Raw genomic sequence first — 56,304 nt, 5'->3', positions numbered from 1 at the left:
TCTCGTGGCCGGCCTGGCCCAGCATGAAGCTGGCGGGAATGCCGCTTTCCTGCGCCACGCGCTCGGCGGCGGCGCGGTGGTGCTGCACGAACTTCTCGCGGCCCTTGGGCGCAGGCGCTGCCGGGTCCACCGGGGCGGCGGCGGAGCTGGAGCGCACGCCGTTGTCGCGCAGGCGCAGGCTCGCATCCAGCCCCAGCGTGGAGCCGGGCACCAGGGTCGCTTCGCTGTCGCCGCCCATCTGCTTGGTCAGCTGGCGCTGGATGGCCTCCGAGAGGCCGCCGGGGCGGCCCGACATCTGCACCGACAGCTGCTGGTCGAACATGTCGCTGGCCATGTTGCCCTCGGCGCCTTCGAGCAGGCCGGCCTTCATGGTCGCCTCGCGCATGCTCTTGATCATCTCGCGCATGAAGAGCGACTCGAACTGCTTGGCGGCTTCCTTGGCGGCCTCGGGGCTGTTCTTGCCGGCCTGCATCTTCAGCGCGTTGAGCGAGCGCGCATCGACGGCCAGCGACTGCTGGCTGGCCACGGAGGAGGGCGACGTAGTGGACAGGGCGGAGGAAAGGGCCATGGCGTGCGCTCCTGCAGGGGCTCAGCGGTGCGCCGGCCGGCGGGCGGCGGCGCAGTGGAGCGGAAGGGAAGGACGGCGTGCCGGCGTCATGGTCAGATGACCTCCAGCTCGGCGTTCAGCGCGCCTGCGGCCTTGATGGCCTGCAGGATGGCCAGCAGGTCCTGCGGCGTGGCGCCCAGCGAATTGAGCGCGCGCACCACGTCGGCCAGCTGCGGCGATGCGGGCACCTCCAGCACCTTGCCGCCTTCCTGCTTGACCTGGATGTCGCTCTTTTGCGCCACCACGGTCTGGCCCTGCGACAGCGCGCCGGGCTGGCTGATGACGGGGGTGGAGCTGATGCTGATCGACAGGTTGCCGTGCGCGATGGCGCAGGGCCCCAGCGTCACGGCCTGGTTCAGCACGATGGAGCCGGTGCGGGCGTTGATGACCACCTTGGCCGAAGGCACCGAGTCGGGCACGGGCAGCTCCTCCAGCTCGGCGATGAAGTTCACGCGGCCACCGGGGTCCTGCGGCGCGCGCACCTGCACCGTACGGCCGTCCAGCGCGGTGGCCGTGCCCGGGCCCAGGCGGCTGTTGATGGTCTGGGCCACCTTGCGGGCGGTCTGGAAGTCCGAGGAGTTCAGGCCCAGGCTGATGGTGTCGCCGTCGTTGAGCGGCGTGGGCACCGCGCGTTCGACCTGCGCGCCTTCGGGGATGCGGCCCGCGCTCAGGTGGTTGATCTGCACCTTGCTGCCGCCGGCTGCCGCGCCCGCGCCGCCCACCACCAGGTTGCCCTGGGCCAGGGCGTAGATCTCGCCGTCGGCGCCGCGCAGCGGCGTGGCGATCAGCGTGCCGCCCTTGAGCGACTTGGCGTTGCCCATCGAGGAGACGACGACGTCGATGTTCTGGCCCGGCTGGGCGAAGGCCGGCAACTGCGCCGTGACGATCACCGTCGCCACGTTCTTGAGCTGCGGCGCCGTGGTGCCCGGCGGCAGGCTGATGCCCATCTGCTGCAGGTAGTTGGACATGGCCTGCGTGGTGAAGGGCATCTGCGTGGTCTGGTCGCCCGTGCCGTCCAGGCCCACCACCAGCCCGTAGCCGGTCAATTGGTTGCTGCGCACGCCCTGCACGGCAGCCAGCTCCTTGATGCGCAGCGCATGCGCGGGCTGGGCCGCGAGCAGCGCGCCCAGCACCACCGCCAGCGACGCCAGCGCCAGGCGGGCACGCGGGAGGCCGGCGTTGCGCAGCGAGCCGGAGGCGAAGGGGGCGGACAGAGCTTTCATGGCGTCGATTGTGAAAGCGGCGCGTTTCGGGGAATCCCCAAAAAGACGCCGGTTCACCCGCCAATTGCCGGCAAGGCCGCCGGTGCGCGCGGTGTGCGGAAACTCAGCGAAAACGGCCACGAGCGCCCGTCCACAGGGCGCTCGCAGCTATGAATTGAGTAGCAAAGAAGCGGCGCGCCCGCCGGCCGCTGCGGCCGGGGCGCGGAGCGTCAGAACGGCGCGACGGAGTTGAACGCGCGCGAGAGCCAGCCCATGGCCTGCGCCTCGCCCTGCGCGCCGCGGCCGCGCGACTGCAGGCGGGCATTGGCCACCAGCGTGGAGCTGACCACGCTGCCCGGCTGCAGCGAGCGCGGGTCCACCGTGCCGGAGAAGCGCATCACGTCCACGTTCTCGTTCACGCCGATCTGCTTTTCGCCCGCCACCACCAGGTGGCCGTTGGGCAGCACCTCGACCACCGTGGTGGTGATGGTGCCGGTGAAGGTGTTGGTGCTCTCGGTGCCGCCCTTGCCCGAGAAGGCATTGCTGCTGCTGGCGCCCACGCCCAGCTTGCCCAGCGCGCCGCCGCCCATGAACGGCAGCGCGGTGATGCCGGCCTTGGTGTCGGAGGTGCGGCCCACCGTGGAGGTGGAGTTCTGCTTGGCCGAGACGTTCTCCACGATCTGGATGGTGACCACGTCGCCCACCAGGCGCGCGCGGCGGTCCTCGAAGACGGGGCGGTAGCTGGCCGAATGGAACAGGCTGCCGGTGGCCGGGCCGGTGGCGCGGACCGGCGGCGCGATCACGGGCGGCGCGGTGGAGACCAGATCGACCGGCGGCGGCGGATTGAGCGGGGCGCAGCCGGTGGCGGCCGCCAGCAGCGACAGGAGGGTGCCCAGGCGCAGGACGCCGGCGATGGCAAGGCGGTTCATGGCGTGTTTCCTTCGGGAGCGGGGCGCATCACAGCTGCGCGAGCTTGGCCAGCATCTGGTCGGACGTCTGGATGGCCTTGGAATTCATTTCGTAGGCGCGCTGGGTCTGGATCATGGTCACCAGCTCTTCCACCACGTTGACGTTGGAGGACTCCAGGAAGCCCTGGCGCATCACGCCCAGGCCGTTGGTGCCGGGCGTGCCCTGCTGGGGCTGGCCGGAGGCGGCCGATTCCTTGTAGAGGTTCTGGCCCACCGGCTCCAGGCCGGCGGAGTTGATGAAGCTGGCCATGGCGAGCGAGCCCAGCTGCTGGGGCTGCGTGTTGCCCGGCAGGGTGGCGGTGACGATGCCGTCCTCGCTGATGTTGAGGCTGGTGGCGTTGCCCGGCACGGTGATGCCGTTGGCCACCGGCAGGCCGTTGGAGTTGACGATGCGGCCCTGCGAGTCGAGCTGGAAGGAGCCGTCGCGCGTGTAGCCGATGGTGCCGTCGGGCATGGTCACCTCGAAGAAGCCGTTGCCGTTGATGGCCACGTCCAGCCGGTTGCCGGTCTGCTGCAGGCTGCCCTGCGTGAAGTTGCGGCTGGTGGCCACGGTGCGCACGCCCAGGCCCAGGTGCAGGCCGGTGGGCAGCTGGTTCTGTTCGGTGCTTTGCGCGCCGACCTGGCGCAGGTTCTGGTAGATCAGGTCTTCGAACACCGCGTTGTTGCGCTTGTAGCCGGTGGTGGAGACGTTGGCCAGGTTGTGGGAGATCACGTCCAGCTGCGTTTGCTGGGCGCTCATGCCGGTCTTGGCGATCCAGAGGGAATTGATCATGGCGATTCCTGGGGCTGTCGGGTGGGGGCGGCCGGGTGCATCAGCCGTTCAGGCTCAGCAACTGGGCGGCGGTCTTGTCGTCGCTCTCGGCGGTCTGCAAGAGGCGGGTCTGCTGCTCGAACTGGCGCGAGGCCGCGATCATTCCGACCATGCACTCCACCGCGTTGACGTTGGAGCCTTCGGTGGCGCCGGACAGCAGGCGTGCGTTCTGGTCGGCTGGCAGCGGGTCGCCCGATGCGGTGCGGAACAGGGTGTCGTCGCCGCGCTTGAGCGGGTCGTCCTCCGTCGGCGTGACCAGCTTCAGCCGGCCCACGGCCTGCGGGCGCTGGCCGGCGATGGTGGCGGTGAGCGTGCCGTCGGAGCCCATGGTCACGTCGGCGCCCGGGGGCAGCTCGATGGGGCCGCCGCCGTCGGAGAGCACGGGCAGGCCGGTGCGGGTGACCAGCTGGCCGGTGGGCGTCACCTCGAACGAGCCGGCGCGGGTATAGGCCTCGGTGCCGTCCGTGCCCTGCACGGCGAACCAGGCCTTGCCCACGGCCATCGCGTCCAGGCTGCGGCCGGTGCGCTGCACCGGGCCGGGCGTGTCGTCATGGCCGGAGGTGGCTTCCAGCCCGAACACGCGGGTGGTGGAGCCGCCGCCCTGGATGGGCACCGAGCGGAAGGTGGACATCTCGGCGCGGAAGCCGTCGGTGGACACGTTGGCCAGGTTGTTGGCCAGCACCGCCTGCCGCTGAGAGGCGGCGCTGGCGCCGGTCATGGAGGTGTAGATCATGCGATCCATGCGATGTCTCCGTCAGGTGGCGATGGTGGCTCGGGGCACGGCGTCAGCGCAGGTTGACCAGCGTGGACATCACCTGGTCCTGCGTCTTGATCGTCTGGGCGTTGGCCTGGTAGTTGCGCTGCGCGGTCATCATGTTGACCAGCTCGGCCGTCAGGTCCACGTTGGAGTCTTCCAGCGCGCCCGAGCGCAGGGCGCCCAGGTTGCCGTCGGTGGGCGTGCCCAGCACGGGCTGGCCGGATTCGAAGGTCTCGACCCAGGTGTTGTTGCCCACGTCCGACAGGCCCTGCGTGTTGCGGAAGGACGCCAGCGCCACCTGGCCTTCGGCGCGGGTCACGCCGTTGGAGTAGCGCGTCATGACCATGCCGTTGTTCTCGACGTTGATGCCGGTCAGCTGGCCCGAGGTGTAGCCGTCCTGCTTGAGGTCGGACACGGCGAACTTCTGGCCGAACTGCGTGACCTTGTCGAGCTTCACCTGCACCTGGTAGTTGGGCAGGCCGTTGGGGTTGGGCGGGCTCGGGGCGATGGTCAGCGGCAGCGAGAAGCCGCTCGCCGGCGGCGGCGCGACCGGGCTGACGATGGAGCCATTGCTGTCGAACTTGATCTGGCCCACGGGCGTGGCGGTGGTGTCGAGCGAGTCGTACACGTCCCAGGTGTTGGCGGAATTCTTCGAGAAGTACAGGCTCACCGGCTTGGCGACGCCCTGGCCGTCATAGACGTTGATCGAGGTGCCGTAGGTGGCGCGCGGCGTGGCCGCCACGGGCGGGGTGGCCGTGGGGTCGCCCGCCGCGTTGACGGCGCGCGCGTCGAGGTTGAACGAGGCGGTGATGTTCGCGGTCTGCTTGGCCGGGATGGGCGCGGAGGTCGGGAACTGCAGCGGAATGGCGCTGCTGGCGGTGCGCGTGCCGGTGACCGGGTCGATGGCATAGCCCATCACCTTCGCGCCGTTGTTGGTCACCACGTTGCCGTTGGTGTCCAGCTTGAAGTTGCCGGCGCGGCTGTAGGCGACCGAGCCGTCGCTGCGCTGCAGGGTGAAGAAGCCGTTGCCGTTGATGGCCACGTCCAGGCTGTTGCCGGTGACGGTGAGGTTGCCCTGGTTGAACTGCTGGGAGACCGCGCCCACTTCCACGCCGATCCCGTTGTTGGTGCCGCCGGCCGAGCCGATGGCATTGGCCACCATCTCGGCGAACTCGGCGCGCGAGGCCTTGAAGCCGGTGGTGCCGGAGTTGGCGATGTTGTGGCCGATGACGTCCAGGTTCTTGCTGGAGGCGTTCAGCCCGGAGAGGCCTTGCTGGAAACTCATGGTGTGCTCCTACGGAGGGCGGGTCGATGCGGTGATGCGGGGGAGGGCGGGGTGCGGCGGGCTCACAGCACCGCGCGGATCTGGTCGTAGGCCACGGTGTCGCCCGTGTCCAGCGTGAGGGTGAGCGCGCCGTTGTTCGAGCCCGTGCCGGTGACCTTGGCGGACTGCAGCGCCGTGGCCTGCACCGCCGTGCCGTCCGTGGCGCTGGCCGCGACGCGGAAGGTGAGGGTGGACACGTCGCCTGCGTACTTGCTCGAATCCCACTGGAAGGACTGGCGGCCCTTGTCCTGCGCGCCCATCTCCACCGTGCCGACCACCACGCCGCCGGGCGAGACGATCTCCACGCGCGTGTCGGCCGCGGCGCTGGACAGCTCGAACTGGCCCTTGCTCACGCCGCTGGAGGTGCTGAGCTTGTTGCCTTCGGCCAGCACGGAGCGGCCGATCATCTGCGTGCCCTGCAGCGTCTGCATGGTGGCGAACTGCGCGGCCATGGACTGCATGGTCTGGTTCAGCGTCTGGATGCCCGAGACGGTGTTGATCTGCGCCATCTGCGAGGTCATCTGCGCGTTGTCCAGCGGGTTCATCGGGTCCTGGTTGTTCAGCTGCGCGACCAGCAGCTTCAGGAAGCGGTCCTGCATGGCGGCCGGGTCCGTCGTGGAATTGGCGGAGCTGCCGGAGTTGACGGTGGTGGTGGCGGTGGAGGAACCAACGGCGGGGAGGATCATGGCGCTGTCTTTCGGTCGAAGGCGTGCGGGGTGCTGGCGTGCAGGCTCACTGGCCCATCTGCAGGGTCTTGAGCAGCAGCGTCTTGGCGGTGTTCATCACCTCGACGTTGTTCTGGTAGGAGCGCGAGGCGGAGATCATGTTGACCATCTCCTCCACCGCGTTCACGTTGGAATGCGTGACGTAGCCGTCCGCGTCGGCGGCGGGGTTGCTCGGGTCGTGCACGCGGCGGCCCGGCACCTGGCTTTCCTCGATGGCGCTCACGCGCACGCCGGCCGAGCCTTCGGCGCCCATGGGCGCCGTCTGGAACACCACCTGCCGGGCCTTGTAGGCCTGCCCGTCCGGGCCGGACACGGCCTCCACGTTGGCCAGGTTGCTGGCCACCACGTTGAGGCGCTGCGACTGGGCGCTGATCGCGCTCGACGAGACGTTGAAGATGGAGAACATGGACATGGCGTCGTCGCTCTTTCTGCGGTGCTGGGGCGTGGGCGGGTGCGGTTAGGCGGTCACTGGCCCTGGATGGCGCTCAGCATGGTCTTGGCATTGCCGTTGATGAAGCGCAGCGTGGCCTCGTAGCGCACGGCGTTGTCCACGAAGGCGGCCCGCTCGCGGTCCATGTCCACGGTGTTGTTGTCCAGGCTGGGCTGGGTTTCCACCGCGTAGCCCAGCGTGCCGCCCGCGAAGCTGCCGATGTCGGTCGATGGCAGCGGGATGTGGCGCGGATCGCTCACGCTCTGCTGGCGCAGCTGACTGCGCTCCGACGTGGGGCTGGAAGCTTGCGAGACCTCGCGCAGCGCATCGGCGAACTTGAAGTCCCGCGCCACGAAGCCCGGCGTGTCGGCGTTCGCGATGTTGCTCGCGATGACACGCTGGCGCTCGGCACGCAGCAGCAGCGCGTTGCCGTGGAAGTCCAGTTGGTTGGTCATCTTGTCGAGCATGTCGTCCTCGCTCTCGGAGTGGTCGGTTGCCGGGGTCCACGCGGACTTCTGGCGTGCAGCGATTGTGGAATTCGCCCGGTTTTCCTAAAGCGCGAAGAACGCGGGAAACGGTGGGCAGTTCGGTCCATCGCGCGGGCCGCTGCCGCCCTACAGTGGCTGCCGTGACGCAATGGACGCTGCCGGCCCGCATGCAACGGGGGCCGGCCGGGGCGCCTGCCGCATGTTCCTTTCGCTTTCCCCCGTTGCGCAGCCGCCCCGAGGAGGTCCTTTCCATGAATCGCAATCCACTGTCTTTCCCGTCGCGCGCATGGCGCATGGCCGGCACGGTGGTGCTGGGCGCGGGCCTGGCGCTGGCGGCCGGGGCGCAGCAGCCCGCGCCGCCGCAGCAGCAACAACAGCCGGCGGCCGCCCCCGATCCGGCCGGAGACCTGGGCGCGCTGTCCGCGCGCTGGCTCAACGATGCGGTGCAGGCCGCACAGGTCCACGAGGTGGCTGGCAACATGCCGCTGCGCATGGAAGTGAGCGTTGGCTCACTCGATCCGCGCCTGCGCCTGGCGCCGTGCAACCGGGTGGAGCCGTACCTGCCCATCGGCGCGCGCCTCTGGGGCCGCACCCGCCTGGGCCTGCGCTGCCTGGACGGCGCCACGCGCTGGAACGTGTTCCTGCCCGTCACCATCAAGGCCTGGGGGCCGGCGTTCGTGCTGACCGGCAATGTGCCGGCCGGCACCGTGCTGACCGCGGCCGACGCCATGGAGAGCGAGGTGGACTGGGCGGCCGACACGGCGCCGGTGGCCGCCACCCCGGAATCCTGGGTGGGGCTGATCGCCTCCCGCTATTTGCTCGCGGGCCAGACCTTGCGCCAGAATATGGTCCGCGCTCCCGAACTGTTCAAGGCCGGCACCCAGGTGCGGGTCGTGGCCCAGGGCCCCGGCTTCTCGGTCACCTCGTCGGGCCAGGCCATCACGGCCGGGGCGGTGGGGCAGAGTATTCGCGTACGCATGGATAATGGCCGCGTGATCAGCGGCACTGTGTCGCAAGATGGGACGATAGAGGCCACCTTGTGACATTCGGACATCAATAAAGCCCTCAAGTCCGCTCATGACTGGCCGAAAACATGGCTACAGAGCCCCCCATCGGACGGGGTGGTGGAGAGAGCTATGAAGATTGGAAACAACTCAGACATCGGGAACGCCATTGCCCAGGCCGCTGCCAAGCAGCAGCAGGCCAAGGCACCCGCTCCCGCGGCCGAAGCCGTCGCCAAGAGCGTCGGCTCGTCGGCAGCCGCCGGTGTGCCCGTCACGTTCTCCAACGCCGCCCGCGGCGTGGATGCGGCGGCGCGCAGCCCGGCCGAATTCGACGCCGGCAAGGTCAAGGCCGTGAAAGCCGCGATCGACAACGGCACGTTCACCGTCGATGCCGACGCCATCGCCGACAAGCTGCTCTCCAACGCCGAAGAGACCTTCTCCCGTTCCCGCGGCTGATTGAGCCGCGCTGCCTTCTCCCAGCGTCCCCCGGCCCGGCGATTCGACCTAGACTCGCCCCATGTCCCTCGAAGCCACTCTCTCCACCGTCGAGGCTCAGCTGCAGGCCGTGCAGGACGCATTGCTGGCCACCGATCCCCTCACCCTCGAAAAAGCCGCGGTCCAGCTGCGCGCTGCCGCCACCGAACTGGCGCAGGCGCTGGGCGGCAGCGGCGTGCAGCCGGACGACGGCCAGGCCCGCCGCATCCGTGCCATCGGCGCCCGCCTGCCCTTGCTGCGCGACCAGCTCGCCCGGGTGCTGGCGCTGACCGAACGGCAGACCGCAGCGCTGCTGCCTCCCGTGCCAGGCGTGGTGACCTACGGTGGCAGCCGCGGCCAGACCGCCGCCCGCATCTATCGCGGCCCGGGCTGATCGCCGGGTTTCAGGAATTCCGACTCAATGGGGTGCCCAGCGCCCTGTGCAAAAGAAAAGGCCGACATGCGTCGGCCTTTGTGCTTCTGGGGTGGTTCCGGCTGCGGTGCCGGGAAGGGCGTCTTCAGTGCGAGCGCATCTTGGCGCGCAGCCGGGCGATGGACTGGCTGTGCAGCTGGCAGACGCGCGATTCGGTCACGCCCAGCACGGCGGCGATTTCCTTCAGGTTCATGTCGTGCTCGTAGTACATGCCCATGATGTACTGCTCGCGTTCGGGCAGCGTCTTGATGGCGGCGACCAGCGAGGCCTTGAGGCGCTGGTCGCGCAGCACGGCCATCGGGTCGGCCTCGCTGTCGGCCACGTGCCGGTCCAGGAAGCTGTCGTCGTCCTCGCCGCCCCGGTTCATGTCTTCGAGATAGACCAGCTGCGTGCCGCGCACCTTGCCCAGCAGCGACTGGTAGTCGGCCAGCGAGAGGCCGAGCTCTTCGGCGATCTCGGATTCGAGGGGGCTGCGGCCGAGCTTCTGCTCCATGCGCTGCACGGCGTGCTCGATGTCCTTCTGGCTCTTGCGCGAGCTGCGCGACATCCAGTCGCCCTCGCGCAGCTCGTCGAGCATCGCGCCGCGGATGCGCTGGCTGGCGAAGGTCTCGAACTGCACGCCCTGGGCGGCTTCGTACCGGGACAGGGCTTCGGACAGTCCCATCATGCCGACCTGGATCAGGTCGTCGAGCTCCACGTTGGGCGGGAGCTTGGCGATCATGTGGTGCGCGATCCGCCGCACGAGGGGAACGTGCTGGCGGAGCTGCGCATCGCGATCGAGCTGGCCTTTGGCGGTGTACATCATGGAGGTCAGTGGCTCCGAACGAAATGCGCGGCGGGCTCCGGATGGCGGTGAGGGGTCAAGGCGGGCATGCCGGCGCCCATGGTGCATGCGTTTTCGAGCAGTTGCAAGGCCAGGCGCTGAACGTCCTGGGGGCTGCCGGCTCGCACGATGGTAGTGCGGGGCGAATGGCCCAGGTGGGTGGAGGCGCAATTTTGCAGCGCCTCCAGGGCCACGCGGGCCGCGTTGGTGCGGCGGGCTTCGTAGGGGCCGGGCTGCACCACCGAGGCGACGGTGCATTGCAGGCCCGCATGCACGGCCATGTGCTTGAGCTGGCGGTAGCTTTGCTCCACGCCGTGCGCGCCCGGCTCGGTCATGACCAGCGGCAGCACGGCGCTGCCGCGCAGCAGCGGCGCCATCACCTGCGGCGGGCCGTAGGCCACCACCAGCGCGTAGGCGCGAAAGAGCGGGTGCAGGCGCTGCAGCACGGCGGTGTCGTTCCATGCGGCCTGGCTGGCCAGCTGGCGCATGCCGTGCGCGGCCGGCACCACGGCCAGCGATGCGGTGTGCGATGCCCCGCGCGAAAGGCTGCCGCCCTGCCAGTCGGTGGCGGCCAGCAGCTGCTGCAGGCCCGGGGCGTCGTCGGTTTCGCGGGCGGTGCCGTCCAGCACTACCACGGGGTAGCCCAGGCGCTGCAGGCCCGAGCAGATCTGCCAGAGGGTTTCCAGGCCCATGGTGGCGTCGGGCTGGTTCAGCACGGCCAGCAGGCGCAGGTCGGCCTGCGGCGTGACGCTGTGCAGGCTCGCGCCCTGGTGCAGTCCGGTATCAAGCAACATCGGCCAGCCCTCTCTCGGCGGACAGCTCCGGCGATTGCGAGAAGAAGAAGTTCAGGTCGGCGGCCTTGGGGTCAAAGGCCGACTTGGCGGGCGAGCGCATGGAGGCGCTCACCAGCTTGCGGGCGTCGGCGGCTTCCCAGTCCTCGGGCACGCGCTGGCCGTTGGTCACGCCGCGCAGCACCATCTGGTGGCGGATCAGCGCGTCGATGGAAGGGCCGAGCTTCACGGCTTCGTCCACCTTCGAGAGGATGGCCTGCTGCGAGCCGGTCGTCTTGAAGGCGCCCAGCACGTCGTCCAGCGTGTCGCCGTGGCAGCCGGCGTTGAGCACCAGCAGGCGGTTGACCGCGGGCAGGTCCAGCACGTCGAGCATGTCGCGCTTGCGCGGGTCGCGCGGTGCAACGCCGGTGGTGTCGATGAGCACCATCTTCTTGCCAGACAGCAGGCCCAGCAGGTCCTGCAGCGCGGCGCGGTCGTGCGCCAGATGGGCCACGACGCCCAGCATGCGGCCATAGGTGCGCAGCTGCTCGTGGGCGCCCACGCGGTAGGTGTCCAGCGTGATCAGGCCCACGCTGCCCGGGCCGTGGATGCGTGCGCAGAGCGCGGCCAGCTTGGCGGTGGTGGTGGTCTTGCCGACGCCGGTGGAGCCCACCATGGCGAAGATGCCGCCTTCTTCGTAGATGGGGCGGGCGTGCGAATCGGTGCGCAGGTTGCGTTCGAGCACTTCCATCAGCCAGCGCACGGCGTGGCCTGCGGAGAGGTCTTCGGGCATGCGCTCCAGCACGCCGCGCGCCAGGGCGGGCGAATAGCCGGCGCGGATGAGCTTGAGCATCAGGTTGGACTGGATCGGGTCCTGCCGGGCCTGGCCCAGCCAGGTCAGCGTGTTGAAGCGGTCCTCGATCAGCTCGCGCATGGACTGCAGCTCGTTGATGAGCCCTTGCGATGCGGCGGCCGGCGCGGGAGCTGCGGCGCGGCGTGCGGGCGGCGGCTCGGGCAGGTCCATGGGGATGGAACGCAGCGGGTTGTGGCGGGCCACGGGGGCGGGCTGCGGGGCGGCGGCCATGCGTTCGCGCGGCTCGGGCACGTAGGCCGGGCGCTGGGGCTCCTGCGGCATCGGGGCCGGGGCCGCTGCGCCGTTCAGCGCCTCGTGGCGGCGGCGCAGCATGCGCTCGCGCACGTAGTCCTGGAAGGAGAGCGTGCTCATCGCCAGCTGTTCGGTGTCCTGCTCGACCACCGCGCGGCCGCTATGGGGCTGCTGCGGGCGCGAAGGCATGCGCGCGCGCGTTTCGGCGGCCATGTCGGAGGCGCGCTCGTGCAGGCGCCGGGCGGTGGGCGCGGCTACCTTGGCGGCCGGTGCGGGCGCCAGCGGGGCGGGGGCCGATTCCGGGCCCTGCTCCAGGCTGGAGGAGAGCGTGTCCTCGGCCGTCGCGACCACTTCCACGCCGTTCGCCACCGGGCGGTTCGACAGGATGAGGGTGCCTTCGCCGAATGCCATACGCGCCTTGGCCAGAGCCTCGCGCGACGTGAGGGCGTGGAAGCGTTTGATGTTCATGCGGATGCACCTTTGAGGATCGGGCCGATGCGGATGGTGTGCGTTTCAGGGATCTCGCTGTGGGCGAGCACCTGCAGGCGGGGCGCGACGCGGCGCACCAGTCGGGCGATGGAATTGCGGATGGGGTCGGGAACCAGCAGGCAGGCGGGCAGGCCCAGCTCTTCCTGCTTCATGGCGACTTCGGCCGCCTTCTGCGTCAGGATGTCGGCCACGCCCGGGTCCAGCGACGAGCCACCGGGGTTGCCCAGGGCCTGCACCAGCAGGCGCTCCAGGCCGGGTTCGATGGCGATCACGTTGAGTTCGCGCACCGGGCCGTAGATCTGCTGCACGATGGCCGGCGAGAGCGCGATGCGCACGCGGCGCGCCAGCTCCACCGGGTCGCTGATGCTGCCGGCGTGCTCGGCGAGCGTCTCGATGATGGTGCGGATATCGCGGATGTGCACAGACTCTTCCAGCAGCAGCTGGAGGACTTTCTGGAACGTGGCGATGGAGACCATTTTCGGGACGACTTCTTCGATGAGCTTGGGGGCCAGGCGGGTCACGTGTTCCACCAGCTGCTGCGTCTCGGTACGGCTGAGCAGCTTGGCGGCTTGCACTTGCATCAAGTGTGACAAATGGGTGGCCATCACGGTTTCCGAATCAACGACCGTAAAACCGGCCATTTGTGCCGCTTCCTTCTGGTGGTCGTCGATCCAGTGCGCCGGCAGGCCGAAGGCCGGGTCGGTGGTGGGCGTGCCGATCAGCGGCGTGGTGATGCCGCCCGGGTTGATGGCCAGGAACATGCCGGGGAAGGCCTCGCCTTCGCCCACGACCACGCCGCGCAGGGTGATGCGGTAGGCGCTGGGCTTGAGCTCCAGGTTGTCGCGCACGTGCACGGCCGGCGGCAGGAAGCCCACTTCCTGCGCGAACTTGCGGCGCACGCCCTTGATGCGGGTGAGCAGGTCGCCCTGGCGGTTCTTGTCCACCAGCGCGATCAGGCGGTAGCCCAGCTCCAGGCCCAGCAGGTCCACGGGCTGCAGGTCGTCCCAGGTGGCTTCGCCGTCGCTGGCGGGGGCGGGCGCTTCCTCGACCGGGGCGGGGCGCTTCTGGTGCTGCATCAGCAGCCAGGCGCCGTAGCCCAGGCCCGCGCCCATGATGAGGAACACCGCGTGCGGCATGCCGGGGATCACGCCCAGCAGGATCAGGATGCCGGCGGTCACGCCCAGCACGCGCGGCGACATGAAGAGCTGCTGCACGATCTGGCGGCCCATGTCCTCTTCCTTGCCCACGCGCGAGATCACCATGGCCGCGGCCACCGATATCAGCAGCCCGGGGATCTGCGCCACCAGCGCATCGCCCACCGCCAGCAGGATGTAGCTGTTGGCCGCCTGCGAGGCCGACAGGTCGTGCTGCAGCATGCCGATGGCGAAGCCGCCCACGATGTTGATGATCAGGATCAGGATGCCGGCGACCGCGTCGCCGCGCACGAACTTGGAGGCACCGTCCATCGAGCCGAAGAAGTTGGCTTCTTCCGCCACTTCGGCGCGGCGGCGGCGGGCCTCCTTCTCGTCGATCAGGCCGGCGCTCAGGTCGGCGTCCACCGCCATCTGCTTGCCGGGCATGGCGTCCAGCGTGAAGCGGGCCGAGACTTCGGCGATGCGCTCGGCGCCCTTGGTCACCACCACGAAGTTGATGACCACCAGGATCGCGAACACGATCAGGCCCACGGCGAAGTTGCCGCCGATCAGGAAGTGGCCGAAGGCCTCGATCACCGCGCCGGCCGCACCCGGGCCGGTGTGGCCTTCGAGCAGCACCACGCGGGTGGAAGCCACGTTCAGCGACAGCCGCATCAGCGTGGTCAGCAGCAGCACCGAGGGGAAGGCCGCGAAGTCCAGCGGCCGGATCATGTAGGCCGCCACCATCATCACCATCAGCGCGGTGGCGATGTTGAGCGTGAAGAAGGTGTCCAGCAGCCACGAAGGGATCGGCAGCACCATCAGCGCCAGGATGGCCACCACCAGCAGCGGCGCGGACATGCCCTGCAGCATGGGGGCATTGCCACCCGCCCACTGGCGGACCGAGGTCATCGAAGGCGTTTTCATGGAGCGTCAGCCTTTGCGGTGGCGGAGGTCCGCGTGAGCGGATCGAGTTCGGGCGGCACGTAGGGGTCGGGCTGCTGTTCGGGCATGCGGCCTTCGCCGCGCAGCGCGGCCTTCAGGCGATAGACGTAGGCCAGCACCTGGGCCACCGCCGCGTAGAGCTGGGCGGGAATGGGCTGCTCCAGCTCGGCATTGGCGTAGAGCGCGCGCGCCAGCATGGGCGACTGCAGCACCGGCACGGAATGCTGGTTGGCCAGGTCGCGGATGCGGAAGGCCAGCATGTCGGTGCCCTTGGAGATGACCTGGGGCGCGTTCATCGTGGCTTCGTCGTACTTCAGGGCCACGGCGTAGTGGGTCGGGTTCATCACCACGAAGTCGGCCTTGGGCACGTTGGCGACGCTGGAGCGGTTGGCGATCTCGCGTGCGCGCTGGCGCATGCGGCCCTTGATCTCGGGGTTGCCGTCGGACTGCTTGTGCTCCTGCTTCACTTCCTCGTGCGACATCTTCTGCTTGGACTTGAAGAAGAAGAGCTGCAGCGGCACGTCGATCACGGCGGCGATGAACACCACCAGCAGCAGCAGCACCATGCCGGAGGTGATCCATTCGCCGGCCTGGCGGATGGCGACGGGCGAGGGCTGCAGCACCAGCATGGACACCTTCTCGATGCTGGAGCTCATGAAGTGCCAGGCGACCGCGGCGAGGATGCCGGTCATCAGCACCATCTTGGCCACGGTGACCATCTGCTGCTTGGAAAACAGGTTGGCGAAGCCCGAGAGCGGATTGAGCCGGCCGAACTGCGGCGTGATGGGCTTGAAGCTGTAGATCCAGCCGCCCGAGGCGATGGCGCTGCCGATGGCCGCCACGCTGGTGAGCAGGGCGAAGGCCACGCAGGCCGCCAGGCCGATCAGCGCCATCTCCGAGAGGCGCGTGAGCATGCTGCCGGAGGCGTGCACCGTGTCGGCGTTGAAGGTGAGCTGGCGGCTCATGGCGCGCTGCAGATGCTCCATGAGATAGGGCATCAGCATCAGCACCGCCACGGCGCCCATGCCCAGGATGGCGATGTGCGACAGATCCCGCGAGCGCGCAGCCTGGCCGTCCTTGCGCACCTGGCGAAGGCGCTGCTCGGTGGCGGGTAGGGATTTGTCTTGGCTGGAGCTCATGGCATGACTTCTGGGTCATGCCGATTGTCGTGAGCGGCCGCCGGATCTAAAGGCCGAATAGCGGGGGGGAGGGGCCCCAATCCGGCGGGTGCGGGCGGGGCTGGAGGGCCTGCCCCTGGCCCTTCAGTGCATGTGCTTGCTATGCATTGGATAGCAAAAGGCCCTTGCTGAACAAGGGCCTTGGCGTGTTCTTGCTTGGCAGGCTGGGCGTGCCCCGGAGGGCGGGCAAGCGGGGCTGGGGCTCAGAAGCCCAGGCTGGCCAGGAGGTCGTCCACCTCGGACTGGCTGGACACCACGTTGGGCGTGTTGTCCGGGTCCACGACCGGGCCCTGCAGGTGCTCGCGGCGCGGCTCGGGCGCGGCCACCGGCTGGGCCTGCGGCGGCGCGGTCTGGATCAGCAGCTGCACCAGCTGCTGCTCGATGGTGCCGGCCAGCGACACCACGCGGGCGATCACCTGGCCCGTCAGGTCGTGGAAGTCCTGCGCCATCATGATTTCGGTCAGGTGGACGTCGGCTTCCTTCGTGACGCGCTCCACGTCGGTCATGAAGTTGAAGATCTCGCCCTTGGCCACGGCGGCCACCGGGTCGGCCACCAGCGAGCTCACCACGCGGCGCGTCTCGGCGGCGATGTACTCGTGCTGGGCCTTGGCCAGCTCTACCCGGCTGAGCACCTTCTCCGCCGCCTCGCCTGTCAGCCGGGCGATGTAGGACAGCCGGCTCTGCGCATCGGGCAGCTCGCCCATCGAATCGCGCAGCTTGGCGGCATAGCCCAGTTCATTGAGCGCGTCATGCAGCTGCCGCGTGAGCTGGCCGATTTTCTGGTGGACGTCGTCGTTGCCCGCGTCCGGCGCGGCGGTGCCCGGTGTTTCCATGATTCAAAGCCCCAGCTTTTTGAGGATCAGGGTCACCTTCTCTTCGAGGGTGGCCTTGGTGAAGGGCTTGACGATGTAGCCGGCTGCGCCGCCTTGTGCCCCCGCCACGATGTCTTCCTTGCGGGCTTCTGCCGTCACCATCAGCACCGGCAGATGCTTGAGCTTGTCGTCCTTCTTGATCTCGGCCAGCAACTGGAAGCCGTTCATGTTCGGCATGTTGATGTCCGTGACCACGAAGTCGAACTTGCTGTTGCGCAGCTTGTTCAGCGCGGCGACGCCGTCTTCTGCCTCGTCGGCATCGTTGAACCCGCTTTCTTTCAGCAGGTTGCGCACGATGCGGCGCATGGTGGAGAAGTCGTCAACGATCAAAAAACGAAGGGCTGTGGTCACTGTGGACCCTTTCGGTCGAAAATAACTGTACGTATTGTCATGGGCCGCAGTGTCTGTGACAAGTCGTTACGGCCGGGACTCGGATGCGGCATTCTCCTGCTTTTCTGCAGCAGGTGTCAGTGCGGGTGTTGCTTTGGTGCCTTTGCCCATCAAACGCTCCTCGGCTTCCCGGGTTAACACGGTGATGGTAATGCGTCGATTCACGGGCCCCTTGGGGTCGTTGGGGTCCAGCGGATCGCTGGCCGCCAGCCCGACCACACGGCCCAGCTTGGAGTCGGGCATGCCGGCGGCCACCAGTTCGCGCCGCGAGGCGTTGGCCCGGTCGGCCGACAGTTCCCAGTTGCTGTAGCCGCGCTCGCCGTTGCCGTAGGGCGTGGCGTCGGTATGGCCGGCCAGGCTGATGCGGTTCTCGACGCCGCCCAGGCTGGCGCCGATTTCGCGCAGGATGTCGCGCATGTAGGGCTTCACCAGCGCGCTGCCGCTGTCGAACATGGGGCGGTTCTGGTCGTCCACGATCTGGATCTGCAGGCCGTCCGGGGTCAGGTCGAGCCGGATCTGCGAGCGGTATTCCTTGAGCTTGGGGTTTTCCGTGATCAGCGAGTCGATCTTGGCGCGCAGCGCCTTGATGCGGGCCTGGTCCTGGCGGGCCTGCTCCGCCCGGATCGCCTCGGCATTCATGCGCCGGGTCACGGCCTCCGATTCGGCGCGGCGCACCTGGCCGTTGGACTTGGTCAGGTCGTTGCCGCCGCCCGGGAGAATGCTGGAGCTGTTGCCCGAGCCATCGCCGCCCTGCATGGCCACCTTCATGGGCGACGCGAAATACGAGGCGATGCCCTGCAGCTCGCCCTTGGCCGTGGAGCCCAGCAGCCACATCAGCAGGAAGAACGCCATCATGGCCGTCACGAAGTCGGCATAGGCGATCTTCCAGGCGCCGCCATGGGCGGCATGGCCGCCCTTCTTGACGCGCTTGATGATGATCGGTTGGAGCTTCTTTTCAGCCATGGCTCATGCAGGCAGGCGGCGCTGGGCGCGCCCTTACTTCTTGCCCTTCACGTGCTCTTCCAGCTCGCTGAAGCTGGGCCGGTCGCCCGAGAACAGCACCTTGCGGCCGAATTCGATGGCGGTGGACGGGTTGTAGCCCTGCATGCTCGCCAGCAGGGTGGACTTGATGCAGAGCAGCTCCTTGGCGGCGTCTTCGGTCTTTTGCTCGACCAGGCCGCCCAGCGGCTCCATGACCCCGTAGGCCAGCAGAATGCCCAGGAACGTGCCGACCAGCGCGGAGCCGATCATGCCGCCCAGCACGGCGGGGGGCTGGCCCACCGAGCCCATGGTGTTCACCACGCCCAGCACGGCCGCCACGATCCCGAAGGCCGGCAGCGCGCCTGCCAGCCGGCCCAGGGCGGCCACGGGGGCGTGCGCCTCCTGGTGGTGGGTGTCGATCTCGCTGTCCATCAGCGCTTCGATCTCATGCGCATTGAGGTTGCCCGAGACCATCATGCGCAGGTAATCGGTGGTGAACTCGATCACGTGGTGGTCGCTGCCCACCGTAGGGTATTTCTTGAAGATCTCCGACTCGTGGGGGCTTTCGACGTCCTTTTCGATCGCCATCAGGCCTTCCTTGCGGGCCTTCTGCAGGATGTCGTAGAGCATGGCCAGCAGCTCCATGTACCGCGCCTTGGTGTACTTGGAGCCCTTGAGCACCGAGGGCAGCGCCTTCAGCGTGGCCTTGATCACCTTGGGCTGGTTGTTCACCACGAAGGCGCCCAGAGCGCCGCCCAGGATGGTGATCGTCTCGAAGGGCAGGGCGTGCAAGATGACGGAGATATTCCCGCCGTGCGCGATATAGACGCCGAAGATGCAGCCGAGGCAGACGAGGTAACCGATGATGACGAACATGGAAGGCGGCGCTGCGGCAGGGAATGAAAGGCCCTCGCAGGAAGCGAAGGCCGGCGGGGCGATAGACCAATCGTATCAATGGTATCGGTGCGTAGCCATCACACTTGAGCCCCGCCACCGCGAACGGCCGGTTATTTCTGCGAACCGTCCGGCAGCCAGGCTGCAAGCCAGTCCTGCAGATTCGCGCCTTCCAGCATCCAGTCGCTCTCCACGGCCGCCTTCAGCCGGTCGCCCGCCGCGGCGGCCGCATCCAGGTCCTGCGTGTGCATGCGGATCGCATCCACCCAGTCCTTGAAGCGGTTCTTGACGCGCGTCACCGGCAGCCCGCCTTGATAGGGCCGCACATCGCTGCACACCACCGGATAGCCGCAGGCGCCGTATTCCAGCAGGCGCAGATTGCTCTTGCACTCGTTGAACAGGTTCTGCTCCAGCGGCGCGACCGCCAGGTCCAGGTTGAGGCTGGCCAGCGTTCGGGGGTAGCGCTCGATCGATACCGGCCCGTGGAATTCGCGCAGATAGGGTTTGATCGCCTCCGGCGCCATGCCAAAGAAGATCCAGTCCACCTCGCCGTGCAGCGCCTTGATCACATCGACGATCAGTTCCAGGTCGCCCTGGTGGCTGATGCCGCCTGCCCAGCCCACGCGCGGGCGTCCCCCGGTGCGCCGGCTGCTCTGCAGGCCGCGCCACCAGCGGGGCGGCAGCCGGTTCTGCACCACGCGCATGTCGGAATGGAAGCCGGCGAAGGCTTCCGCCAGGGCCGGGGTGGACACGACGAACCGGTCCATCAGGCTCACGGAGCGCCGCAGATGCCGCAGCACGTCCTTGGGCATCTCGTGGCGGTGCGCGTTCTTCATCGGCAGGTTGGGCAGGTAGTCGTCCAGCTCCGCCACCATGAAGGTCGGGCGCAGGCGCTGGACGCGCTGGATCAGCTCGATCTGCTGCTCGGTCACCTGGCGCTGTAGCACCATGGTGTCGGGCTGCAGGCGCTCCAGCTCTTCCAGCGTGAAATAGCGCCCGCTGAAGCGCGCGTCGGCGATGCCGCTTTCGTGCATGGCCCGCACCGGCTCGATCACGCGGTAGTGGCCGCAGCCGGCGGCGTCCGCGGCCAGGGTCAGCACCACGGGTTGGGGGCGCCAGGGCAGGGGGCGGCGGTTGGCCAGGGCGTCGGTTTCCACGTCGAAGCCGGTGCCGAAGAGGGACAGGTTCGCGTTGTAGGCGCTGTCGCGGGCGATGGCTGGCAGCCATTTCTGGTAGAGCGCCTCTTCTTGCCGCCGTATGCCCGATGGACTGTTGTCCTGATCGTCGTCCGCGTCGTCCCGCGAGTTCTCATCCGATTGCAGGAGCAATGCGCGGGGTGTCCAGACGGTCAAGAAGCCTGCCTGCCGCACTTTCAAGCAAAGATCGATATCGGCAAAGTGCGATGGGTAGTTCTGCACGTCCATGCCGCCGACCGATTCATAAATGGCCTTGTGAATGATGAGGCAGTCGCTGGAAACGGCGCTGTAGTTCTGGTCGATTTCCAGCCGGTGCATGTATCCGGGCTCTTGGGCCGGTGTGCCTTGAAAGGGCGAGCTGGCAGCGCCATTCAGGCCTAGCACCAGCCCCGCTTGGCGTATCCGCCCGTCGGCAGAAACCAGCTTGGCTCCTGTCACGCCGACTTCCGGCCGCTGCGCATGATTGAGCAATTCGTCAAGCCAGTTGCGGTTCAATACGGCGGTGGTCGGGTTCAGCAGGACGAAATAATCGCCCTTGGCGCCGGACGTCGCTCCGTGAATGGCTTCCCCGCGGCTCTGGCCTTCGGCCGTGCGCATGACCCGGATTTGATCCGTTCCCAGATTCTGGATGCTGTCGAGCCAATGGCGCATGGCTTCGTCAGCGCCGCCTGCGGCCACGATGATGAGTTCGTAGTGCGGATAGCTGGTGTTTTCCAGCAGCCGTTCCACGCACCTTTGCAGCAGCGGCAGATCATGCGTCGGTGCAATGAGGATGGAGACGAGGGGCTGGTCTGCGTGGCCGTAGTGAATCTGGTAGCGGCCGGGCAGGCTCGTGTCGATGCGGGCATTCGCATATCCGCGTGCCGCGAGATGCTTCTCGAGCGCAGCCATTTCTGCGGCATTGGCCGTGAGTTGAGGCGTCCCCGTGATCAGCAGGGGCTCATCCGCATGCGCGAGGACCGCTGTGCCGTGTGTTTCGATGGTGCGAAGCAGCACTTCGAATTCGGCCGCGTCGGCGTAGGCGGTATCGAACCCTCCGAGCGCCGCAAATGCCTCTCTCTGGAAGATCCAATGCCGCGACATGCCTGCCGGGCAGGACAGCAGCATGTCCAGATTGAACTGCGGGCGAAAGATGGTGCCTAGCGTGCCGTCTTCGGCGGCAACGATCTCGTCGGCGCACATGGCATGGCATGGCTCCCCTGCCGCCACTTCCAGCAGGAGGGTCTGCAGGCCCGCGGGCAGCAATTCCTCTCCGGCATCCATCACGAGGAACCAGCGGCACGCTGTCTCCTGCGCCCAGTGGTTGATGGCGAGAAGCTCGTCCTGCTTGCTTGCCGTCGCTATATGGTTGATGCGAGTGTTTGAGTTGTCAGGCTGCGTGAACTGTTCGCTGAGGAGGTGCACTTCCAGGAACGGGAGCTGGGGCCGAAGAACACCAAGGCTGGCCAGCGTTTTCTGAACGGACGATGGGTCGTTGAGGCGGCCGGCGGTGCGTATGAAAATCGCGACGGAGAGGTCGCGCCCCATTTCTTCCAGCCGCAGGGAGACCTGTTGGACCTGCGCCGCGTTGAGCGCGCGTTGAATCAGCCAGTCGCGCAAGGTAGGCGCCACTCTTTGCTGTGCGGCCTGAAGGCCTTCGATCAGGCTCTTGCGCTCTTGCTCGATCTTGGGCGCGTCGTTGACGGGGTAGCGGCGGTACAGTTCCTGATACAGGCCCAAGAAGTTCTTGCGCTCTCGCCCCAGCATGTGGTCGTTCGCATGCGAGCCTATGCGGGTCCGCACCTCTGCCGTGAGGACCGGCACCTGAATGAAGGTGTGGCGATATACCAGCCGCAACAACATATCCCAGTCTTCGAGCGCAGACAGCGATGTGTCGAATTCACCCACATCCGCGATCGCGCTGCGGGGGTGCGCCCATGTATTGACGGGAATGTAGTTGGACACCAGGAGGCGGTCGCGATCGAATCCTCTGTGATGCAGTGGGCGGCTGCGGCCCTGCTCGATTCGTTCGCAGCCTCTCAGCTTCTCGTTCACATAATCAACATCCGTGTAAATGACGCTGTACGGATGGTCCTTGAACGCCTCTGCCAGCACCTGCAGGTGGTTGGGGAGGTAGATGTCGTCGTCATCGAGGTAGGTGATGTAGCGTCCACGAGCGATCCTCAAGCCTGCATTCCGCGCCGCCGATAGCCCCTGGTTCGAGCCTTGCCGAAGATAAGTGACCGGAAAACCGTAGCCTGCTGCAAAGAGATGCTCGACAGCTTCCCCGTTGTCATTGACCAGGACCACTTCGAAATCGCGCTCTATCTGCTTTTCAAGGCTGTCCAGCGCATGCTTGAGCAATATGGGGCGGTTGTAGGTGGTGAGGATGACGGAGAAAAGCGGAGCCTGCGCGCCGCTTTTCGATAGCTCGGCAATGCGTTGGCACAGGCGTTCGGCGCGTCTGCCGAGTTCCTTGCCTCGTTGCTCGGGGTAGGCCGCCAGGCGTTGCAGGAGCAGGTCGCGGATTTCCTTCTCATGCCCCCGCATCAGATCCTGGTGGCCGCGTTCAAAAACGCCTTCGACGATCCGAATGTGGTTTTCCAGGGGGGCGATGGAAGCGTAGAACTTGCTCGATATCTGGCTTTCGTGGATGCGGTAGCTGATGCTGGGTTGGCGCAGAAAGACAAAATCCGGGGCGACCTCTGCCACGCGAACTGCCAGGTCCCAGTCGCCAGCGAGCATGTCCGCATGGATGGTGCCATCGGGCAATCGCACGAGGTCGAGCTTCGACCTGCGCAGCAGCATGGCCGATGGCGTGATGTAGTTGTCGAAGCTCAGCAAGGCGGCGACTTCGTTGCGGCCGCCGCTATAGGAATGCGAGGTGTGCCCGGGGTGGTCCGCGTAGCGAATCAGCTCGCCCTGCGCGTCGATCCAGTTGCATTGGACATAGGCCAGGGCAGCCTGGGGCTGGGCGTCCATGGCGGCGACCAACGACGACAGATGCCCTGGCGCCATGAGGTCGTCAGACCCCAGCACGATGACATAGCGCCCCGTGCCTGAATCCACGCACCGGTTGAAGTTGGCGATCATTCCCAGGTTGCGCTCATTCACTTCCAAGCGAAAACGTGGGTCATGCGCGAAAACCTCCATCCTGCTCACGCTGTCATCCGTCGAGCAGTCGTCTCTCACGATGACTTCCAGCCGCACGCCTTCCTGGCTTAGTACCGAATCAATGGTCTGATTCAGGTAGCGAGCGTTGTTGAAGGACATGATGGTGACAGTTACATCGATGTTCTCCTCCCTGTCTGCAGCTCGGGAATTTCTTGTGTTGTGGGGTGCGTTGGCCATGCTGTGAAATGGGGTTTCGCCGGGGCTGCTGGCAGGATTTGATTAGCCTTTGGAGGCTCGTGCGGTGACGGCCCCACGGAATTCCGCATAGTCACGGTAGTAATCGTCTTTCGCGAATTTCTCGGAGGCGAGCACCATGCATACGGAGCCGCTGGAAAAGTTGTCGATCTCTCGCCAGATCATCGGGGATATGTAGAGCTCGTAATATGATCGATTCATGTGGTATTTGAATTTCTTTCTGCCGTCATCGAGGGTGATGTCGAAGCTGCCCGACATCGCTATCAGGAATTGATGCAGATTCTTGTGGGCATGTCCGCCTCGGTGCGAGCCGCCGGGCACGTCGTAGGGATAATAGACCCTCTGGATTTCGAAGGGTATGTGCGTGCTGGACTCGATGAAGGTGAGGTTGCCTCGCGGGTCCTCCACCTTCGGGAGGTCAATGATTTTGCAGTGCTGTAGTGACATACCGAATTGTGTTTCTAGTGCGTTTTGAAGTCGTTGCACGCATCAATGACACGCTGCTGATCGGATAATCCAGGATATAGCGGAAGACTCAATACGGTGCGGGCGAGTGATTCCGAAATGGGGAAGCTTTTTTGCTGGCTTGCCGCATAGGCGGGTTGGCTGCATATCGGGATGGGGTAATGGATGAGCGTCTCTATGCCTCTGGATCGGAGGTGAGATTGCAGAGCATCCCTGTGCTGCGTATGCACGGTGAATAAATGCCATGCGGGGCCATGCGCTGGAGTCGGAATGCCGGGCGTCGTGATGGTGGGATGGACGATGCCTTCGCAGTATCGGCGTGCCATGGCACGCCGTGCCTCCACATCTGCCGGCAATTGCTTCAGCTTGATGCGCAGAAACGCCGCCTGCAATTCATCCAGGCGGGAGTTCAGGCCGATGCAATCATGGTGGTATTTCTTCGACGAGCCGTAGTTGCGCAGCGAGCGTGCGCAGGCGGCAAGTTCTGGATCGCTGGTGACGATGGCGCCGGCATCCCCGAGTGCGCCGAGATTCTTTCCGGGGAAGAAGCTGAAGCCGGCTGCATCTCCGAAGCTTCCCGCATGGCGGCCCTGGGCTGATGCGCCATGGGCTTGTGCTGCATCCTCTATCAGAAGGAGCTGATGGGAGTCGGCAATGCTTCTCAGGGCTTGCATGGCCGCCAGGCGCCCGTACAGGTGCACGGGCATGATGGTCCGAGTGCGAGGCGTGATGACTGCCTCGACGGCCTTGGGGCATATGTTGCTTGTGAGCGGGTCCGGCTCTACCAGGACGGGGGCGAGTCCTGCATGCGAGACGGCCAAGGCTGTCGCCACAAAAGAGTTCGCGGGGAGTATGACCTCATCCCGGAGGCCGATTTTGCCGAGCTCTACGTAGGACTTCAGAATAAGCGTGAGGGCATCGAGGCCGTTCCCAACGCCTATGCCATATTGCGTGCCGCAGTACTGGGCAAATTCGCCTTCGAATTGCGCAAGTTCTTCGCCCTGAATAAACCAGCCGCTGTCGAGCACCCGCTGCAGGGCCGTGATGAACTCGCCGGCGAAACGCTGGTTGACGGCCTTGAGATCAAGGAATGGGATGTTCACAGCGATCAGTCCTCCGGTCTGGCTACCTTGCAAAGCGAGCCGTTTGGCCAATGACCAGCGAATCGGCACGTACATCGCGCACTGCCGGAACTGCGGCGGAGGTCATTGCGTGGGTTCCGATGGCCATGCAGTGGCGTCTTAACGCCGCTCTCGATGGCAAGGCCAGCGGCCCGGGCGCGATGAGTGCTCATGCTGCAATCTTTTTCTGCGCACTGCATTTCCCCAGGAGTGTCGCAGTTCTTTACTCTCCCTCAAGAGCCGTAGCGAGCGATTGTGACGGATGAGCCGCCAGAACTCGGCGGTCGCGATCTATCGCGTGCTGGAGGCGAGGTGAGACCGGTCGCGCCTCGCCTCCGGTGGCACGGATGATTACTTCAGCAGCGACAGCACGCCCTGCGGAATCTGGTTCGCCTGCGCGACCATCGCCGTGCCGGCCTGCTGCAGGATCTGCGCGCGCGACAGGTTGGCGGTTTCCGCCGCGAAGTCGGCATCCTGGATACGGCCGCGGGAGGCGGACATGTTCTCGGACGATGTGTTCAGGTTGGCGATGGAGGTCTCGAAGCGGGACTGCAAGGCACCGAAGCTGGCACGCTGTCCGTTCACCGCCGCGAGCGCGGAATCGATGATCTTCAGGGCCCGGGTAGCACCGTCCACCGTGGACACGTCGATCGTGTTCACGGCCTTCTGCGTGGAGGCCGTGGCTGCGGTGTTGGTCATCGTGTCGCCGGTGCCGGCCACGGTGTAGCCCTTGTCGGAGTTGTATTCCACCGTGCCGCGCGTTGCCAGCGTGGTGCCTGCTGCGCCAGAAACTGCACCTGTGAATGTCAGGGTGTTCGAGGTGGAGGCCAGCGTGGCAGCTGCATCCTGCGAGGCCAGGGTGATGCTGCCCGAACTGGCCGCCGCGTTGGCGATATTGATGTCCTTGCCGCTGTCGTTGGTCAGGATCAGGCCGGAACTGTCGCTGTTGAGCTTGGCCGTGATACCCGTCTGGGAGGCCGAGTCGTTGATCGCCTTCATCGCGTCGGCCAGGCCGGCGGGGGTGTTGGTCGCCGTCACGTTGAACGTCACGTTGGCCGCCGTGCTGTTGTCGCCCTTGAGCGCCAGGCTGAACGAGCCGGTGGCGCCGAACTTCAGCTCGGACACGTTGCGGGCCACGGCCGTCACGCCCGTGGTGTCGGACGCCGCGTTCACGGCGGCGGCGATGTCGGCGGCGGTGCCCGAAGCGGCCACGTTGATGGTCTTGGTCTGCAGGCCGGCGATGGTGATGGTGCCGGAGGCGGCGCCGGCGGAGCCTGCCGTGGAGCCCGTTGTGGCCGCACCGCTGGCCGATGCCGTCAGGTTGACGCCGTAATTGGAGGTGCGGAAGTTGCCTGTGGTGGCCGTGATGGTCTGGTTGGCGTTGGCGCCGACCTGGAAGGTGGCCGAGCCGAAGGAGCCGTCGAGCAGCTTCTGGCCGTTGAATTCGGTGGTGACCGAGATGCGGTCGAGTTCGGAGAGCAGCTGGCCGACTTCGGCCTGGATGGCCTTGCGGTCGCTGGCGCTGTTGGTGGCGTTGGCCGACTGTACGGACAGTTCGCGCACACGCTGCAGGATGTTGCCGGAGCCGGCGAGGGCGCCTTCAGCCACCTGCGACAGCGAGATGCCGTCGTTGGCATTGCGCACTGCCTGGTTCAGGCCGCGGATCTGCGCGGTGAAGCGCTCGGAGATGGCCAGGCCGGCGGCATCGTCCTTGGCGCTGTTGATGCGCAGACCGGACGACAGACGCTGGATGGCCGTATTGAGCGATGCCTGGCTGGTGCCCAGGTTGCGCTGGGCGGTCAGGGAACTGATGTTGGTGTTGATGGTTGGCATGGTGGAACTCCTGCGAGGCTGGAAACAGTGAACATTTCTGCCGGTTCAAACATCACCCCCTCCGGCGTCTTTTCAAACGGCTGACAGAACCCTTCTGGTCTCGTCGCTCGGCATCTTGCTGGCGTACTGGATCGGTACGGCCTGCGATGCGGGCTCCGGCCAGAACCGTTGCGATAGGTTCCGTTAGCCGCTCTTATGGGAACGATGGGTGGATTCTGTCGAGCGGGTGGCGGAGCGTTGATCCGATAAGACGCAGAAAAACCGCTCAATCCCTGCGTTTGTTCCTAAAGTTTTCTGGCGGCTTCCCGAAAACCAAGCCAACGGGACGTGCAAACGAGCAGCATCAGTTGGCAGGGCCCGCCGTTCAACAGGCCCCGATGGGCGCTGTGAACCCTGTGGCCAGACGGTTCTGGGCCCAGTTGGCGGTAACGCCAGATCCAGCCAGTTCTTTTCAGGAGATTTGCAAATGGCATCCACCATCAACACCAACCTCGCTTCGATGACGGCCCAGCGCAACCTGGGTCTGAGCCAGGCATCGCTCAACACCTCCATCCAGCGCCTGTCTTCCGGCCTGCGCATCAACAGCGCCAAGGACGACGCCGCCGGCCTGGCCATTTCCGAGCGCTTCACCTCCCAGATCCGCGGCCTGAACCAGGCAGTGCGCAATGCCAACGACGGCATCTCGCTGGCGCAGACGGCTGAAGGCGCGCTCAAGAGCTCCGGCGACATCCTGCAGCGTGTGCGCGAACTGTCCGTACAGTCGGCCAACGCCACCAACAGCGCTGGCGACCGCAAGGCCATCCAGGCCGAAGTCGGCCAGCTACTCTCCGAAATGGACCGTATCGCCGGCACCACCGAATTCAACGGCCAGAAGCTGCTCGACGGCTCCTTCGGCTCGGCCACCTTCCAGGTCGGCGCCAATGCCAACCAGACCATTTCCGCCACGACCGGCAACTTCCGTACGGCCAACTACGGCGCCAACCTGACGGCCTCCGCCAGCGGTGCGGCCACAACGGGCTCCACGGCAGGCTCCGCCGGTGCAGCCTCCGGCACCATTACCATTTCCGGCCTGCAGACCAAGACCATCAACGTGGCCGCTTCGGGCACCGCTGCCGACATCGCCTCTGCCGTGAACGCCGCCGCCGACACCACGGGCGTCACGGCCTCTGCCCGCAACGTGTCCGAGCTGAAGTTCCTTGCCACCGGCTCGTTCAGCCTGGCGCTCAAGGGCGACAACAGCACGGCGGCCAACGTGACGTTCAACGTGACGGCGACCAACACCCCCGCCGGCCTGGCCGACGCGATGAAGGCGATCAACGACTCGGCCTCCCAGACGGGTATCACGGCCAAGTTGAACAAGGACAACTCCGGCCTGATCCTGACCAACGACAGCGGCAAGGACATCAATATCGCCAACGCTGCCGCCAGCGCAGGCGGTGTCAGTTTGGCCTCGCAGGACGCAGCGGCTACGCTGAGTTCGGATAGCCTGACCTTCACGACTGCAGTTTCTGGCGCAGCAGGCGCCACGCTGGCAACGCGCGGCACGGTGGAATACAGCTCCGACAAGGGCTACGCTGTGGCCGGCACCGGCGACACGATGACCAACACCGCCGCCACGGCTTCCACGCAGAAGGCCGTGAACACGATCGACGTGTCCACGGTGGACGGCGCCACCCGAGCCCTGAAGATCATCGATTCTGCGCTCGCGGCGGTGAACGGTCAGCGCGCCAGCTTCGGTGCCCTGCAATCCCGCTTCGAGACCACGGTGAACAACCTGCAGAGCACGGCCGAGAACATGTCCGCCTCCCGCGGTCGTATCCAGGATGCCGACTTCGCGGCGGAAACGGCCAACCTGTCGCGCTCGCAGATCCTGCAGCAGGCCGGTACGGCGATGGTGGCCCAGGCCAACCAGCTGCCCCAGGGCGTGCTGTCCCTGCTGCGCTGATCGTAGGCATCAGGTTCAGGAGTGGCGGGCCCGGGCGGCCCGCCCCCCCTGCCAGGAGCGGTGGCGACTTGGTCGCTACCGCTTTGTCGTTGGTGGCTTTGCCGGCCGCACTTCCGCAGGCACAATGGCCGCCGGATTGGGTGGTGTTTTCCGCCCTTATCCGCACGATGCGGCCGCTTTTCGATCTCCATAATTTCGGCCGACGCATATTTGATGCGTTGAGAGGAATGGGACCATGTCTAGCTTTTCATCCCTGGGGATCGGCCTGGGCGGCAACGTCGATGTCAACGGCCTGATCAAGGCCTCCGTCGATGCGGTCAAGATGCCCATCACCGAGGCGGGCGGTCTCCAGCAGCAGGCGACGATCACCCAGGCCAAGGTGTCGGCTTTCGGCCAGCTCAAGTCGATGGTGTCCACGCTCTCGGACGCGTTGGGCAAGCTCACCAGCGTGACGGGCTGGAACGGCGTGACCGCCACCTCGTCCAAGAGCGATGTGATCTCCGCCACCGCCGTGGGCGGTGCTGCCGCCACCTCTTTCAGCGTGGAGGTGCAGAACCTCGCGAAGGCGCAGACCACCATTTCCTCATCGCTGCAGCCTGGCGGCCAGGCCGTCGGCGCAGGCACGCTCAAGCTGGAGATCGGCACCTGGGCCGGCTCGCCCCAGACGTTCACGGCGGGCAGCGCCAGCCCGGTGAGCATCGATGTGTCCGCCACCGATACCCTCTCCGACATCGCCGGCAAGATCAATGGCGCCTCCGGTGCCGGCGTCACGGCCACGATCCTGAACGATGCCAACGGCGAACGCCTGATGCTCACCAGCAAGAGCACGGGCGACGCGGCGGGCTTTCGCCTGTCGGTCACCAGCGATGCCGACGGCAGCACCAGCGACAACGCGGGCCTGTCGCGGCTGGTCAATGGCGCTTCCACCACATACGGCAGCAATGCCAACGGCAAGGTCAACGGCATTGCCGTGACCTCGGCCACCAATGCCTTCACCAACGTCGTGGCAGGGGTGACGTTCACCGCCACGTCCACCACGACCGACCCGGTCACCATCACGGTGGCCAAGGACACCTCGGCGGTCAAGGCCAATGTCCAGGCCTTCGTCACCGCCTACAACGCGCTCAACAGTGCGCTGAATGCGGACACCGCCTACGACCAGTCCACCAAGACCGGCGCGCTGCTGCAGGGCGATTCTTCCGCCGTCACCTTGCAGGACACGCTGCGCACCGCCCTGCAGGCGGTGGTGGGCAACGGCTCGCTGCGCACCCTGTCCGATATCGGGGTGGTGGTCGATGGCGGCTCGGGCAATGTGACGCCCGACGGCAGCCTGCGCCTGGATAGCTCCAAGTTCGATAGCGCCATGGCCAATCCGGATGACGTCAAGGCGTTCTTCCGCGGCCCGGATGACGGCGCCACGACCGATGGCTTTGCAGAGCAGTTCAAGTCCGTCACGACCCAGTTGCTCGACACCGGCGGCTTCTTCGCCACCAAGGACCAGACCTACGCCGATGCCCTCAAGCGCAATGCGCAGGACACGCAGGACATCAATGACCGGGCCGACCGCCTCCAGGCCAGCCTGACCCAGCGCTACACGGCGCTCGACACCCAGATGGCCAGCCTGAACGCGCTCAGCAGCTACGTCGGCCAGCAGATCGGGGTCTGGAACAAGATGCTCTGAGCGGCTTCAGTTTTCCGGCCGCATGCCGATACTTCGGGTGGCAGGCCCGGCAAGGGTGTGCGCTTTCTCGGGTGCGTCGGCCTTCGCGCCGCCTCCATCGCTCCGCACAGGCGGAGGTGGCCCGGCGGCATGATGGTTCACGGTGCAGGTGTCGCCTGGTGGGCGGGTGGCCAAAGGTGCTGAGGGGCGTCAGCTTCAGCGCCTGGCCATCCGATTTCGGATTTGCTTGCCACGGCCTCCAGAGCGCGGGACGGCCGTGCTGGAATAGCCGATGGATTGGGTGGGTTCTCCCCTCCTTATCCGCACGATGGCAGTGCGCCCCGGCTTCCATAATTCCGGCTGATGCAAATTGACGTGCTGAGAGGAAATGGACCATGGCTAGTTTTTCATCCCTGGGCATCGGCCTGGGCGGTAACGTCGATGTCAACGGCCTGATCAAGGCCTCCGTCGATGCGGTCAAATTGCCCATCACGCAAACGGGTGGACTCCAGCAGCAGGCTGCAGTCACCAAGGCCAAGGTGTCGGCCTTCGGCCAGCTCAAGTCCATGGTGTCCACGCTCTCGGATGCGCTGGGCAAGCTCACCAGCGTGACGGGCTGGAACGGCGTGACCGCCACCTCGTCCAAGAACGATGTGATCTCCGCCACCGCCGTGGGCGGTGCTGCCGCCACCTCCTTCCGGGTGGAGGTTCAGAACCTGGCCAAGGCCCAGAGCACCATTTCCTCCTCGCTGCAGCCTAGCGGCCAGGCCGTCGGCGCGGGCACGCTCAAGCTGGAGATCGGCACCTGGGCCGGCTCGCCCAAGGCGTTCACGGCCGGCAGCGATGCCTCCGTGAGCATCGACATATCCGCCACCGACAAGCTCTCCGACATCGCCGGCAAGATCAACGGCGCCTCCGGTGCCGGCGTCACGGCCACCATCATCAATGACGCCAACGGCGAGCGCCTGATGCTCACCAGCAAGAGCACGGGCGATGCGGCGGGCTTTCGCCTGTCGGTCACCAGCGATGCAGACGGCAGCACCAGCGACAACGCGGGCCTGTCGCGGCTGGTCAACGGCGCTTCCACCGAGTACGGCAGCAATGCCAACGGCAAGGTCAACGGCATCGCCGTGACCTCGGCTACCAATGCCTTCACCAACGTGGTGGCAGGGGTGACGTTCACCGCCACGTCCACCACGACCGACCCGGTCACCATCACGGTGGCCAAGGACACCTCGGCGGTCAAGGCCAATGTGCAGGCCTTCGTCACCGCCTACAACGCGCTCAACAGTGCGTTGAACGACGCCACCTCCTACGACCAGTCCACCAAGACCGGCGCGCTGCTGCAGGGGGATTCCGCGGCGGTCAATTTGCAGAACACCCTGCGCTCGGCCCTGACGGCCGTGGTCGGCAGCGGCAACTTGCGTTCCCTGTCCGATATCGGGGTGGTGGTCGATGGCGGCTCGGGCAACGTGACGCCCAATGGCAACCTGCGCCTGGACACCACGAAGTTCGACAAGGCCATGGCCAATCCTGACGACGTGAAGGCGTTCTTCCGCGGGCCCGACGACGGCACGACGACCGATGGCTTCGCCGAGAAGTTCAAGGTGGTCACCACCCGCCTGCTCGACACCAGCGGCTTCTTCGCCACCAAGTCCAAGACCTACGACGCCGCGCTCAAGCGCAATACGCAGGACACGCAGACCCTCCTCGACCGTGCCGATCGCCTGCAAAAGAGCCTGACCGACCGCTACACCGCACTCGACACCAAGATGGCGGGCCTGAACGCACTCAACACCTACATCGGACAGCAGGTCACCGCCTGGAATAAGTCGCGCTGAAAGGCTTCAGTTTGGCGGCCGCGTGCCGATAAACTGAATAACAAGTCCAGGAAAGAAGACCGCCATGTTCAGCGCCTCCAACCCTCGTGCCGCATCCGCTTACCAACGCATCAATGTCGAAACCAGCATGCACACGATCGACCAGCACCAGCTGGTCAGTCTGCTGTTCGCCGGCGTGCTGAACTCCATCGCCACCGCCCGTGGTGCCATGGCGCGCGGCGACGTGGCCGGCAAGTGCGGCGGCATCAGCAAGGCCGTGCGCATCCTGGAAGAAGGCCTGCGCACCGCGCTCGACCGCGAAGCCGGCGGCACGCTGGCCAGCAACCTGGACGCGCTCTACGACTACGCGCTGCGCCGCCTCATCCTGGCCAATGTGCGCAACGACGATGCCATGCTCGTCGAAGTGGCTCAGCTGATCGAGCCGCTGGCGCAGAGCTGGAACGAAATCAAGAAAGCCGGGGCAACCAACGCCAAGGCGGCCAACGACGCCGCCCACCCCGTGGCGGCGGAGGCCTGATACATGCCAGAAATGCTGATTGACTACTACAAGGCCATCGAAGACAGCAGCGCCAAGATGCTGGAGGCCGCCAAGCTGAAGGATTGGGACGGCGTCGTCCGCTACGAGGGCACCTGTGCGGTGTTGATCGAGCGCCTGCGCTATGAGTCCCAGGCCCAGGAACTGCTGCCGGAACACCGCCGCGAGAAGACCCGCATCATGCAGCGCATCCTGCGCAACGATGCCGAGATCCGCTGCCTGGCCGAGCCCTGGCTCTCGCAGTTCGAGCATCTGTTCGAGCGCCAGCCGATCGTGATGCACTGACCTCCAGCGACAAGGGTTGGCGCTGCCGCAGATGCGGCGGCTTGCCCAGCGCCGGTCCCGAAACGCCTTGCCGTCCGTTCTGCGGATCGCAAGGCGTCGTCGTTTGTGGCGGGGCTTCGCCTCGTGCGGGGTTCGGCTGGAGGTCGGCTGGAGAGGGCGGAACGCCGCGCATCGCTGGCTTGGGGCGTGCCGCGCCGATGCGCCATCGTGAGCCATCGACCATCAGGAGGGATGGCAGAAATGGCTGTAGCGCTTGTCAGTCAAGCGCTATCTGCTATCAAAAGATGAGTTCTTGTGCCTGTGGCACGGCAAGCGAGGCCGGCGGTGGCAACGCGGCAGGCGATGCGGCTTGCCGGGCGGGGTGGGCGCTGCGCCTCACACCTGCATGTTCATGATGTCGGTATAGGCCTGCACCATGCGGTTGCGCACGTGCAGCGTGGCCTGAAAGCCGATCTGCGCCTTCTGCATGGCGACCATGGTCTCTTCGATGCTGACGTTGGGGTTCTCCATCTGCACTTCGCGCTGCATGCTGCTGGACTGGTTCTGGGCCGCGCTCACCGACTGCAGGGCGCCTTTCAGCGCCGAGGAGAAACCGACGTCCTGCGCCCCGCCTTCCTGCGGAGCCGTGACGCGGCGCACCAGGCCGGTGCCTGACAGCGGGGCGATGGGGCTGGAGATGCGGAGGTCCATGGCGGTGTTCTCGGTGGAGGAGGTGGGCGGTCGTGGCTATTGCGGGATGGTGCAATCCTAGGGCGCGGGGCGCGCTCCATCTTGGGGAAATGATGGACAAAGGCGCGCTTTATCCAGCGAACGCCCGAGGGGGCTTGCCGAATAATCGCGGCACCGCCAGAGCCCCGCCATGGCCTGACATACTGGAAAGCCCATGTCCGCAGTCGCCGAAATTCCTGCCGTTGTCCCTCCTGCCAGCCCTCCGTCGTGGATGCAGCGTATCGCTGGCCTCGACCGGTCGGTGCGCATGCGTCTGGGCCTGGCTCTGGCCCTGCTGGTGGGGGGCATCGTGGCGGCGGTGTTCTTCAGCCGCCAGCCGGACTACCGGGTGCTGTTCACCAACCTGACCGACAAGGACGGCGGCGCCATCGTGGCCCAGCTGGCCACGATGAACGTGCCCTACAAGTACACCGATGGCGGCGGCGCGATCATGGTGCCGGCCGACCGCGTGTACGACGTGCGCCTGCGCTTGGCCACCCTGGGGCTGCCCAAGGGCTCGGTCGCCGGCTTCGAGCTGATGGACACCAGCCGCTTCGGCGTGACGCAGTTCCAGGAACGGCTGAACTTCCAGCGCGGGCTGGAGGGCGAGCTCACCCGCTCCATCCAGGCGCTCTCCTCGGTGCAGAGCGCCCGTGTGCATCTGGCGCTGCCCAACCAGAACGGCTTCTTCCGCGAACAGCAAAAGCCCTCGGCCTCGGTGCTGGTCAGCCTCTACCCCGGCCGCTTCCTCGACCGCACCCAGCTGGCCGGCATCGTCCACCTGGTGTCGTCCAGCGTGCCCGACATGGACCCCAGCGCCGTCAGCGTGGTGGACGACACCGGCAAGCTGCTCTCGCAGTCGCCCGACGGCGCCTCCGGCACGGGCGTGGACGCGCAGCAGCTGAACTACGTCAAGCAGATCGAGCAGGACTACACCCGCCGCATCATGGACATCCTGGAGCCGGTGGTGGGCAAGAACAACGTCAAGGCGCAGGTGACGGCCGACGTGGACTTCAGCCAGACCGAATCCACCTCGGAGCAGCACCGCCCCAACCAGACGCCCGACTCCGGCGCCGTGCGCAGCCAGCAGACGCTGGAGAGCACCGGCCAGCAGACGCCGCAGCCGCCCACCGGCGTGCCGGGCGCCACCACCAACCAGCCGCCTCAGCCTTCCACGGCGCCCATCAACGGCGCCAACCCGGCGCCCACCGCGGCCGGCCAGGGCGCCCAGGCGGCCACGCCCAGCAAGCGCGAATCGATCATCAACTACGAAGTGGACAAGACCACGCGCGTCACGCGCGGCAGCACCGGCTCCATCAAGCGGGTGAGCGCGGCCGTGGTGGTCAACTACCAGCCGCCCGCCGAGAACGGCAAGGACGGCAAGCCCGTGGACAACAAGGCCCTGACGGCCCAGCAGATCGAGCAGATGACCGCGCTGGTGCGCGAGACCATCGGCTTCAACAAGGACCGTGGCGACTCCGTCAACCTGATGAACACGCCGTTCCTGGTCGATGCCACGCCCAAGACCGACTTGCCGCTGTGGAAGCAGCCCGAGATGATCGAGCTGGCCAAGAGCCTGGGCTGGCCCGTGGGCCTGTCGCTCTTCGCCGCCATCGTGCTGCTGGGCTTGGTGCGGCCGGCCATCAAGGGCCTGAAGGCGCCCAAGGAAGTGGCCGAGCTCACGCCGGTGCAGCTGCAGGCCCAGGGCGGCCAGCTCGATGCGCTGGAATCCGAACAGCTGGAGCGCCCGGCCTTGCCGGCGCCTGGCGCCACCAAGCAGGAAGACCTGCCGGCCACGCCTGAGCAGCAGCGCCTGGAAGATGCCCGCGCGCTGGCCATGAGCAACCCGGTGGCCGTGGCCAATATCCTGAAAACCTGGGTCAACGGCGAATGACGCCCTGGCCGGAGCGAGACCACCATGGATGAGCAGGGACTCAACGACGCGGCGATCATGCTGATGTCTCTCGGCGAGGAAGAAGCCGCCGAGGTCTTCAAGCACTTGTCGCCCAAGGAAGTGCAGAAGCTGGGCGAGACCATCGCCCGCATGAAATCGGTGTCGCGGGAGAAGGTGGACGAGGTCATCAACCGCTTCTCCAACGACGCCGCCGCGCAGAGCCTGCTGGTGTCCGACACCGGCAACTACGTGCGCTCGGTGCTCAAGCGGGCCCTGGGCGACGACAAGGCCGCGCTGCTGATCGACCGCATCCTGCAGGGCGGGGACGTGTCGGGCATCGAAAGCCTGAAGTGGATGGACCCGCTCTCGGTGGCCGAACTGCTGCGCAACGAACACCCGCAGATCATCGCGGCCATCCTCGTCCACCTGGACCCGGACCAGGCCTCGGCCATCCTGGTGCAGCTCAGCGAACGCCAGCGCGGCGAGGTGCTGCTGCGCGTCGCCACGCTCGAAGGCATCCAGCCGACCGCGCTCAAGGACCTGAACGAGGTGCTGTTCAAGGTGCTGGCCGGCGGCGACAAGATCCGCAAGAGCTCGCTGGGCGGCATCAAGTCGGCGGCCGAGATCATCAACCTGCTGGGCTCCGGCATCGACGCCACGGTGCTCGAATCGATCCGCGCCCACGACCCCGACCTGGCGCAGAAGATCATGGACAAGATGTTCGTGTTCGACGACGTCGGCAAGCTCGACGACCGCGCCATCCAGACCGTGCTGCGCGAAGTGGCTTCCGAAACGCTGGTCGTGGCCCTCAAGGGCGCCCAGCCCGAGCTGCGCGAGAAGTTCCTCTCCAACATGTCCTCGCGCGCGGCCGACTCCATGCGCGAAGACCTCGAATCGCGCGGCCCGATGCGGCTGTCCGAAGTCGAGGCGCAGCAGAAGGAAATCCTCAAGACCGTGCGCCGCCTGGCGGACGAAGGCCAGATCGTGATGGGCGGCGGCGGCGATGACGCACTCATTTAATCGCCAGTACACGCGCTTCATCCCGAGCGAGGAAATCCAGGGCGTCACGCACTGGCAGTTCGGCACGGTGGACAGCACCGGCGTGATCCCCCCGCGCGACCTGGAGGCCAAAGCGGCCGCCGCTGCCGCCGCCGAGTCGCTGCCCCCGCCCGGCATCGACCCCGAAGAGCACGAAGCCCTGCTGCAGCAGGCGCGCGAGGCCGCCCATGCCGAAGGCGTGGAGCAAGGCCGCGCCCAGGCCGCGCTGGAATGGCAGCAGCGCATGGACGACTACATCGCCGACCAGGGCCGCGAGGCCGCCGAGCGGCTCGAGCGCCTGGCCCTGTCGGCCCAGGACGCGCTGGACGGCATGCAGCAGCGCATGGCGGGCGAGTTGCTGGAACTGGCCTGCGACCTGGCGCGCCAGGTGGTGCGCCGCGAGCTGGCCGCCGACCCGCAGGCCCTGCTGCCCGTGGTGCGCGAAGCCCTGGGCCTGCTCGTCGCCGAAGGCCGGCCCGCCACCGTGCGGCTGAGCCGCGAGGACTGGGCCGTGCTGGAGCAGCCCCTGAGCCAGGAGTTTCCCGGCGCCAAGATCCACTGGGTGCCCGACGCCCAGGTGCCGCCCGGCGACTGCCTGGTGGAATCGGCCGGCACCGTGATCGACGGCTCGCTGGACAAGCGCTGGCGCCGCGCCATCGCCGCGCTGGGGCTGACCTCGGCGTGGAACGAGCCCGCCCCGGGGGGCGATGCCGCGGCCCCTGAATCCGCCGCAGCCTCCGCGCACGAAGACGACGAGGAGGGCGCCCATGCCGCATGAGCCCGGCATCCAGGGCGAAGCCTGGGACCGCTTCATCGGCGATGCGCGCGCCCGCGCCGCCGAACGCGTGCCGCTGGAGAGCCGGGGCACGCTCACCCGCCTGACCGGGCTGGTGCTGGAGGCCGCCGGCATCCGCGTGCCCGTGGGCTCGCAGTGCCTGGTGCAGATGCCTGCGCACGAGCCGGTGCTGGCCGAGGTGGTGGGCTTTTCGGCCGACAAGGCCTTTCTCATGCCGGCAGGCGACATCCATGGCCTCTCGAGCGGCGCCAGCGTGACGCCCGCGCCGTCCTACGTGCCCGCACCGCGCCTGGGCGAGCCGGACGAGGCCGCCAGCGCGCTCTCCGCCGCATCGGGCGTGGGCGCGCTGCGCCTGCCCATGGGCGACGGCCTGCTGGGCCGGGTGATCGATTCGCAGGGCACGCCGCTGGACCATGCCGGCCCGCTGGCGGGCGTGACCTCCGAGCCCATGGACCGCCGCCAGATCAACGCCATGGACCGCGACCCCGTGCGCGAGACCCTGGACACCGGCGTGCGCGCCATCAACACCCTGCTCACCGTGGGCCGCGGCCAGCGGCTGGGCCTCTTCGCCGGCTCCGGCGTGGGCAAGAGCGTGCTGCTGGGCATGATGGCCCGCTACACGCAGGCCGACGTGATCGTGGTGGGGCTGATCGGCGAGCGGGGCCGCGAGGTCAAGGAATTCGTCGAAGACATCCTGGGTGCGGGCGACCGCAGCCGCGCCGTGGTGGTGGCTGCGCCCGCTGATGCGCCGCCGCTCCTGCGCATGCAGGGCGCGGCCTATGCCACCGCCATCGCCGAACACTTCCGCGACAAGGGCCAGCACGTGCTGCTGCTGATGGATTCGCTCACCCGCTACGCCATGGCGCAGCGCGAGATCGCCCTGGCCATCGGCGAGCCGCCGGCCACCAAGGGCTATCCGCCCAGCTGCTTCGCCAAGCTGCCCGCGCTGGTCGAGCGCAGCGGCAACGGCCTGCACGGCGTGGGCTCCATCACCGCCTTCTACACCGTGCTCTCCGAAGGCGACGACCAGCAGGACCCGATCGCCGACTCGGCCCGCGCCATCCTGGACGGGCACATCGTGCTCTCGCGTGCGCTGGCCGAGACCGGGCACTTCCCGGCCATCGACATCGAGCAATCGGCCTCGCGCGTGATGCACAACGTCGTCTCGCGCGAGCATTTCGACATGGCGCGGCGCTTCCGTGCCGTCTATTCGCGCTACCAGAAGAGCCGTGACCTGATCCAGGTCGGCGCCTACATGAGCGGCTCCGACCCGCAGCTCGACGAAGCCATCCGGCTGCAGCCGGCGATGGCCGAATTCCTGCAGCAGGACATGTTCGAGGCCGCCTCGCTCGACGAGAGCCTGACGGCCATGGCCGCCGTGCTGGGCCAGTGACGCCCGCTGCCCCGCAGAGAGCCGCCCCATGTCCTCGCTTCAAGCTTTCCTCGTCGCCGTCGAGATGGCCGAACGCCAGCGCGACGCCGCGCGGCAGGCGCTGCAGGACATCCGCCGCACGCGGCATGCGGCGCAGCAGCAGTTCGACCAGCTCCAGGGCTATGCCGAAGAGATCCAGGACCGCTGGGGCGCGCGCGAGGACATGGTGGTCAAGCCCGAGGTGATGCACCACCAGTACCAGTTCATGGACCGGCTCGGGCAGGCCATCGGCATGCAGAACGGCGTGCTCGACGAGCAGGCCGGCCGCGTGCACGCCGCCGAGCAGCGCCTGCTGCAGGCCGAGCTGCGCCTGGCCAGCCTGAAGAAGGTGGTGGACAAGCGCCGCCGCGAGCTGGAGCAGCTGCAGGCGCGGCGCGAACAGAAACAGACTGATGAGCGGGCGGCGATCCAGGCCGCCCGTGCCGACAGGCGCCCGATGGGCGAGGAAGAATGACCATGGAAACCCAACGCACCCCTTCCGCTCCCCAGCGCAGCGGCACCCACGAAGCCCACGCCGCCCGCCACGCCGACAAGTCCGGCAAGGCCACCAAGGCGAACGCCAAGGCCACCGACGACGACGGCAGCACCACCGCCGCCCAGGCCACGGGCGCCTTCTCGCAGCTGCTGGCCTCGCTGGGCATGAGTGCCGACGGGCTGGCCGATGCGCTGGACACCGGCACCGACGCGGCACTGGGCGCCCTGGGCGCAGGTGTGGATGCCGGCGCCGCCCTGGGGCAGACGCCGCTGCAGCTGGTGCCGGGCGCGCTCAGCGGGCTGGACGCCATGTGGGCGCGCGGGCAGGGCAAGGCCGGCATGGACAGCCTGGTCGGCCAGACGGCGCGGCTGGACGGCGCGGCCGATACCGCGGCCGTCAACGGCACGGGTCTGGGGACGACGGCGGCCTCCATGCGGGGAACGGCTGGCCGCTTCCCCGCGGCCTGGGCGGGGGCTGCCGGCTCCACGGCGGCGGGCGGTGCTGGCGCGGCCGGCGCCGGCCAGGCTGTTGGCGGCGATGCGGCCGGCAGCCTGCAGAGCGCCGCCGGGGGCGAGCATGGCAAGGCCACGGCGCAGAGCGCCTTGGCGGCACTGACGGCCCAGGGCTCGGCCGCCGCAGCCGGCGCGCAGCCGGAACACCGCGATACCGCCGCGCTCGGCGGCGGCGCGTCCGCGCATCGCGGCGCGGTGGAGTCGGCCCCGGCCGCGCTGCCGCCGGCCCTGATGGCGCAGGCGCCCGACGCAGCGCAGGCCGAAGGGCGTGCGGGCAGCCGGGGCGGCGAGGGCACGGCCCAGGGCAACGGCACGCTGGCGGCCGTGCCGGCATCCGAGGCCTCGCGCGACACGGCGGGCGCCACCTTCAATGCCGACCTCTCCGGGGCGGCCAGCGCCGATGCGGCCCAGCGCGCGGCCGAAGACCAGATCACCGAGCAGCTCGCCTACTGGGTCCACCAGAAGACGCAGAACGCCGAACTCACGCTGGACCGCGATGGCCAGCCGGTGCAGGTGACGGTCTCGCTCACCGGCAGCGAGGCGCATGTCGCCTTCCGCAGCGACCAGATCCAGACCCGCGAGATGCTGGACGGCAGCGTGGCGCAGCTGCGCGAGCTGATGCAGGCCGAGGGGCTGCAACTGTCCGGCGTGACCGTGGGCACCTCGGGCGATTCTTCCGGGCGGGATGGCCGCAGCGGCTCTGAAGGCGGCGACCGCGGCCGCCAGGGCGCGCGCCAGGCGAGCGTGCAGGCCGCCGTGCCGCTGGGCGCCGGCATGCGGGCCGCCCGCGGCGGCTCGGCCAGCTCGTCGCTGGACGTCTTCGTCTGACACCTGCCGCCCGCCCCGCGCGCCAGGGGCGGATGGCGGCACGGCTCGCCGCCGCGCCCCGGTGCCAGCGGGGTGAAAGCGCTGTTTTTGGGCTTTTATTCTGGCTATCATGCCCCGATCCCCTGCCCAATAATCGGGTTCCTACAGCCTGCGCCGCACTGAACCCGCTGCGCGCCTGTTCCCCTCTTTTTCCGCATGCCTCGCGGAAGGAAAGCCCAACGTGTCCGCTCCACCCGCCGCCGCCCCCGCCGCTCCTGCCAAGAGCAAGAAGATGCTCATCATCCTGGTGGTCGTCGTGTTGCTCCTGGTGGCCGGCGGCGGTGCCGCCTGGTTCTTCCTGTCCAAGCGCCACGCGGCCGATGACGAAGGCGGCGACGCCGCCGCCGCGCAACCCGCGCCGGCCGCGCACCATGTCGATCCCAAGACGCCTCCGACCTTCGTGCCCATCGACAACATGGTGGTCAACCTGGCCGACCCGGGCGGCGACCGCTATGCGCAGATCGGCATCACGCTGGAATTGTCCGACCCCAAGGTGGAAGCGCAGATCAAGCAGTTCATGCCCAGCATCCGCAGTGCCGTCCTGATGCTGATCTCGCAGCGCACCAGCGACGAGCTGCTGACCAAGGAAGGCAAGCAGAAGCTGGCGCTTGACATCCGCCGCGAAGTCTCCAAGCCGCTGGGCTACACCGTGCCCAAGCCGCGCAAGAAGCGCGCCTCCGAAGACGAGGACGACGACGAAGATGCCGCGCCCGCCCGCCCGGACAACAACCCGGTGCGCGGCGTGCTCTTTTCCAGCTTCATCATCCAGTGATCCTGGCGGAAGGCCCCAGCCATGAGTGAATCATTTCTGTCACAGGAAGAGGTCGATGCCCTTCTGGAGGGCGTCACCGGCGAGAGCCAGAAGACGGCCCAGGAGGAAGTCGATTCCGGCTCGGTCCGCAACTACGACATCTCCAGCCAGGAGCGCATCGTCCGCGGCCGGATGCCGACGATGGAAATCGTCAACGAACGGTTCGCGCGCAACTTCCGCATCGGCCTCTTCAACTTCATCCGCCGCAGCCCCGAGATCTCGGTCGGCACGGTGGCGGTGCAGCGCTACAGCGCCTTCCTGCGCGAACTGGCGGTGCCCACCAACTTCAACATCGTCGCCATCCGGCCGCTGCGCGGCAGCGGGCTGATCGTGTGCGAGCCCTCGCTGGTGTTCGGCATCATCGACACGCTCTACGGCGGCGTCGGCAAGTTCCAGACCCGGATCGAAGGGCGCGACTTCTCGCCCACCGAGCAGCGCGTGATCAACCGGCTGGTGGACGTGATCTGCGCCGAATACAAGAAGGCCTGGCACGGCATCTATCCGCTGGAGCTGGAATACCAGCGCTCGGAAATGCAGCCGCAGTTCGCCAACATCGCCACGCCCAGCGAGATCGTGGTGTCCACCGCGTTCCAGCTGGAAATCGGCGACTTGTCCGGCGCCATCCACGTCTGCATGCCCTACGCCACGCTGGAGCCCATCCGCGACGTGCTGTATTCGTCCACGCAGGGCGACTCGATCGAGGTGGACCGCCGCTGGGTGCGCGTGCTCACGCGCGAGATCCAGGCGGCCGAAGTGACCCTGGTGGCCGAATTGGCCCGGGCCGATGCCACGGTGGAGCAGCTGCTGGCCATGAAGCCGGGCGATTTCATCGAACTCGACCGCGAACCGCGCATCCGCGCGTCCATCGGCGGCGTACCGATCTTCGAGTGCCAGTACGGCACGCACAACGCCAAGTACGCCATCCGGATCGAAGAATGTCTGCGCAGCTCCGACGCGAGCTGGCTGGGAGAAAAAGATGTCCTCTGAAGATAACAAGGAAGGCGGCGGCGACGATCCGTTCGCTGGCTGGGCCGAAGCGCTGGAAGAACAGAAGACCACCGACGGCAAGCCGGGCGATGGCGACCAGGGCGGGCCGCTGTCCGGCGAGTCCATGCGCCCGTTCTCGGGCTCCGGCAACGACGCGCCGGTCAACGACATCAACATGGTGCTGGACATTCCCGTCCAGCTGTCCGTGGAGCTGGGCCGTACCAAGGTGCCGATCAAGTACATCCTGCAGCTCGCGCAGGGCTCGGTGGTCGAGCTCGACGCGCTGGCCGGCGAACCCATGGACGTGCTGGTCAACGGCTACCTCATCGCCCAGGGTGAGGTGGTGGTGGTGAACGACAAGTTCGGTATCCGCCTGACCGACGTGGTCACGCCTTCGGAGCGCCTGCGCCGTGTCAGCCGGGGCTAGCGGCGGCGGCATGGCCCAGACGCTGCTCTGGGTGGTGCTCTTCGTGGCCGCCATGGCGGCGCTGCCCTGGCTCGTGCGCCGCGTGCAGCAGCGCACGGCCGGCCGGCTGTCGGCCGGCGCGGGCGTGGGCGCATCGCGCGTGCTCTCGGCCGTGGCCGTGGGCCCGCAGCAGCGCGTGGTGACGGTGGAGGTCGGCCCCGAGCAGCAGCGCACGGTGCTGGTGCTGGGCGTCACGGCCCAGCAGGTCAACTGCCTGCACGTGCTGCCGCCCCGGCCTTCGGTGCCCGTGCCGGGCGCTGGCCGCGAACGCGCCGAACCGGCCTTCGCCAGCGCCATGGCCGCCGAGATGTCGGCGGCGGCGGCGGCGCCGCAGGAGCCCCGCATCCATGGCTGATCGTTTCCCCCTGCAGCGCGGCGCCGTGCGCTGCGCGCTGCTGTCGCTGGCCGCGCTGGCGGCGGCGCCCGCCGCGCTGGCCCAGACCGGCGGATCGCTTCCCCTGCTGATCGGCTCGGGCGCCGGCGGTGGCGGCAACAGCTATTCGGTGCCCATCCAGACGCTGCTGTTCTTCACGGCTCTGTCCTTCCTGCCGGCCGTGCTGCTGATGATGACGGGCTTCACCCGCATCGTCATCGTGCTGTCGCTGCTGCGCCAGGCCATCGGCACGCAGTCGGCGCCGCCCAACCAGGTCATCGTGGGGCTGTCGCTCTTTCTCACCTTCTTCGTGATGGGGCCGACCTTCGACCGCGTCTACCAGGACGCCTACGTGCCCTACACCAACAACACGATCAGCTTCGAGCAGGCGCTCGAGCGCGGCGAGGCGCCCATGCGCGCCTTCATGCTCAAGCAGACGCGGCAGTCGGACTTCGCCCTGTTCGCGCGGCTGGCCAAGCTGCCCGCCGATGCGAAGGGCGAGACCGCGCCCCTGCGCGTGCTGGTGCCGGCCTTCGTCACCAGCGAACTGAAATCGGCCTTTCAGATCGGCTTCATGATCTTCATCCCGTTCCTGGTGATCGACATGGTGGTGTCCAGCATCCTCATGTCGCTGGGCATGATGATGCTTTCGCCCGTGCTGGTCGCGCTGCCGTTCAAGCTGATGCTGTTCGTGCTGGCCGATGGCTGGAACCTGCTGATCGGCTCGCTCGCCGCCAGCTTCGCCACCTGAGGCGGGCCCGCGCCCGCCCCCGCCCTTTTCTTCGCCTGACCGCCGACCGACCCGGACCGCTGCCATGACCCCTCAATTCGCACTCACCGTGGGCCGCGAGGCGCTGACCCTGCTGCTGACCATCTCCATGCCCCTGCTGGGCGTGGTGATGGCCGTGGGCCTGCTGGTCAGCATCTTCCAGGCCGTCACGCAGATCAACGAGGCCACGCTGGCCTTCGTGCCCAAGCTGATCGCCGCCGTGGTGGTGTTCGCCATCGCCGGGCCCTGGATGGTCACCACGCTGGTGGACTACCTGCGCCGCACGATCGAAGCCATTCCCACGGTGGTCGGCTGACCGCGCCGCGGGCGGCCGGGCGCGCGCATGGGCTGAAGGGGCAGGGCGGGTGATCACCTTCACCGAGGCGCAGATCATGGCCTGGCTCACGCCGGTGCTCTGGCCCTTCCTGCGCGTGCTGGCCATGTTCACCGCCGCGCCGGTGTTCTCGATGCGCGCCATTCCGCTGCGCGCCAAGATCGGCCTGGCCTTCCTGGTGGCGCTGTGCGCCCAGGCCGTGCTGCCGGCCGCGCCCATCATCGACCTGAACGGCCGCGGCGCCCTGGGCGCGGTGGCGCAGCAGGTGGCCGTGGGGCTGGCGATCGGCTTCGCGGTGCGGCTGGTGTTTTCCACCATCGAGCTGGCCGGCGAGGTCATCGGCCTGCAGATGGGGCTGAACTTCGCCTCGTTCTTCGACCCCATGAGCAACGGGCAGGTGAGCGCGGTGGGCCGCTTCTTCGGCAACATGGCGACGCTGCTCTTCATCGTCATCAACGGGCACCTGCTGGTGCTGATGGCGGTGATCGAGAGCTTCAAGCGCTTTCCGGCCGACGGCAACTTCCTCGCCGCTCTGGGCCAGATGCGGATCCACGAGCTGGGCGCTTCCGTCTTCGCCAGCGCGCTCTGGATCGCGCTGCCCATGGTGGCGCTGCTGATGTTCGTGAACCTCGCGCTGGGCATCATCTCGCGCGTGGCGCCGCAGATGAACATCTACGCCGTGGGTTTCCCGGTCACGCTGGCCGTCGGCATGCTGGGCATCACGGCCACGCTGCCGATGCTGGAGCAGCCCGTGCTGAGCCTGCTGCAGCAGGCCATCGATCTGTTCGCGATCACGCGCTGAGTCCTGATGCGGGGCTGCACCTTGGCTCGCGCCTGCCCGCCCGGAGCGCTTCGCGGGCAAGGTATTTCGGGTGTTTTCGCCCTCAGGCGCGCAATACACCTGGGTTGTTTGCTATAGATTTGTGAGCAAGAGAATGCGCTGCGAGGCGCGTCACACCAGCTGGTTGCGGATGGCGTACACCGTGAGCTCCGCGTTGTTCGAGAGCTTGAGCTTTTCCAGCACCCGGGCGCGATAGACGCTCACGGTCTTGGGGCTGAGCATGAGTTCCTCGGCGATGTCCGAGAGCCGCTTGCCCGAGGCGATCTTGACCAGCGTCTGCAGCTCGCGCTCCGAAAGCGCCTCGTGCGGCATCTCGCTGGTCGGCTGCGCCAGGCTGTCGGCCAGCATCTGGGCCACCTCGGCCGTCAGGTATTTGCGCCCCTGCACCACCGTGCGCACGGCGGCGATCAGTTCCACCGGGTCGCCCGCCTTGTTGGCATAGCCTTGCGCGCCGGCCCGCAGGCAGCGCAGCGCGTACTGGTCTTCCGGGTACATGGAAACGATCAGCACCTTGAGGGCGGCATGCGTTTCCTTCAGGCTGGCCAGCACCTCCAGGCCGCTGCGGCCGGGCAGGTTCAGGTCCAGCAGCAGCACGTCGCAGGGAGCGGAGCGCAGAACGTCGCGCAACTCCGCATAACTGCCGGCTTCGCCCGTCACGGAAATGTCGGGCGCCTCGGTCAGCGTGTCGCGGATCCCCCGCCGCAGTACCGCGTGATCGTCACAAAGCACCACATGAATCACTGTGCAGCTCCTCCATCCGTGTCCACAGGCATGGCCGATGGTAGCTCCAGCGGCACCGACAGGATGATGGAGGTCCCCCGCCCGGGCTGGCTGCTGATGTCCAGCCAGCCGCCGACGGTGCGCGCGCGCTCCTGCAGGCCGCGCAGGCCGAACGAGCGGGGCTTGGCGCGGCTGGCTGCCAGGTCCATGCCTCGGCCGTTGTCGGTCACTTCCAGGGTCAGCGTGCCTTCGGTGTCGCCCAGGTCGATCCGCACCAGCGAGGCGGCGGCGTATTTGGACACATTGGTCAGCGCCTCCTGCGCGGTGCGGTAGGCCACCAGCTGCACGGCCGGCGGCAGTTCTGCCGTCGCGGGCGATGCGACGACGCGGGTGGCCACGCCCGTGCGGCGCTCGAAGCTCTCCGCCAGCCATTGCACCGCCGCCACCAGGCCCTGGTCGAGGATGGGCGGACGCAGGTTCATCATGATGCGCTGGCTCGCGTCGATGGCGTGCTGCAACATGTCCACCGCCGCGCCGGCGTGGCCGCGCATGGCGTCGGACTCGGTGTGCCGGCCGATCCAGGCGAGGTCGAACTTCACCGCCGTCAGCGCCCCGCCGATGTCGTCGTGGATCTCGCGGGCGATGGCGGCGCGTTCCTGTTCGATGGAGGTCTGCAGGTGTTCCGTGAGCTCGGCCAGGCGCCGTTCCGACTCCGCCAGCTCGGCCGCCGCCTGTTCGCGGGCGCGGCGCGCTTCGGCGACTTCGATGGCGCGGGCGATCACGTGCGGCAGCCGGCCCATATCGTCCTTGAGCAGGTAGTCCGAAATGCCCAGGCGCATCGCGTCCACCGCCGCGGCTTCGCCGATCGCGCCGGACAGCAGCACGAAAGGCGGCGGCGCGACGCGCTGCTGCACGGCCTTCCATGCATCCAGCGCGGTGAACCCCGGCAGGTGGTAGTCGGCCAGGATGAGATCGAAGGGCTCGGCGTCGAGGCTGTGCCCCAGAGCCTCCAGCGAATCGACGTGGCGGATTTCCGACACCACGCCTGCGCGCCGCAGCGTCAGGCGGGCCAGATCGTGGTCAATGATCGAATCTTCGAGGTGCAGAATGCGCAAGAACTTTTTACCTACACCGGAAGCCATGGGAGTCGGTATCATAGGATACATATTGGAACAAAATGGACCGGTCATCCGGCAGGGTTTGGTTCAGTCTCGGGTGCCACGTGCCGAACATGACTCATCAGAGGTGTGCCACATTGCCGCCTGAAGTCCTCATCGGAGTGTCGCGTGCCTTGCTGCCGCCTATAACGACGGAGAAACGATGCAATCTACGCTAACGCCGCCTGGGGAGCCAGGCGTACAGGTTCCGGTCATGGTGGCGGCAGAGTTGCAGGATTCGCTGCTGGTGGTCATGCACGACCTGCATCGGCTGGAAGGCCTGCTGAGCCATGCCACCGACAACCTGATGGACCGCTTCAGCGAAGCCAACAAGGCGCTCACCGACGACGTGGTGGGCGACTCCGCGCAGCTGGCGGCGCTGCGCACGGCGCTGCGCAGCGCGGTGACGGAGCTGCAGTTCCAGGACATGGCCTCGCAGCTGATCTGGCACACCACCAAGGTGTTGCAGGGCTGCGCCTTCCGGCTGGCGTCGGAAGCCATGGGTAGCGAAGAGGGCGAAGAAGCCGCACCGTTTGCCGAAATGGCACCCGACCGGCCCAATCCCGTCACGCAAAGTGAGATGGACGCCGGATCGATCGATCTTTTCTAAGGGCTTCCAGCCCCCGGTCACCTATATATTCAAGTCAGTTGGAGCCCTTACATGCAATCGATTCTCGCCGTTGATGATTCTCCGTCCATGCGGAAGATGGTGGCCTTCACGCTGACCAGCGCGGGCTATCACGTGGTGGAGGCAGTGGACGGCCAGGACGCCCTGGAAAAGGCGGAGTCCCACGACATCCACCTCGTGCTGGCAGACCAGAACATGCCGCGCCTGGACGGCATCGGCCTCACGCGCCGCCTGCGCGAACACCCGCGCTTCAAGACCATCCCCATCCTGATCCTGACCACCGAGTCCAGCGACCAGATGAAGCAGGCCGGCCGGAGCGCCGGTGCCACGGGCTGGCTGGTCAAACCCTTCGACCCCAATCGCCTCATCGAGGTGATTCAGAAAGTGATCCGCTGAGTGGACCGTTGCACGCAACGCCGTCTCTTCAGACCATCCCAAGCACACAGGAGCCCACAATAATGGCGGAAAGCTACCAAGAGGGCGCCGGCGGCGGCGCCGACTTCGACCTCAGTCAGTTCTATCAGATCTTCTTCGAGGAAGCCGGCGAGAACCTGGACCAGATGGAGCACATGCTGCTCGAGCTGGACCTGACGGCAGCCAACGACGAAGAGCTCAACGGCATCTTCCGCTGTGCGCACTCCATCAAGGGCGGGGCAGCGACCTTCGGCTTTGCCGACGTCGCCGAGCTGACGCACCAGATGGAGTCCTTGCTCGACCGTCTGCGCCGCCATGAACTGCAGCCCATTCCCCAGATGGTGGACGTGCTGCTGGAATCGGCCGATGCATCGCGCAGCCTGCTGGCCCGCCACCAGTCCGGCGGGCACGGCGAAGCCGTGTCCACGACTGAACTGGTGCGCCGCATCAGCGAACTGGCCGCCGGCGGCGTGCCGGAACTGGCGCCCGCTCCGGTGGCAGCGCCGGCCCCGGCACCCGTTGCCGCCTCGGCGCCTGTCGCCCAGGCTCCGGCGGCCCCGGCCAGCGCCGGTGGTGCGCGCTCGCTGCGCATCGACATCGGTCCTCTGAGCCGCCCCGAGCAGGCCGACCCCATCAAGGAACTGTTCCGGGACATCAACGGGCTGGGCACGATCAGCGACCTGCCCGCGTCCGCGACCGGCATGCGCTCGTTCGCGGTGGAGACCTCCTCCACCGACGAAGACCTGCTGGATCTGTTCGCCTTCCACGTGTCCAAGGAGCAGGTGGCCATCCGCCCGGCGGACGCGCCCGAGGCCGGTGCCGCAGCCGAAACGTCTGCAGACGCCTATGGCTTCTTCGCCGATTCGCCGGGCCTGCCCGTCGATGGCGTCGCCGCTGCCGCCCGCGTGCAGGCACAGCCGGCCAAGGCCGAGTCTTCGCGCGCCGTGGCCAGCGCCGAACCCAAGGCCGTGAGCCAGGCCCAGATGGAATCCACCACCATCCGCGTGGCGGTCAACAAGGTCGATCAGCTCATCAACCTGGTGGGCGAGCTCGTCATCACGCAAGCCATGCTGGCGCAGAACAGCCGCGGCCTGGACGGCGGGGTCTATCAGCAGCTGCTGGCCGGCCTGGCCGACCTGGACCGCAACACCCGCGATCTGCAGGAATCGGTCATGTCGATCCGCATGATCCCGATGACCATCGTGTTCAACCGCTTCCCGCGCATGCTGCGCGACCTGGCCAACAAGCTGGGCAAGAAGGTCGAATTCGTCACGCACGGCGAAGCCACCGAACTGGACAAGAGCCTGGTCGAGAAGATCACCGACCCGCTGACCCATCTGGTGCGCAACAGCTGCGACCACGGCATCGAAATGCCCGCCGAGCGCCTGGCCGCCGGCAAGCCCGAGCACGGCACCATCACCCTGTCGGCTTCGCACCAGGGCGGCTCGATCGTGATCGAGGTCCGCGACGACGGCAAGGGCCTGTCGCGCGAGAAGATCCTGCGCAAGGCGCGCGAGCGTGGCCTGGACGTGTCCGACCAGATGACCGACGCCGAGGTGTGGAACCTGATCTTCGCGCCCGGCTTCTCCACCGCCGAAGTGGTGACCGACGTGTCGGGCCGCGGCGTGGGCATGGACGTGGTCAAGAAGAACATCGCCGCGCTCAACGGCTCGGTCGAGATCGACTCCGCCGAAGGCTACGGCATGCGCGTGTCGGTGCGCCTGCCGCTCACGCTGGCCATCATGGACGGCATGTCCGTCGGCGTGGCCGACGAGGTGTACATCCTGCCCCTGTCCTCCGTGGTCGAATCCTTCCAGGTCAACCCGGACGACGTGAACACCGTGGCGCAGGGCTCGCAGCTGGTGAAGGTGCGTGACGAATACATGCCCGTCATCTCGCTGGAGCGCGCCTTCCAGGTGCCCCGCGGCGACAGCGGCAAGTCCAGCAACATCATGGTGGTGGTCGAGGCCGACGGCAGCCGCGTGGCGCTGCTGGTGGACGAGCTGCTGGGCCAGCACCAGGTCGTGGTCAAGAACCTCGAAACCAACTATCGCAAGGTGCCGAACGTATCGGGCGCGACCATCCTGGGTGACGGCACCGTGGCGCTGATTCTGGACACGGGCGCTCTGGTGCGCCGTGCCCGGCATTGATTCGCATGAACCCCGCTAGCGTGGAGCAACAAGGAGCCTCGGCATGAACGTAATGGAAAAGACGGATGAGACTGCGGTCGCCGGCGCAAGGGAGTACCTGACCTTCCGGCTCGACCAGGAAGAGTACGGGATCGACATCCTGAAGGTGCAGGAGATCCGCGGTTACGAGCCGCCCACCCGCATCGCCAACGCCCCGGCCTTCATCAAGGGCGTGACCAATCTGCGCGGCACCATCGTGCCCATCGTGGACATGCGGCTCAAGTTCAACTGCTCGCAGGCCGAATACAACAGCTTCACGGTGGTCATCATCCTGAACCTGCGCACGCGCGTGGTCGGCATCGTGGTCGATTCGGTGAGCGACGTGATGGAACTGGCGGCCGAGAACATCCGTTCCGCACCGGACATCGACAGCGCGATCGACAACAACTGCATCCTCGGCCTGGGTTCGGTGAACGAGCGCATGTTGATCCTGCTGGATATCGAGAAGCTCATGTCCAGCGTGGACATGGGCCTGATGTCCGAGCAGGACTGATCGGGCGACGGGGTGGGCCGGGGTCTCCCGTCTCCATCCCGTTCCGGCTGGCCCCCTGCGGCAATTGAAGCGCCGCCCCACCTTTTGAGCGGAGACGAACCGAATGCGCCCCCACATCAGTCCCGCCCCCAGCGCCAGCGATGCGCTGACCGCGGCACCCACCGGCCCCCTGGCGCAAGGCCGTGAGTTCGTCTGGACCAATGCCGATTTCTCCCGGGTACAGGCGCTGATCTATCAGCGCGCCGGCATCAGCCTGCACGACGGCAAGCACGCCATGGTCTACAGCCGGCTGTCGCGCCGGCTGCGGGAAACCGGGCATTCGAGCTTCCACGAATACCTGGGCTGGCTGGAAAAGCACGACGGCCCGGAGTGGCAGGAGTTCGTCAACGCCCTCACCACGAACCTGACGGCGTTCTTCCGCGAGCAGCACCACTTCGAGATCTTCGCCCAGCACCTTCGCACGCGGCCGGCGGGGCCGTGGCATGTGTGGTGCAACGCCGCCTCGACGGGCGAGGAGCCTTACTCCATCGTCATGACGGCCTTCGAGAGCCTGAGCTCGGCGTCCAGCTTCAAGCTCACTGCCAGCGATATCGATTCGCGGGTGCTGGCGACGGCGTCCGAAGGGGTCTATCGGCTCGACAGCCTCAAGGGCGTCAGCCCGGAGCGGATGCAGAAGTTCTTCCTGCGCGGCAAGGCCTCCAATTCCGGCCTCGTGCGGGTCAAGCCCGAACTGCGCCGGGCCATCGACTTTCTGAGCGTCAACCTCATCCGGGACGACTGGCCCTTCCGCGAGCCCTTCGACGTGGTGTTCTGCCGCAACGTCATGATCTATTTCGACGGGCCCACCCAGCGGCGGGTGCTCGAGCGCATCCACCGGGTGCTCAAGCCGGGGGGGATGCTGTTCGTCGGCCATGCCGAGAACTTCAGTGAATCCCGCGACCTTTTCACCCTGCGTGGCAAGACGGTCTATGAACGTCGCTGACTGATCCCATGGCCTCGATCCAGAAAAAGCTTCCATGACCACCAACCGTCCAGGATCTCCCCCCGCGTCGCCCGCGCAGCCTTTCGGTGCCCTGGAGCGGCGCCGGGCGCCCCGCATCGCGCCACTCAGTGCCGACATCTACTCCCCGGGCGGCGCTGCAGCCGGCCCCGCCAAGGAATCCACCCTGCAGGAGCTCAAGTCCGCGCCGCGCAAGCCGGGTGAAGCCTCGTTTTTCTTCCTGGACCATCACTTCCAGCACAATGCGGTCAAGGTGCTGCCGGGCGAATACTTCGTTTCCAACGAGAGCCTGGTCATCATGACGGTGCTGGGTTCGTGCATCGCGGCGTGCCTGTGGGATAGTCGGTCCCGCGTGGGCGGCATGAATCACTTCATGCTGCCGGACGGGGACTCCAACGACGTGTCGGGCCGTTATGGTTCGTACGCCATGGAATTGTTGATCAACGAGATGCTCAAGCTCGGCGCGCGGCGCGAGTCGATGCAGGCCAAGGTCTTCGGTGGCGGGCAGGTGATGCACAACTTCACGACCATGAATGTCGGGGAGCGCAATACGCAGTTCGTGATGAACTACCTGCAGACCGAGCGCATTCCCATCGTGTCGGAAGACGTGCTGGACATCTACCCGCGCAAGGTGGTTTTCTTCCCGGTCACTGGCAAGGCCATGGTCAAGCGCCTGGCGCATGCCCATCCGGAAGCATCCGCGGCGCAGGAGGTGCGTGGCAACGTTGTCACGGTGGCCAAGGCGACGGCGGGCGGCTCGGTGGATCTTTTTTGAGTAGGTCTAACGAAAGTTGTACGGAATGAGCAGGAAGATTCGCGTCATCGTGGTGGACGATTCCGCACTGGTGCGCAGTTTGTTGGCCGAAATCATCAACCGGCAGCCCGACATGGAGTGCATCGGCACGGCCAATGACCCGCTGATCGCGCGCGAGATGATCCGGGAGACCAATCCCGATGTGATCACGCTCGACGTCGAGATGCCGCGCATGGACGGCATCGACTTCCTGGGCCGCCTGATGCGCCTGCGCCCCATGCCGGTGGTGATGATCTCCACGCTGACCGAGCGCGGGGCCGAAGTGACCATGCGCGCGCTCGAACTGGGCGCCGTCGATTTCGTGGCCAAGCCGCGCGTGGGCCTGTCCAGCGGGCTGACGGAACTGGCCGCCCAGATCGTCGAGAAGATCCGCGTGGCGGCCGTGGCACATGTGCGGCGCGCCCCCGTGCGGGATCCCGCCACCGCCGCGCAGTCATCCGGCGGCTCGGGCGCGGCAGCCGCTGCTGCGCCCGTGTCGTCGGCCACCTTGCTGGGCCGCGTGTCCACCGAGAAGCTCATCTGCATCGGCGCCTCCACGGGCGGCACCGAAGCCATCCGCGAAGTGCTGGTCCAGATGCCGGCCGACTCGCCCGCCATCGTCATAACCCAGCACATGCCGCCAGGCTTCACCACCAGCTTCGCGGCCCGGCTCAACGGGCTGTGCAAGATCACGGTGAAGGAAGCCGTGCACGGCGAACGTATCCTGCCGGGCCACGCGTACATCGCTCCCGGCGGCACCCAGTTCCATGTGGCACGCAGCGGTGCCAACTACGTGGCGGTGGTGGATGACGGCCCGCCGGTCAACCGCCACAAGCCATCGGTCGAGGTGCTGTTCAAGTCCGCAGCCGCCGTCGTGGGCCGCAATGCCTACGGCATCATGCTGACCGGCATGGGCAATGACGGCGCGGCCGCCATGCGCGAGATGAAGAACGCCGGCAGCTACAACTACGTGCAGGACGAGGCCACCTGCATCGTCTTCGGCATGCCCCGCGAAGCCATCGCCCATGGCGCGGCGGACGAGGTGCTGCCGCTGACCCAGATTGCGCCGGCACTCATCGCACGCCTGCGCGGCTCGACCGATCGGGTGCATCACCGCATCTGAGGTCTTTCAGCCCCGGGTTGCCACCCGGGGCTGCTCCGTTCGCTCAGCCTGCCAGGATTTCCCAGCGCTCCAGTGCCTGCAGCAGCAGCGTCTCGATTTCCGCATCGCGTGCATGCAGCATGGCACCCCGGGCGGCATCCCGCGCATAGATGCTGCCATCCGCCAGCTCTTCCTGAATCTGCTTTTGCTCCTGTTCCAGTGCGGCGATCAGTTCGGGCAACTGATCCAGTTCCCGCTGCTCCTTGTAGCTGAGCTTCTTTTTTGATAGCGGCTCACGCGCGCCCTGAGCGGGCTGCGATGCATTCGGGCTGGAAGAAGAGGCTACCACCGTCGGCGCCGTGGCCGGTGTTTGCGCGGCGGCGGGCTGGGCGCCGGCCTGCGCCGCCAGGGCCTTGGTGCGGCGGGACTGCGTCAGCCAGTCCTGCACGCTGCCCTCGTATTCGCGCCACTGGCCCTGGCCCTCGCAGGCGATGGTGCTCGTTACCACGTTGTCCAGGAAGGTCCGGTCATGGCTGACGAGGAACACGGTGCCGTCGTAGCTCTGCAGCAGTTCCTCCAGCAGATCCAGCGTGTCGATATCCAGGTCGTTGGTCGGCTCGTCCAGCACCAGCACGTTCGCGGGGCGCGCGAACAGCCGCGCCAGCAGCAGTCGGTTGCGCTCACCGCCCGAGAGCGACCGCACCGGCGAGTGGGCGCGGGCGGGAGAGAACAAAAAGTCGCTGAGGTAGCTCTTGACGTGCTTGCGCTGGTTGCCGATCTCGATCCACTCGCTGCCGGGGCTGATGAAGTCCTCCAGCGTCGCATCCAGATCCACTGCATTGCGCATCTGGTCGAAATAGGCGATCTGCAGGTTGCTGCCGCGCCGAATGGTGCCGGCATCCGGCATCAGCTCGCCAAGGATCAGCTTGAGCAGGGTGGTCTTGCCGGCGCCATTGGGGCCGATCAGCCCGACCTTGTCGCCCCGCAGGATGGTGCCCGTGAAGTTGGTCACGATCGCCTTGTCGCCGAATGCCTTGGTCACGTTCGACAGCTCGGCCACGATCTTGCCCTGGTAGCCGTTCTGGCTGCCCGAAGCGACATCCATCTTCACGCTGCCCAGGGCTTCCCGCCGCTCGGCGCGCTGGGCCCGCAGTTCCTGCAGACGCCCGATACGGCTCTGGCTGCGCGTGCGCCGTGCTTCCACCCCGCGGCGGATCCAGACTTCCTCCTGTGCCAGCAACTTGTCCGCCTTGGCTGCGATCACCGCTTCCTGTGCCAGTTGCTCTTCCTTCTGCGCGACGTACTGTGCGAAGTTGCCGGGATAGGAGCGCAACTCTCCGCGGTCCAGCTCGACGATCCGGGTGGCGACCCGGTCCAGGAAGGCGCGATCGTGGGTAATGGTGACCACGCTGCCCTTGAAGTCGAGCAGCAGTTCTTCCAGCCACTCGATGGAGTCGAGATCCAGGTGGTTGGTCGGCTCATCTAATAAGAGAACATCAGGGCGAGCCACCAGCGCCTGGGCCAGCGCCACCCGTTTCTTGGTGCCGCCAGAGAGATCGCCCACCTTGGCATTGCCGTCCAGGTGCAGGCGATGCAGCGTCTCTTCGACCCGCTGCTCCCAGTTCCAGGCGTCGTAGGCCTCGATCTGCGTCTGCAATGCGTCCAGATCGAGTCCCTCGGCGCCAGAGAGATATTGGTCACGCACGGCGATCACGGCGCTCAGGCCCTGGGAGGCTGCCTCGAATACCGTGGAGGCCGGGTCCAGCAGCGGCTCCTGCGCTACATAAGTGATACGGGCGTTCTGCTGGACATGCATTGCCCCGTCGTCCGGCTTGGCGATGCCGCCCAGAATCTTCAGCAGGGAGGACTTCCCGGCGCCGTTCCGTCCGATGAGGCCGACCCGCTCGGCGACCTCCAGGGAAAAGCCTGCGTGGTCGAGCAGCGCGACATGCCCAAAGGCCAGTTGCGCATTGATAAGTGTGATGAGAGCCATGGCCCATTATCAGTGGGCCCCCGTGGCGAGGGCGTTGCAGGGGGCCATGGGCCTGCGCCAGAAGTCTGTAAGACAAATTTCAAGAACTTCGTGCGACAGCACCAAAAACGTCGTACACTAGCGGGCTTGGCGCAGTCGAGGCAACGAAAGGAGCTTCGAAGGTGTTGAGAAAAAAGGTTGGTTTTGAGTTGCGGCTGGTTGAAAAATCGGTGTAGAATTCAAGGCTTCGCTGAACGGGGTTGGTTGCTGATGCGATCGGTTCTGTGAAGTGAAAATAAAGACCTTCGGTCTTGACGGTGTTTAAAAAATGCTGTTATAATCGAGGGCTTCGCTGAAAGCGGTTTGCGAAAGCAAGTTGATTAAAGCGAATAACCTTCAAGTTTGACAGGACTTTAAAAAACCTGTTAGAATTCAAGGCTCTGCTGATCGCAGCAAAGCTTGAAAGAAAAGAAGAGATTCTGATCTTTCGGTTCCTTAAAA

Annotated in this window: 54 protein-coding genes (1 of these 54 only partly in view); 28 read left to right on the top strand and 26 right to left on the bottom strand. The window is 66.9% G+C overall.

The window, feature by feature from the left end; translation table 11 throughout:
• The 9 genes from flgJ to flgB form a co-directional block, all read right to left on the bottom strand.
• On the bottom strand, positions 1-568 hold the 5' portion of the coding sequence (flgJ, locus tag BM070_RS22455; RefSeq protein ID WP_092942115.1) for a flagellar assembly peptidoglycan hydrolase FlgJ. 395 nt of this gene lie to the left of the window's left edge; only the first 568 of its 963 coding nucleotides appear in the window; its start codon is at positions 566-568; its stop codon lies beyond the left edge, outside the window.
• Between the two features lie 92 nt (positions 569-660).
• Positions 661-1,830, bottom strand: a complete 1,170-nt coding sequence (locus BM070_RS22450) for a flagellar basal body P-ring protein FlgI (RefSeq protein WP_092942113.1) — start codon at positions 1,828-1,830, stop codon at positions 661-663.
• 209 nt (positions 1,831-2,039) lie between these two features.
• Positions 2,040-2,738 (bottom strand): flagellar basal body L-ring protein FlgH, encoded by a 699-nt coding sequence (locus tag BM070_RS22445; RefSeq protein ID WP_092942111.1) that lies wholly within the window; start codon positions 2,736-2,738, stop codon positions 2,040-2,042.
• 28 nt (positions 2,739-2,766) lie between these two features.
• On the bottom strand, positions 2,767-3,549 hold the full coding sequence (gene flgG, locus BM070_RS22440) for a flagellar basal-body rod protein FlgG (RefSeq protein WP_092942109.1): 783 nt from the start codon (positions 3,547-3,549) through the stop codon (positions 2,767-2,769).
• A gap of 40 nt (positions 3,550-3,589) precedes the next feature.
• Positions 3,590-4,330 carry a flagellar basal-body rod protein FlgF gene (flgF, locus tag BM070_RS22435; RefSeq protein ID WP_092942107.1) on the bottom strand — a complete coding sequence of 247 codons (741 nt, stop codon included), beginning with the start codon at positions 4,328-4,330 and terminating at the stop codon, positions 3,590-3,592.
• Positions 4,331-4,373: 43 nt separating this feature from the next.
• Positions 4,374-5,630 (bottom strand): flagellar hook protein FlgE, encoded by a 1,257-nt coding sequence (gene flgE, locus BM070_RS22430; RefSeq protein ID WP_092942105.1) that lies wholly within the window; start codon positions 5,628-5,630, stop codon positions 4,374-4,376.
• A 62-nt stretch (positions 5,631-5,692) separates the two neighbouring features.
• Positions 5,693-6,355, bottom strand: a complete 663-nt coding sequence (locus BM070_RS22425; protein ID WP_092942103.1) for a flagellar hook assembly protein FlgD — start codon at positions 6,353-6,355, stop codon at positions 5,693-5,695.
• Between the two features lie 46 nt (positions 6,356-6,401).
• On the bottom strand, positions 6,402-6,806 hold the full coding sequence (flgC, locus tag BM070_RS22420) for a flagellar basal body rod protein FlgC (protein ID WP_092942101.1): 405 nt from the start codon (positions 6,804-6,806) through the stop codon (positions 6,402-6,404).
• Positions 6,807-6,859: 53 nt separating this feature from the next.
• A complete protein-coding gene (flgB, locus tag BM070_RS22415; protein WP_092942099.1) occupies positions 6,860-7,291 on the bottom strand; it encodes a flagellar basal body rod protein FlgB in 432 nt (143 codons plus the stop codon).
• A gap of 272 nt (positions 7,292-7,563) precedes the next feature.
• On the opposite strand from flgB, the gene flgA reads away from it, so the two are divergent.
• The 3 genes from flgA (at position 7,564) to BM070_RS22400 (ending at position 9,184) form a co-directional block, all read left to right on the top strand.
• Positions 7,564-8,355 carry a flagellar basal body P-ring formation chaperone FlgA gene (flgA, locus tag BM070_RS22410; protein WP_092942097.1) on the top strand — a complete coding sequence of 264 codons (792 nt, stop codon included), beginning with the start codon at positions 7,564-7,566 and terminating at the stop codon, positions 8,353-8,355.
• Positions 8,356-8,448: 93 nt separating this feature from the next.
• A complete protein-coding gene (flgM, locus tag BM070_RS22405) occupies positions 8,449-8,772 on the top strand; it encodes a flagellar biosynthesis anti-sigma factor FlgM (protein ID WP_092942095.1) in 324 nt (107 codons plus the stop codon).
• Between the two features lie 61 nt (positions 8,773-8,833).
• Entirely contained in the window at positions 8,834-9,184 is a 351-nt protein-coding gene (locus tag BM070_RS22400) for a hypothetical protein (protein ID WP_092942093.1), read from the top strand.
• A gap of 124 nt (positions 9,185-9,308) precedes the next feature.
• Here BM070_RS22400 and BM070_RS22395 read toward each other — a convergent pair whose 3' ends face one another.
• The 13 genes from BM070_RS22395 to BM070_RS22335 all read right to left on the bottom strand — a co-directional run bounded on the left by BM070_RS22395 (position 9,309) and on the right by BM070_RS22335 (position 26,766).
• Entirely contained in the window at positions 9,309-10,025 is a 717-nt protein-coding gene (locus tag BM070_RS22395) for an RNA polymerase sigma factor FliA (protein WP_092942091.1), read from the bottom strand.
• An 8-nt stretch (positions 10,026-10,033) separates the two neighbouring features.
• On the bottom strand, positions 10,034-10,840 hold the full coding sequence (locus BM070_RS22390) for a hypothetical protein (protein ID WP_092942089.1): 807 nt from the start codon (positions 10,838-10,840) through the stop codon (positions 10,034-10,036).
• A complete protein-coding gene (gene flhF / locus BM070_RS22385) occupies positions 10,830-12,389 on the bottom strand; it encodes a flagellar biosynthesis GTPase FlhF (protein ID WP_092942087.1) in 1,560 nt (519 codons plus the stop codon). The genes BM070_RS22390 and flhF overlap by 11 nt, the downstream gene beginning before the upstream one ends.
• Positions 12,386-14,470, bottom strand: coding sequence for a flagellar biosynthesis protein FlhA (gene flhA / locus BM070_RS22380; RefSeq protein WP_092942085.1), 2,085 nt, complete (start codon positions 14,468-14,470; stop codon positions 12,386-12,388). The genes flhF and flhA overlap by 4 nt, the downstream gene beginning before the upstream one ends.
• Positions 14,467-15,627 carry an EscU/YscU/HrcU family type III secretion system export apparatus switch protein gene (locus BM070_RS22375; protein ID WP_092942084.1) on the bottom strand — a complete coding sequence of 387 codons (1,161 nt, stop codon included), beginning with the start codon at positions 15,625-15,627 and terminating at the stop codon, positions 14,467-14,469. Before BM070_RS22375 ends, flhA begins: the two co-directional genes overlap by 4 nt.
• Before the next feature lie 242 nt (positions 15,628-15,869).
• Positions 15,870-16,499 carry a protein phosphatase CheZ gene (locus BM070_RS22370; protein WP_092942082.1) on the bottom strand — a complete coding sequence of 210 codons (630 nt, stop codon included), beginning with the start codon at positions 16,497-16,499 and terminating at the stop codon, positions 15,870-15,872.
• Positions 16,500-16,502: 3 nt separating this feature from the next.
• Complete coding sequence (gene cheY / locus BM070_RS22365) at positions 16,503-16,889, bottom strand: chemotaxis response regulator CheY (protein WP_092942080.1); 387 nt, start codon at positions 16,887-16,889, stop codon at positions 16,503-16,505.
• 66 nt (positions 16,890-16,955) lie between these two features.
• The gene (gene motB, locus BM070_RS22360) at positions 16,956-17,891 is read right to left on the bottom strand and encodes a flagellar motor protein MotB (protein ID WP_092942078.1); all 936 of its coding nucleotides are present in this window, start codon (positions 17,889-17,891) and stop codon (positions 16,956-16,958) included.
• Positions 17,892-17,924: 33 nt separating this feature from the next.
• On the bottom strand, positions 17,925-18,785 hold the full coding sequence (gene motA / locus BM070_RS22355) for a flagellar motor stator protein MotA (RefSeq protein WP_092942076.1): 861 nt from the start codon (positions 18,783-18,785) through the stop codon (positions 17,925-17,927).
• Between the two features lie 131 nt (positions 18,786-18,916).
• Positions 18,917-23,251, bottom strand: a complete 4,335-nt coding sequence (locus BM070_RS22350; RefSeq protein WP_175518583.1) for a glycosyltransferase — start codon at positions 23,249-23,251, stop codon at positions 18,917-18,919.
• Between the two features lie 120 nt (positions 23,252-23,371).
• Positions 23,372-23,794, bottom strand: a complete 423-nt coding sequence (locus BM070_RS22345) for a sugar 3,4-ketoisomerase (protein WP_092942072.1) — start codon at positions 23,792-23,794, stop codon at positions 23,372-23,374.
• A gap of 14 nt (positions 23,795-23,808) precedes the next feature.
• Entirely contained in the window at positions 23,809-24,915 is a 1,107-nt protein-coding gene (locus BM070_RS22340) for a DegT/DnrJ/EryC1/StrS family aminotransferase (RefSeq protein WP_217648964.1), read from the bottom strand.
• Positions 24,916-25,284: 369 nt separating this feature from the next.
• Positions 25,285-26,766 (bottom strand): flagellin N-terminal helical domain-containing protein, encoded by a 1,482-nt coding sequence (locus BM070_RS22335; RefSeq protein ID WP_092942068.1) that lies wholly within the window; start codon positions 26,764-26,766, stop codon positions 25,285-25,287.
• A 466-nt stretch (positions 26,767-27,232) separates the two neighbouring features.
• Here BM070_RS22335 and BM070_RS22330 point away from each other — a divergent pair, with 466 nt between their 5' ends.
• The 5 genes from BM070_RS22330 to BM070_RS22310 all read left to right on the top strand — a co-directional run bounded on the left by BM070_RS22330 (position 27,233) and on the right by BM070_RS22310 (position 33,032).
• Complete coding sequence (locus BM070_RS22330; protein ID WP_092942066.1) at positions 27,233-28,711, top strand: flagellin N-terminal helical domain-containing protein; 1,479 nt, start codon at positions 27,233-27,235, stop codon at positions 28,709-28,711.
• 235 nt (positions 28,712-28,946) lie between these two features.
• The gene (gene fliD / locus BM070_RS22325; RefSeq protein WP_092942064.1) at positions 28,947-30,392 is read left to right on the top strand and encodes a flagellar filament capping protein FliD; all 1,446 of its coding nucleotides are present in this window, start codon (positions 28,947-28,949) and stop codon (positions 30,390-30,392) included.
• Between the two features lie 374 nt (positions 30,393-30,766).
• Positions 30,767-32,212: a flagellar filament capping protein FliD gene (gene fliD / locus BM070_RS22320; RefSeq protein ID WP_092942062.1), complete on the top strand. Its 1,446-nt coding sequence runs from the start codon at positions 30,767-30,769 to the stop codon at positions 32,210-32,212.
• 64 nt (positions 32,213-32,276) lie between these two features.
• Positions 32,277-32,729: a flagellar export chaperone FliS gene (fliS, locus tag BM070_RS22315; RefSeq protein WP_092942060.1), complete on the top strand. Its 453-nt coding sequence runs from the start codon at positions 32,277-32,279 to the stop codon at positions 32,727-32,729.
• Positions 32,730-32,732: 3 nt separating this feature from the next.
• Entirely contained in the window at positions 32,733-33,032 is a 300-nt protein-coding gene (locus BM070_RS22310) for a flagellar protein FliT (protein WP_092942058.1), read from the top strand.
• Positions 33,033-33,407: 375 nt separating this feature from the next.
• Here the strand turns inward: BM070_RS22310 and fliE are convergent, their stop codons facing one another.
• Entirely contained in the window at positions 33,408-33,722 is a 315-nt protein-coding gene (fliE, locus tag BM070_RS22305) for a flagellar hook-basal body complex protein FliE (RefSeq protein ID WP_092942056.1), read from the bottom strand.
• A gap of 193 nt (positions 33,723-33,915) precedes the next feature.
• On the opposite strand from fliE, the gene fliF reads away from it, so the two are divergent.
• The 13 genes from fliF to fliR all read left to right on the top strand — a co-directional run bounded on the left by fliF (position 33,916) and on the right by fliR (position 45,296).
• A complete protein-coding gene (gene fliF / locus BM070_RS22300) occupies positions 33,916-35,634 on the top strand; it encodes a flagellar basal-body MS-ring/collar protein FliF (protein ID WP_092942054.1) in 1,719 nt (572 codons plus the stop codon).
• A gap of 24 nt (positions 35,635-35,658) precedes the next feature.
• On the top strand, positions 35,659-36,654 hold the full coding sequence (fliG, locus tag BM070_RS22295; protein WP_092942052.1) for a flagellar motor switch protein FliG: 996 nt from the start codon (positions 35,659-35,661) through the stop codon (positions 36,652-36,654).
• Complete coding sequence (locus BM070_RS22290; RefSeq protein WP_092942051.1) at positions 36,638-37,450, top strand: FliH/SctL family protein; 813 nt, start codon at positions 36,638-36,640, stop codon at positions 37,448-37,450. Before fliG ends, BM070_RS22290 begins: the two co-directional genes overlap by 17 nt.
• Positions 37,440-38,861, top strand: a complete 1,422-nt coding sequence (gene fliI, locus BM070_RS22285; RefSeq protein ID WP_092942049.1) for a flagellar protein export ATPase FliI — start codon at positions 37,440-37,442, stop codon at positions 38,859-38,861. Before BM070_RS22290 ends, fliI begins: the two co-directional genes overlap by 11 nt.
• Positions 38,862-38,889: 28 nt before the next feature.
• A complete protein-coding gene (gene fliJ / locus BM070_RS22280) occupies positions 38,890-39,354 on the top strand; it encodes a flagellar export protein FliJ (RefSeq protein WP_092942047.1) in 465 nt (154 codons plus the stop codon).
• Positions 39,355-39,356: 2 nt separating this feature from the next.
• Positions 39,357-40,715 (top strand): flagellar hook-length control protein FliK, encoded by a 1,359-nt coding sequence (locus BM070_RS25225; protein WP_245785335.1) that lies wholly within the window; start codon positions 39,357-39,359, stop codon positions 40,713-40,715.
• Positions 40,716-40,986: 271 nt separating this feature from the next.
• Positions 40,987-41,526 carry a flagellar basal body-associated FliL family protein gene (locus BM070_RS22270; RefSeq protein ID WP_092942150.1) on the top strand — a complete coding sequence of 180 codons (540 nt, stop codon included), beginning with the start codon at positions 40,987-40,989 and terminating at the stop codon, positions 41,524-41,526.
• Positions 41,527-41,547: 21 nt separating this feature from the next.
• Positions 41,548-42,552: a flagellar motor switch protein FliM gene (fliM, locus tag BM070_RS22265; RefSeq protein WP_092942045.1), complete on the top strand. Its 1,005-nt coding sequence runs from the start codon at positions 41,548-41,550 to the stop codon at positions 42,550-42,552.
• A complete protein-coding gene (fliN, locus tag BM070_RS22260; protein WP_092942043.1) occupies positions 42,542-42,979 on the top strand; it encodes a flagellar motor switch protein FliN in 438 nt (145 codons plus the stop codon). Before fliM ends, fliN begins: the two co-directional genes overlap by 11 nt.
• A gap of 10 nt (positions 42,980-42,989) precedes the next feature.
• Positions 42,990-43,373: a FliO/MopB family protein gene (locus tag BM070_RS22255; protein ID WP_092942042.1), complete on the top strand. Its 384-nt coding sequence runs from the start codon at positions 42,990-42,992 to the stop codon at positions 43,371-43,373.
• Positions 43,366-44,142: a flagellar type III secretion system pore protein FliP gene (fliP, locus tag BM070_RS22250; RefSeq protein ID WP_092942040.1), complete on the top strand. Its 777-nt coding sequence runs from the start codon at positions 43,366-43,368 to the stop codon at positions 44,140-44,142. Before BM070_RS22255 ends, fliP begins: the two co-directional genes overlap by 8 nt.
• A 64-nt stretch (positions 44,143-44,206) precedes the next feature.
• Positions 44,207-44,476 (top strand): flagellar biosynthesis protein FliQ, encoded by a 270-nt coding sequence (gene fliQ, locus BM070_RS22245; RefSeq protein WP_092942038.1) that lies wholly within the window; start codon positions 44,207-44,209, stop codon positions 44,474-44,476.
• 49 nt (positions 44,477-44,525) lie between these two features.
• Positions 44,526-45,296, top strand: a complete 771-nt coding sequence (gene fliR / locus BM070_RS22240) for a flagellar biosynthetic protein FliR (protein ID WP_092942037.1) — start codon at positions 44,526-44,528, stop codon at positions 45,294-45,296.
• Between the two features lie 150 nt (positions 45,297-45,446).
• On the opposite strand, the gene BM070_RS22235 is transcribed toward fliR, so the two are convergent.
• Both BM070_RS22235 and BM070_RS22230 read right to left on the bottom strand, forming a co-directional pair.
• Entirely contained in the window at positions 45,447-46,076 is a 630-nt protein-coding gene (locus BM070_RS22235) for a response regulator (RefSeq protein WP_092942035.1), read from the bottom strand.
• Complete coding sequence (locus tag BM070_RS22230) at positions 46,073-47,212, bottom strand: hybrid sensor histidine kinase/response regulator (protein WP_092942033.1); 1,140 nt, start codon at positions 47,210-47,212, stop codon at positions 46,073-46,075. Before BM070_RS22230 ends, BM070_RS22235 begins: the two co-directional genes overlap by 4 nt.
• Before the next feature lie 163 nt (positions 47,213-47,375).
• On the opposite strand from BM070_RS22230, the gene BM070_RS22225 reads away from it, so the two are divergent.
• The 7 genes from BM070_RS22225 (at position 47,376) to BM070_RS22195 (ending at position 53,852) form a co-directional block, all read left to right on the top strand.
• Positions 47,376-47,822 carry a hypothetical protein gene (locus BM070_RS22225; protein WP_092942031.1) on the top strand — a complete coding sequence of 149 codons (447 nt, stop codon included), beginning with the start codon at positions 47,376-47,378 and terminating at the stop codon, positions 47,820-47,822.
• Between the two features lie 51 nt (positions 47,823-47,873).
• Positions 47,874-48,236, top strand: a complete 363-nt coding sequence (locus BM070_RS22220) for a response regulator (protein ID WP_092942029.1) — start codon at positions 47,874-47,876, stop codon at positions 48,234-48,236.
• Between the two features lie 62 nt (positions 48,237-48,298).
• A complete protein-coding gene (locus tag BM070_RS22215; RefSeq protein ID WP_092942027.1) occupies positions 48,299-50,404 on the top strand; it encodes a chemotaxis protein CheW in 2,106 nt (701 codons plus the stop codon).
• 43 nt (positions 50,405-50,447) lie between these two features.
• Complete coding sequence (locus BM070_RS22210) at positions 50,448-50,936, top strand: chemotaxis protein CheW (RefSeq protein ID WP_092942025.1); 489 nt, start codon at positions 50,448-50,450, stop codon at positions 50,934-50,936.
• 103 nt (positions 50,937-51,039) lie between these two features.
• Positions 51,040-51,918, top strand: a complete 879-nt coding sequence (locus BM070_RS22205; RefSeq protein ID WP_245785334.1) for a CheR family methyltransferase — start codon at positions 51,040-51,042, stop codon at positions 51,916-51,918.
• A 34-nt stretch (positions 51,919-51,952) separates the two neighbouring features.
• Positions 51,953-52,711 carry a chemoreceptor glutamine deamidase CheD gene (gene cheD, locus BM070_RS22200; RefSeq protein WP_092942023.1) on the top strand — a complete coding sequence of 253 codons (759 nt, stop codon included), beginning with the start codon at positions 51,953-51,955 and terminating at the stop codon, positions 52,709-52,711.
• Positions 52,712-52,736: 25 nt separating this feature from the next.
• A complete protein-coding gene (locus BM070_RS22195) occupies positions 52,737-53,852 on the top strand; it encodes a protein-glutamate methylesterase/protein-glutamine glutaminase (RefSeq protein ID WP_092942021.1) in 1,116 nt (371 codons plus the stop codon).
• Between the two features lie 43 nt (positions 53,853-53,895).
• Here BM070_RS22195 and BM070_RS22190 read toward each other — a convergent pair whose 3' ends face one another.
• Positions 53,896-55,824: an ATP-binding cassette domain-containing protein gene (locus tag BM070_RS22190; RefSeq protein ID WP_092942019.1), complete on the bottom strand. Its 1,929-nt coding sequence runs from the start codon at positions 55,822-55,824 to the stop codon at positions 53,896-53,898.
• Positions 55,825-56,304: the final 480 nt, after the last annotated feature.

It is taken from the genome of Paracidovorax wautersii, from assembly GCF_900113035.1.
GTDB classification, from domain to species: Bacteria; Pseudomonadota; Gammaproteobacteria; order Burkholderiales; family Burkholderiaceae_C; genus Paracidovorax; species Paracidovorax wautersii.
Note: the sequence above shows the minus strand (reverse complement) of the source record. Positions and strands in the feature narration are given on the sequence as shown.

Coding starts and splice junctions, on each gene's coding strand:
- motA (WP_092942076.1), bottom strand. CDS start 18,785: ATGTTCGTCATCATCGGTTACCTCGTCTGCCTCGGCTGCATCTTCGGC.
- fliF (WP_092942054.1), top strand. CDS start 33,916: ATGTCCGCAGTCGCCGAAATTCCTGCCGTTGTCCCTCCTGCCAGCCCT.
- BM070_RS22445 (WP_092942111.1), bottom strand. CDS start 2,738: ATGAACCGCCTTGCCATCGCCGGCGTCCTGCGCCTGGGCACCCTCCTG.
- BM070_RS22215 (WP_092942027.1), top strand. CDS start 48,299: ATGGCGGAAAGCTACCAAGAGGGCGCCGGCGGCGGCGCCGACTTCGAC.
- BM070_RS22335 (WP_092942068.1), bottom strand. CDS start 26,766: ATGCCAACCATCAACACCAACATCAGTTCCCTGACCGCCCAGCGCAAC.
- fliJ (WP_092942047.1), top strand. CDS start 38,890: ATGTCCTCGCTTCAAGCTTTCCTCGTCGCCGTCGAGATGGCCGAACGC.
- BM070_RS22390 (WP_092942089.1), bottom strand. CDS start 10,840: ATGTTGCTTGATACCGGACTGCACCAGGGCGCGAGCCTGCACAGCGTC.
- fliP (WP_092942040.1), top strand. CDS start 43,366: ATGGCTGATCGTTTCCCCCTGCAGCGCGGCGCCGTGCGCTGCGCGCTG.
- BM070_RS22225 (WP_092942031.1), top strand. CDS start 47,376: ATGCAATCTACGCTAACGCCGCCTGGGGAGCCAGGCGTACAGGTTCCG.
- flgA (WP_092942097.1), top strand. CDS start 7,564: ATGAATCGCAATCCACTGTCTTTCCCGTCGCGCGCATGGCGCATGGCC.
- BM070_RS22195 (WP_092942021.1), top strand. CDS start 52,737: ATGAGCAGGAAGATTCGCGTCATCGTGGTGGACGATTCCGCACTGGTG.
- flgG (WP_092942109.1), bottom strand. CDS start 3,549: ATGATCAATTCCCTCTGGATCGCCAAGACCGGCATGAGCGCCCAGCAA.
- BM070_RS22370 (WP_092942082.1), bottom strand. CDS start 16,499: ATGGAAACACCGGGCACCGCCGCGCCGGACGCGGGCAACGACGACGTC.
- fliG (WP_092942052.1), top strand. CDS start 35,659: ATGGATGAGCAGGGACTCAACGACGCGGCGATCATGCTGATGTCTCTC.
- fliE (WP_092942056.1), bottom strand. CDS start 33,722: ATGGACCTCCGCATCTCCAGCCCCATCGCCCCGCTGTCAGGCACCGGC.
- BM070_RS22330 (WP_092942066.1), top strand. CDS start 27,233: ATGGCATCCACCATCAACACCAACCTCGCTTCGATGACGGCCCAGCGC.
- BM070_RS22270 (WP_092942150.1), top strand. CDS start 40,987: ATGCTCATCATCCTGGTGGTCGTCGTGTTGCTCCTGGTGGCCGGCGGC.
- BM070_RS22425 (WP_092942103.1), bottom strand. CDS start 6,355: ATGATCCTCCCCGCCGTTGGTTCCTCCACCGCCACCACCACCGTCAAC.
- flhF (WP_092942087.1), bottom strand. CDS start 12,389: ATGAACATCAAACGCTTCCACGCCCTCACGTCGCGCGAGGCTCTGGCC.
- flgB (WP_092942099.1), bottom strand. CDS start 7,291: ATGCTCGACAAGATGACCAACCAACTGGACTTCCACGGCAACGCGCTG.
- fliM (WP_092942045.1), top strand. CDS start 41,548: ATGAGTGAATCATTTCTGTCACAGGAAGAGGTCGATGCCCTTCTGGAG.
- BM070_RS22290 (WP_092942051.1), top strand. CDS start 36,638: ATGACGCACTCATTTAATCGCCAGTACACGCGCTTCATCCCGAGCGAG.
- fliD (WP_092942062.1), top strand. CDS start 30,767: ATGGCTAGTTTTTCATCCCTGGGCATCGGCCTGGGCGGTAACGTCGAT.
- BM070_RS25225 (WP_245785335.1), top strand. CDS start 39,357: ATGGAAACCCAACGCACCCCTTCCGCTCCCCAGCGCAGCGGCACCCAC.
- BM070_RS22395 (WP_092942091.1), bottom strand. CDS start 10,025: ATGTACACCGCCAAAGGCCAGCTCGATCGCGATGCGCAGCTCCGCCAG.
- motB (WP_092942078.1), bottom strand. CDS start 17,891: ATGGCTGAAAAGAAGCTCCAACCGATCATCATCAAGCGCGTCAAGAAG.
- BM070_RS22255 (WP_092942042.1), top strand. CDS start 42,990: ATGGCCCAGACGCTGCTCTGGGTGGTGCTCTTCGTGGCCGCCATGGCG.
- BM070_RS22375 (WP_092942084.1), bottom strand. CDS start 15,627: ATGAGCTCCAGCCAAGACAAATCCCTACCCGCCACCGAGCAGCGCCTT.
- flgF (WP_092942107.1), bottom strand. CDS start 4,330: ATGGATCGCATGATCTACACCTCCATGACCGGCGCCAGCGCCGCCTCT.
- flgE (WP_092942105.1), bottom strand. CDS start 5,630: ATGAGTTTCCAGCAAGGCCTCTCCGGGCTGAACGCCTCCAGCAAGAAC.
- BM070_RS22350 (WP_175518583.1), bottom strand. CDS start 23,251: ATGTCCTTCAACAACGCTCGCTACCTGAATCAGACCATTGATTCGGTA.
- BM070_RS22400 (WP_092942093.1), top strand. CDS start 8,834: ATGTCCCTCGAAGCCACTCTCTCCACCGTCGAGGCTCAGCTGCAGGCC.
- BM070_RS22310 (WP_092942058.1), top strand. CDS start 32,733: ATGCCAGAAATGCTGATTGACTACTACAAGGCCATCGAAGACAGCAGC.
- BM070_RS22210 (WP_092942025.1), top strand. CDS start 50,448: ATGAACGTAATGGAAAAGACGGATGAGACTGCGGTCGCCGGCGCAAGG.
- BM070_RS22220 (WP_092942029.1), top strand. CDS start 47,874: ATGCAATCGATTCTCGCCGTTGATGATTCTCCGTCCATGCGGAAGATG.
- BM070_RS22190 (WP_092942019.1), bottom strand. CDS start 55,824: ATGGCTCTCATCACACTTATCAATGCGCAACTGGCCTTTGGGCATGTC.
- fliN (WP_092942043.1), top strand. CDS start 42,542: ATGTCCTCTGAAGATAACAAGGAAGGCGGCGGCGACGATCCGTTCGCT.
- fliI (WP_092942049.1), top strand. CDS start 37,440: ATGCCGCATGAGCCCGGCATCCAGGGCGAAGCCTGGGACCGCTTCATC.
- flhA (WP_092942085.1), bottom strand. CDS start 14,470: ATGAAAACGCCTTCGATGACCTCGGTCCGCCAGTGGGCGGGTGGCAAT.
- BM070_RS22205 (WP_245785334.1), top strand. CDS start 51,040: ATGCGCCCCCACATCAGTCCCGCCCCCAGCGCCAGCGATGCGCTGACC.
- fliS (WP_092942060.1), top strand. CDS start 32,277: ATGTTCAGCGCCTCCAACCCTCGTGCCGCATCCGCTTACCAACGCATC.
- BM070_RS22450 (WP_092942113.1), bottom strand. CDS start 1,830: ATGAAAGCTCTGTCCGCCCCCTTCGCCTCCGGCTCGCTGCGCAACGCC.
- fliQ (WP_092942038.1), top strand. CDS start 44,207: ATGACCCCTCAATTCGCACTCACCGTGGGCCGCGAGGCGCTGACCCTG.
- BM070_RS22230 (WP_092942033.1), bottom strand. CDS start 47,212: ATGATACCGACTCCCATGGCTTCCGGTGTAGGTAAAAAGTTCTTGCGC.
- flgM (WP_092942095.1), top strand. CDS start 8,449: ATGAAGATTGGAAACAACTCAGACATCGGGAACGCCATTGCCCAGGCC.
- BM070_RS22345 (WP_092942072.1), bottom strand. CDS start 23,794: ATGTCACTACAGCACTGCAAAATCATTGACCTCCCGAAGGTGGAGGAC.
- flgC (WP_092942101.1), bottom strand. CDS start 6,806: ATGTCCATGTTCTCCATCTTCAACGTCTCGTCGAGCGCGATCAGCGCC.
- cheD (WP_092942023.1), top strand. CDS start 51,953: ATGACCACCAACCGTCCAGGATCTCCCCCCGCGTCGCCCGCGCAGCCT.
- fliD (WP_092942064.1), top strand. CDS start 28,947: ATGTCTAGCTTTTCATCCCTGGGGATCGGCCTGGGCGGCAACGTCGAT.